The sequence below is a fragment of the Nonomuraea sp. SBT364 genome (assembly GCF_001083785.1).
In the GTDB taxonomy this organism is placed as follows: Bacteria; Actinomycetota; Actinomycetes; order Streptosporangiales; family Streptosporangiaceae; genus Nonomuraea.
Genome location: NZ_LAVL01000063.1, coordinates 1 through 45,449 on the forward strand (window position 1 = coordinate 1; position 45,449 = coordinate 45,449).

Here is a 45,449-nt window from a genome sequence, read left to right on the forward strand (position 1 = left end):
GGAGTCGGAAGAACCGAGCCGAGCCGGAAAAGCGCGATGATGCCCAGCGTGAAGAGCAACTTCTTGCGCAGGTCCGGCGTCCGGAACGCCCGGGTAAACGCGGTCAGCACGGTCCCTCCTGCGCGTCTCTGATGCTGCTGGTCTGAACCGACACCCCATCTTTTCTAGCCAACGTTTCCGGTCCCGCTCGGCAGATCGCCCGCCAGTCATCGACGGAATCCTGCCAATCGCCCGTCCGGGCCGGAGTGGACGCTCTCCGGGATCGCCTGCGGGCTAGGCATTCGCTCGGCGCAGGCGTCCGGCCGCCTGTGCCCGCAGCGCATCGCCGCCCGCCGGGGAGCCACCGCACAGTGCCATCTCCCGGGCGTTGTACGCAGCCATCCACACGCCCGCCGCCCACGCGATCTCCAGCTCCGAGGGCGTGAACCAGCGTCCCCGAAAGCCCTGATAGGCCGCCAGGAACACTTCGGAGCTTTCGATCGGGGCCAGCGCCGGCGGCCCGGCACTGGCGAACGACCCGCTCGCCGCTCCCACCAGCGCCGCCTCCGGCTGCCACGCCAGGCTGTCCCAGTCGTGCACCGCCCACACCTGCCGCCCCCGCCATCGCAGGTTCTGCGCCTCGAAGTCGGCATGGCCGAGCACGCACGGCAGACCGCCGGCTAGCAGCCGCCCCCGGGCCCGCTCAGCCGCCTCGACGATGTGCCGGGGCACGACACTCTGGTCCAGGCGGTCGAGGAAGTCGATCGCCGGCCACGTCCCGGCACCGGTCTCCTCCCAGCGCACCCAGGGCGGGTTCGGCAGCGGCGGCGCGACGGTCACGCCGGCGAGTTCGGCCATCAGCCGAGCGAAAACCTCCGCGCAACGCACCGCCATGTCCGGCGAGTCCCCGTGCAGCACCTCGCCGCCGGGCCGGTATTCCTCAGCGTGCACGGCCAGCGCACCGACACCGGCCACCGGCGTCAGCGGCCGGGGACAGGGAAATGCGCGCTCGGCCAGCCGGGCCTGCGCCGCGACGCACGACGCCGCCCGGCCGTCGTCGGCACGCGCCTTGACCACCACGTCCCGGCCACCGGCCAACCGCAGACCGAACACTGCCGAGACCTGCTGCGACCGGAACAACACATCGGCGGGTTCGCCGCCCAGATGGTCAAGGCACCAAGCCGGCAACCACTCAGGCAACTCGTCCAGCGACACCCTCGGTTGCGTCCACGGGAGTGGTGTACGAGTTTGACCTGGTCAAGAGGCGTGGCGTCGTGAAATGGTGACGGCCATCGCGTGATCCTTCGAAGGCGCAAACCCAAGATCGAAGGAGGCACGTGATGGCCGCGGACAACAGTGTGACGCCCGGGCAGTGGCTGGCGAAGCAGATCGAGACCGGGGACCCCGACTTGTTGCGATCCATGGTGAAGACCATGGCCGAGTCGTTGATGTCGGCCGAGGCCGACAGCCTGTGCGGGGCAGGCTACGGCGAGCGCAGCGAGGAGCGGACCAACCGGCGCAACGGCTACCGCACCCGCGACTGGGACACCCGCGCGGGATCGATCGAGCTGGCCATCCCGAAACTGCGCTCGGGCTCGTACTTCCCCGACTGGCTGCTGGAACGCCGGCGGCGGGCCGAGCAGGCGCTGATCAGCGTCGTGGCCACCAGCTACCTGCTGGGCGTCTCGACCCGCCGCGTCGACAAGCTGATCGAGCAACTCGGCATCAAGCACATCTCCAAAAGCCAGGTCTCGCAGATGGCCAAGACGCTGGACGCCCAGGTCGAAGCCTTCCGCACCCGCGCTCTCGACGCCGGCCCGTACACGTTCGTGTGGCTGGACGCGCTGACGCAGAAGGTGCGTGAGGGCGGCCGGATCATCAACGTGCACGTGCTGGTGGCGACCGGCGTCAATGCCGACGGCCGACGCGAGATTCTCGGCCTGCAGGTCACCAGCGCCGAAGATGGCGCGGGCTGGCTGGCCTTCCTGCGCGACCTGGTCGCCCGTGGCTTGTCCGGAGTGCAACTGGTCATCTCCGACTGCCACGCCGGCCTGGTGGCCGCGATCGGCGCCACGCTGGCGGGCGCCTGCTGGCAAAGATGTCGTAGCCACTACCTGCGAAATCTCCTGACCTGCGTCAGCAAGTCCGCGCAGCCCTTCGTGGCCACCCTCGTGCGCACCATCTTCGACCAGCCCGACGCAGTGATCGGCAGCGACACACCCACCCAGAACTCGCTCCCGCAGACACTCACCGCTTAACCTGCAGAAACAGGATCACGCGAAGATCGATTCATACACCACGTCCGTGGACGTGACCACACCCTCAGGACTGTGTCATGGGCGCCGAGCCCGGCGGAAGGGAGGGGTGTGGACATTCAGGCCGCTTCCCGGCCAGGAGCATGGGGGGGCCGACTCTCGCTCGCAGAGTCAGAGAGAGGCCCAGCAGTCGCCGGGAGCGGGGGTGCCGGACGCCTCGCCAGTCAACGAGAGCAAAGCGCCCGGCATGGGGTGTGACGCATGCATCCGGTCACCGAATGCCCGCAGAACCATCCTGGTGCCGCGACGGGAGCGGGCCAAGGGAGTGGACTGCCATCTTCCGCCGTCTTCCTGCCAGCGGACGCGTCCGCGCAGGCTCGAAATCGAGGGCGGGCGGCGAACTGATGTGGTCACCCGCACGGGTCAGGCTTTGTCGAGGGTGATCCCGAGCTCGACCATGGCGGGCGAGGGAGGGCCGCCTTCGGAACGTTCGGTTTTCCGGCCCGGGATCCTGGGTGCGAGCGTGCGGGGATCGATGGCCTCCACCGGTGCTCCGGTGGAGTAGAACCCCGTCGGCTGCTGATCGCGGTCGTGGGGGGCCAGCCAGAACACCCGCCGGCGGAACGTCCCTGAGGCCGGAGAGCCTTTCGCCCCCGGCCCGAGCACCGCGTAGCCGACCATGCGGCCATCTCGGTGGTAGGCGGGCTTGCGGCGGCGGCTCGGCAGCCGGTCGAGGCTCTGGCGGACGTAGTCGAGGTCCTGGATGTCCTCGAGCCACACCAGCTCGGTCTCGTGCCTGAGGTCGTCGGGATCGATGGAAGCACTCATCGCGGCAGCCCTTCACCACCGAGCTCGGAGATCAGGCCGAGCCCGGGATAGAACTTGCGAGAGTTGGACAGGAGCATTTCCTTCGGTGAGGCCATCCCGAGCGTGTCACGTACCCGCGCCGCGAAAGCCCGGGCCGACACCGGGGTGGCTCCTTCACTTCCGCACCAGCGGGTGTAGGCAGTGTAAAGATGCGCTTGCTCAGCACGCAGTGTGGGGGCGAGTTTGCACGCCTCCGCGATGAATCGTCCGACCACGTCCTCCGTTGCCTCGTAGGCGTCAGTAGCGAGTCTTACCCGCTGCGGGCCGGACAAGTCCTTTTCGCCGTTCAGATAGCGGCGGGCTCCGTCGACCAGCCAGGCGAGGATGCCGGCGCCTTCCTCCTGGACGAGGATGCGCGCGAGGTTGTCGATCTTGTGCTCTTCCGCCACGACGCGTTCGAACGGGATGAGCCGCAGTCGCCTCCAGAACGCGAAACCACCCGTGGTGACCTCGGGCTGGTGGTTGCCGAGCAGCCAGAGGTGGTGGGTGGGGTCGAAGCTGAAGAAGTCCTGCCGCATCCGGCGGGCCTTGATCTTGTCCCCGCCCGTGAGCAGCTTGACGCGGGCCTCGTCGAAACGGTCGCCCGGTTTGAGCTCCGAGCACACGACGATGCGGCGCCCATGCAGTTCGGCCAGGTCCGTCGGATGCCCGTCGAAGGTCTTGGCCATGAGGAAGCCCGGCGGGGCCGCGTCGGCGTAGTCGCCCATGAGCTGAAGCAGCACTTCGACCAGGACCGACTTGCCGTTCTTGCCCTGCCCGTACAGGAACGGCATCACCTGGGCGCCGACGTCACCCGTGATCGAGTAGCCCAGGAGGAGATGGAGGAAGTCGATCGTCTGCCGGCCGTCGGCGTCGTCACCGAAGGTGTCCTTGAGGAAGCGATGCCACCGAGGCGTGGGTGCGGATTCGGGGGCCAGCGTGGTGGATCGCGAGTGCAGATGCGTGGCCGGGTCCGGCGGCGAGATCTGACCGGTGCGGAGGTCTACCACACCTGCCGGCGTGCACAGCGCGTAGGGGTCGGCGTCGAGCGTCGAGGGCGACAGCACCATGCCTGGCGCGGACTTGGCCTGCGTCAGCAGGGCGTTCATCCCGGTGGTCGACAACGCTCGGCGCCGGTGGCGCCGGAGCTCTGCCGAGGTGTGGCGGCCCCGCGTGTCGAACACTGCCAGCTGCTCAGCCATCTCGCCCGCCGCCCACATGACGGCGTCGCTCTCGTCCAGCATCCAGCGATGTCCCGCCCACCGGAACCAGCCCATGCCCGGCACATGCCGGAAGTCCCGCCCGTAGAGCCCCACGAAGAGCTTGGCGTTGCCGCGGTCGGTCAGCGAGTCGGGGAACAGCCCGTTTCCCGAGGCGATGGGCTCCTCTGTCAGGCGTACGCTCGCCGCGGGCTGCTCCGTGGAGACATCGGACAGATCAAGGATCTGCTGAGCTGCGGCCACCGGGTCGAAGCCCCCCGGGCCGGTTGAGGGGGTCATGGTCGTCCTTGGAGGGGGTTCGCGCTACGCGGGTCCGCGGTCCCGCGACACACAATGATCTCGGAGTGTCGACGGCTTCGGCGAGGCCCTACCGGCACGGCCGCGGGCCGTGTGTGGGGAGAGGCGGGTCTGGGATGGTGAGCGTCGTGGCGAAGTCGCTGCGTCACATGATCCCTTCCCGTAGCGGGCTCGGCGGCGGATCGTCTGGACCCGCTGCCTGCGGATCCATGTCCAATGCTGGTGTACGTGGGCGACTGAAGCGACTGAAGCGACCGGGACTCGAAGACGGTAGTACAGACTAGCCGACACCATGGCAGGAGCGTGGCATGGCGCCTCCGGGACACGGCAGCGACTGAAGTTGAGTCGCTCATGGCGTTGGTGCTTGAGTCGCTGCTGCCGCCATCGAAGGAATGCCTGGTAGAAGCCTTGTTACAGCCAGGGAGGAGCGACTGAAGCTACTGAGAGTCAGTTCTTATGACGTCGTCAGAGAATCTCTCTAGTGAAGACATATATCCCTACCCAGCGTCGCTTCGGTCGCTTTCCGAGGGGCGAAGATGGCGTTGACCTGGTGTTTCGGCCAGCGACTCAACAGGCAGCGACTGAAGAGGGCCGGGGAGGCTGAGTCTCTGGTCGCTGCGTTCTCTATGCGCTGAACATCGGCGCCGGGACGAACAGCGACTCAAGCGACTCAGGCCCCGTATCGGGGCAAACACCTGCGCCCGCCGCCACCCTCAGCGACGATCACGAAGAGCAACCCCGGTGGTGGCTGGACGATGGGACATAGTCCCCAGACGGCGGGACATGGGCCCGGACCAGCCGTTCATCTAGCGTGTGCCGCAGCCTACAAGGAGGAACGCGATGAGGATCGCCGTGCATGGGGCTAGCGGTTTCACCGGACGGCTCACAGTGGCCGAAGTGCGCCGGCGCGGCTTCACCCCGGTGCTGGCCGGCCGGGACGAGGCACGCCTGCGCAAGGTGGCCGCCGAGGTGGGTGCCGCCGCCGCCGAGGTGAGGGTGGCCGCGCTCGACGACGGCGACGCTCTCGCCGATGTGCTGCGCGACTGCGAGGTCGTGGTCAACTGCGCCGGGCCGTTCGCCGCGCTGGGGGCGCCCGTCATCCGTGCCGCCATCGCCGCGGGTGTGCCGTACGTGGACACCACCGGCGAGCAGCGCTACATCCGGCGGGTGCTGGAGGAGTTCGGGGCGGCCGCGGCGCGGGCCGGGGTAGCGGTGGTGCCGGGCATGGCCGATGACGGCGGCCCCGGGGACATGATCGCGCGCCTGGTGGCGGACCGGCTCGGGGCCGACCCGGCCCAGATGGTGATCGCCGATCTGAGGTCGTCGGAGGGAGCGGCCTCGCGGGGCACCGTGCGGACGATGGCGGCCGTGTTCGCGGAGGGGCCGGTGGAGTACGCGGACGGTGCCTGGTACCGGGTCACCGATCCGGCGCAACGCCCCCCGCTGGTCATACGGCACGCGGAGGAGGAGGTGCCGGTGTCGGCCTTCGCACTGCCCGGCCTGGCCACCATCCCGCGGCATGTTCGCGCTGGCCGGGTGCGCAGCGTGATCAGGACGGAGGTCGCCGACCTGATCGCGTCGTTCTCCGAAGACCTGATCGACAGTGTTCCCGAGGTCCCGGACGAGGAGGACCGCCGCGCCGACCGCTGGCTGATGCTGGCCGAGGCCACGGCTCCCGACGGCCGCCGTGCACGCGGCCGGGTGACGGGCGCTGACGCGTACGGCGCGACCGCGGTGATCGCCACCGAGGCCGCCCGCCGCCTCGCGGCCGGCGGCGCGCCGGCGGGCGTGCTGGCGCCGGCGCAGGCTTTCGACGCGGCGGACTTCCTCGGCCATCTGGCCGCCGCCCACGACGTCGATTGGCACGTGGATGCCGTGATGTAACGGCTGCAGTCGTGATCACGGTCGGTGTCGCTGGTTGAACCGGCCCACCTTGGACCGGTTGCCACAGACCTCCATCGAGCACCAGCGGCGACTGCCGTTCTTGCTGACGTCGAGGAACCACAGCACGCACTGCGGGTTGGCGCACTTGCGCACCCGCTCCGGCCGCTCGCCCAGCACCCGCACCAGGTCGGCCGCCGCCGTCCAGGCCGCGTGCCACTCGGGCGCGTCGACCACCACGAGCTCGTACGGCCCCGCCTCGCCCAGGCGCGGCCGCCGGTTGCCGTGGTCGAGCACGGCGTTGAGCCGGTCGGGACCGCCGCCGCCGAGCAGGGCGCGCATCGCGTCGCGGGCGGCCACGAGCCGCTCGCGTGCCCGCTCGGCGGCGTCCGCACCGGGCAGGTCGTGATCGGCGAGCCAGGCGCGGACCCCGTCGAGGTCATCGAACTGGTCGATGAGCCTGCCCTGCTCCATCCACACGGTGTCGACCAGGTCCAGCCCCATGGGCTCGCCCCGGAGCGGCCGGATTCTCATATTAACCCCTGAAGCGCATTTGACCGGTTATCGACCAGCATGCTATCACTTAACCGTCTAAACCACTTTGACCGGTTATGAGGATGTTGTGACCCTTCGCTACCGCACTGCCGTCATCGACGGACTCGACGTCTTCTACCGCGAGGCCGGTGACCCGTCGGCACCCACGCTGGTGCTGCTGCACGGCTTTCCGACCTCGTCCATCGCCTACCAGGAGCTGATCTCCGAGCTGGCCGACGAGTTCCACCTGATCGCGCCCGACTACCCGGGGTTCGGGCACAGCTCCGCGCCCGCCGCCGCCGAGTTCGCCTACACCTTCGACCGTCTCGCCGACGTGGTCGGCACGCTGCTCAACTCCCTCGGGCTGCGCTCGTACGCCCTCTACGTGCACGACTACGGCGCGCCCGTCGGCTTCCGGCTGGCCGTGCGGAACCCCGAGCGGATCGCCGGAATCATCACGCAGAACGGCAACGCCTACGAGGAGGGACTGACGCCCTTCTGGGAGCCGTTCAAGCGGGTGTGGGCCGATCCCGCCGGCGCAGATCTGGCGCCGCTGCTGGCCACCTTCACCCCGGAGGCGACCCGCTGGCAGTACGCCCACGGTGTGCCCGACGTCTTCCTGGTCAACCCGGACAAGGCCGCGCTCGACCAGGCGCTGCTCGACCGGCCGGGCAGCCACGAGATCCAGCTCGCGCTCTTCCGCGACTACGGCACCAACGTGGGGCTCTACCCGCGCTGGCAGCAGTACCTGCGCGAGCACCGGCCCCCGTTGCTGGCCGTCTGGGGCCGCAACGACGAGATCTTCGGCCCGGACGGCGCGCGCGCCTTCGCCCGTGACCTCCCTGACGCCCGCGTCCACCTGCTGGACGCCGGCCACTTCGCCCTGGAGACCCGCGGCCGTCAGATCGCCGGGCTCGTCCGCGACTTCCTCCGCGGCCTGCCGGACCGGCCATGACGGGGACCACGCGGCGCCGGCGCGCCGCCCGCGCGCCGGTCCGGGGCGTGCTCGTCTCCACCGGGGCCACGCTCGCCGGTTTGCTCCTGCTGGCGGCCGTCACGGAGGTGACGGGGCTGGGGCTGTTCGCCCTGCCGTTCGTGGCCAGCGCCGGGATCGTGGCACTCGCTCCAGGCGCGCCGTTCGCGCAGCCGCGCAGCATCGTGCTCGGGCATCTGAGCGGGGCGCTGGCCGCGCTGGGCGGCGTCGCCGTCGCGGGCCCGTCGGTGTGGACGGCAGCCGTGGCAGCGGCGCTCGCGACGGCGCCGATGCTGCTACTGCGCGCGCCGCATCCGCCCGCCACGGCGACGGCCGCTCTGGTCGGGATGAGCGCCCCGGATCCGCTCTACCTGCTCACCCCCGTCGTGGCGGCGAGCATCCTGGTGATCGCCGGCGGGGTGGCGCTCGGCAGGATGCTGCCCGGGCAGCGTTACCCGGCCTACTGGCTCTGAGGCACCCCACGACCGGCCGGCGGGGTCGGCGGATACGAGGGCGGCGTTCACGCTCACGATCCTGCGGCCCCGCCGATCTCCCTCCTGGGCGAGATCATCGGCCTGCGTGCCGGCCGCCGCGTCGCCAGACCGCTGACCGAGGCGGACGGGCCCGTCTACCAGGATCGAGCCGGGCCGCCGGGCATCGGGCAGGTCGCATGGTGCGCTGAAGCGCGACATTTCTATCCCATCGTCTTTATCTCTGGATTCAGGGATAAAGTCGTCCCATGGACCTGCTCAGTGACGCGATCATCGCCATGCGCACCGGTGTCCCCCATTCCTCGCGCACGCTCATGCCCGCGCCGTGGGGCATGCGGTTCGCGCCCTCCGACGGCGCCGGCTTCCACGTCATCCTGCAAGGCTCCTGCTGGCTCCTGCTGTCCGGACGGGAGCCGATCCCGCTCTCCCCCGGCGACGTGGTGTTCCTGGCGCACGGACGCGGGCACGCGATCGCGGACGATCCCGCGACGCCGCTGATCGACGTCATCCAGGACCAGGACGGGAACTGGGTGCTGAGCGAAGAGACGGAGTCGCCGCAGGGCGCGAGCCCGGCCACGCTCATGCTGTGCGGCGCCTACCAGCTCAGCCGAACGCGGGCACACCCGCTGCTCAGCGGACTCCCGGACGTCGTCCATCTGCCGGCCAGGATCGGCACACATCCAGCACTGCGCGCCGCCGTCGAACTGCTGGGCGCCGAACTGGAACGGCCGGGGGCCGGCTCCGACGCGCTGGTGCCGGCGCTGCTCGACTCTCTCCTGCTCTACATCCTGCGCGCCTGGCTGCACGAGCACGGCGAGCAGGCGGTCACCGGCTGGGCTGCCGCACTGGCCGACCCGGCGATCGCCACAGCCCTGCACGCCCTGCACCGCGAACCCGCCCGTCCATGGACGGTGGAGGAACTCGGCGCGCGCGCCGGCCTGTCGCGCGCGGCCTTCGCGCGGCGCTTCACCACGGTCGTGGGCCAGCCGCCGCTGGCCTACCTGACGTGGTGGCGCATGACCGTCGCCAGCCGGCTCCTGGCCACCAGCGACGTCTCGCTCCGCGTCGTCGCCGAACGTGGCGGCTACTCCTCGGAGTTCGCCTTCGCCAAGGCGTTCAAGCGGGAGTTCGGGGTGCCGCCCGGCAGATACCGGAGGCAGCGCGACGACAGGGCCGTGAGGCTCCCCCATCCGGGCTGAGCCAGGTGATGCTGGGTTAACCTGGGGATATGCGCTTCGGGGTGCTCGGTGAGGTGCAGGTATGGGATCGGGACGGGAGATCGGCATCGATACCGGAGACGAAGGTCCGGGCGTTGCTGGCCGATCTTCTCGTGCACATCGGGAAACCGGTGGCGTCCGACCGCCTGATCGATGATCTCTGGGGAGACGATCTTCCCGCCAATCCCATGAGCGCGCTGCAGTTGAAGGTCTCCCGCCTACGTCGCGCCCTGGAAGAGGCGGAGGAGGGCGGCCAGAATCTGGTGGTGTCCCGCCCGTCGGGATACCTGCTGACCGCGGACCCCGCAACGGTGGATTCCACGGAATTCGCCGCTCTCCTGTCGCAGGCCAAAGAGCGCAAGGATCCCGCCCTTCGCGCGAGGCTTCTGGCGGAGGCGCTGGCTCTCTGGCGAGGCCCCGCCTTCGCGGACTTCGCCGAGAAGGACTTCGTCAGGCCGGCCGCCCATCGTCTGGAGGAACAGCGACTCGCGGCCTGGGAGGCTCACGCACAGGCCCGGCTGGAACTCGGCGAGGTCGACATCGTGCTGGGCGAGCTGAGCGACATGGTCGACCAGTACCCGCTGCGCGAAATGCTGCGGGCCCTGCACATGCGCGCGCTGTATCGTGCCGGTCGCCAGGGGGATGCGCTGGCCAGCTACCAGGAACTGCGCGACCGCCTGGCCGGCGAGCTGGGTCTGGACCCCGGACCCGAGCTGACCGCCCTCCATCAGTCGATCCTGGAGCAGGATCCGGCGCTGGCCGCCCCCCGCTCCGTGGACCTTCCGTCCACGAATCTGCCCGTCCCCCTGACCCGGCTGGTCGGCAGGCAGGAGGCCATGGGCGAGGTGCGCACACGCCTCACCACGCATCGGCTGGTGACGCTGACCGGGGCGGGCGGGGTGGGCAAGACACGCCTGGCGGTGGAAACGGCGCGCGAGATGGCCGACGAGTTTCCCGACGGGGTGTGGCTGGTGGAGCTCGCCGGGCTGCCGCCGGCGAAACCCGGGGAGCCGCCCTCGCCGCACTCGGCGGAAGCCGTACGGATCGCCATGGAGGTGACGGGCGTCATGGGGGTCCGTGATGCGACCGGCTTCGGCGCCGAGGTGCGACCCGTGCTGGAACACCTCGCCGACGCGTTGTCCGGCAAGCGTGTCCTGCTGGTGATGGACAACTGTGAACATGTCCTGGAACCTGTCGCGGCACTGGTGGAAAGCCGGCTGGCGGACGCTCCGGAGCTGCGGGTGCTGGCGACCAGCCGAGAGCCCCTCGGGGTCACCGGCGAAGTGGTCTGGCCGGTGCCGCCCCTGTCGCTTCCCGATCCGTCGGCCGCGACGTGCCTGGCGACGCTCGAACGGTCCAGCGCCGCACAGCTGTTCGTCGAGCGCGTATCCGCCGTCGTGCCGTCCTTCGAGCTCGATGACGGCAACGCCGCGAGCGTCGCGGAGCTGTGCCGGCGGCTGGACGGACTTCCGCTGGCTCTTGAGTTGGCAGCCACGCGCATGCACGTGCTCGGCGTGGGCGAGCTGGTGGACCGGCTCGACGACCGGTTCCGCCTGCTGGCCGTGACGCATTCGACGGCCCCCACCCGGCAGCAGACACTACGCGCCATGATCGACTGGAGCTGGGATCTCCTCGGCGAGCCTGAGCGCGCCGTGCTGCGCCGCCTGTCCGTACACCCGGAGAGCTGCACGCTCGAGGCTGCCGAGGCGGTGTGCGGCGGGGCGGGCGTGCCCGCCGAGGACGTCCTCGATCTGCTGGCCCGGCTGGTGAACCGATCGCTCGTGGTCCCCATGCACGAGCCGACGGGGGTGCGCTACCGACTGCTTGAGTCGGTGGGGGCCTATTGCCAGGAACGGCTCCGGGAAGCCGGTGAGCTCGACCGGATCCAGGACCGGTACAGGCAGTACTACGTGGAGCTGGCCAAACGGGCCGAGCCGTTGCTGCGCGGGCGCGAGCAGCGAACATGGTTCGACCGGCTTGACCGGGAGAGCGCCAACTTTCGCTGGGCGCTCGACGATCTCGTACGGCGGGATGCCGCCGCCGCGCTCGTCCTGGTCAATGCCCTGGCCTGGTTCTGGTTCCTTCGCGGGCGGTTGTGCGAGGCGCTCGCGTCGTTGCGGCGAGCCCTGGCCGCCACCGGCGACGCGCCCGCTTCGCTCCGGGCCGTGGCCATGGCCTGGGTCGCGGCCATGAGCCTGCTGGCCCATGGCGGAGCCGCCTGGCGCCGGCATGCGCAAGAGTGGCGGCGGGCCGCCGACGCCATCCATGACCCAAGCGAGCGGGCCCGGGCCCAGTGGTTCCTGGGCTACGCCATCTACAGCACCGCGGCGGATCTGCCCACGAGCAAGGACTTGGCCCAGCAAGCGCTGGCCGCCCTCTGGGCGCTCGACGATCGGTGGGGAATAGCCGCGGCGTCGAGCACTCTGACCAACCTTTCCAGGGCTGCCGGCGACCTCGAGGCGCTGAGGGAGTACGGCGCGCAGAGCCTGGAACTCTTCCGGGATCTCGGTGACCGCTGGGGGCAGCTGCAGAGCACCTACCCGCTGGCTTCACTGGCGGAGGTCAAGGGTGACTACGGCGAAGCGGCCCGGCTGCATCGTGCGGGGCTGCGGATGGCGGAAGAGCTCGGCAGCTGGACCGACGTCGTCGACCGGCTGTCGGGCCTGGGCCGGATAGCTTTGCTGTCTCGCGACTTCACTCGCTCTCGTGAGCTCCACGAACAGGCCAGGACACTGGCGATCAAGCAGAACTACGAGTCGGGCAAGGTGTACGCCGAGTGCGGCCTGGCCCTGACGGCACGCAGGGAGGGCGAACTCGATCTTGCGGAGAGGATGCTCGAGTCCCTGCTCGACTGGCACAAGGAGATCGTCTTCCTGCCGGGGAACGCGTTGCTCCTCACCGAGCTCGGGTTCGTTGCCGAACTTCGCGGTGACGCCCGGAGTGCCTGGGACAGACATCTGAGCGGCCTTGCTGCGGCCCGGGCGACCGGTGATCCCCGAGCGGTCGCCCTCGCCTTGGAGGGGCTGGCAGGAGCGCTGGTGCTCGCCGGGCACCCTGACCGCGCCGCAGGGCTGCTGGGAACGGCCGACGCGTCGCGGCGGCAGGCCGGGGCGCCGCTCCCCGAGGCCGAGCGTGAAGACGTCGACCGGATCAGCTCCGCCGCGCGCGCGGCACTCGGGGCGGAGGGGTTCGCCGCGGAATTCGAGAGGGGCGCGGCGGGCGGGGACGACCATGTGGCCCACCTCCTCGATCACCGCGAACGCATCTGACCTCCTCGCTTCTTCGCGGGGCGGGCATTCATCCTGCCTGCTCGTCCGCAGGCAGCCGGAGTACGAAGGAGACGCCCCCGAGGGGCGAGTCCTGCGCGTGCAGGGTCCCTTGATGGGCCAGCGCTATGTTCCGCGCTATCGTCAGCCCCAGGCCCGCGCCGCCCTGCCCACGGCCACGCGCGGCGTCCAGCCGGACGAACTGGCCGAAGACGCTTTCGCGGTCCGCTTCCGGAATGCCTGTCCCGTCGTCGGCCACCGTGAGCTCGACGGCGCCGCCATCCCTCCGGATCTCCACCTGTACCGCGTGGCGAGCGTGTCTCTGCGCATTGTCCAGCAGGTTGGCCACCAGACGGTTGACATCGGTACGGACGCCCCAGACGCTCAGGTCGCGGTCGTCACGAAGGTCGACGCGGAGTGTGTGCCGCCGCCTGGAGAGCTCGGCCCGCACCAGCTCGGCCAGGTTCACCGTTTCCCGTTCAGAAGCTGCGACCGCCCGCACCCGTACCAGCATGAGCAGGTCCGCGACGAGCTTCTCGAGCCTGTTGACGTCGTGCAGCGCACGCGTCACGAGTTCCGCGAGGTCTGCCTGATCGGGGTGGAGCTGAGCTTCCTCCAACGTGAGGCGGAGGCCGGCCAGAGGGGTGCGCATCTCGTGGGAGGCGTCCGCGGCGAACTGCCGCGCCTGCTCGATCGTCTCGGGCGCCGGGCTCGCCGGCTGTGGAAGTTCGCTGTCGGAAAGGCAGACCGTCGTGCAGCCGTGGCCGTAACCGGCGCCCGCACGCCGTGTCTGGTGCTTGTCCACCTCGTTGCCTCCTTCTGGACCGTGGCTGCGCTTCTCAAGCGGCGACGCAGTCGGGGACGGCGGACACGTGGGCGCACTCGATCTCGCACCACACGCTGGTACGCGACGGCCCCTGCGCGACACCCCAGCGCCGGGAGAGGCCGTCGACGATGACAAGCCCGCGTCCGCGCGTGGCGTCGATGTCGTCGTGGCGCAGCTTCGGCTGTTGCGAGCCGCCCGCGTCGCGGACATCGATGCGCACCACATCGTCGAGGTGAGTCACCTCGACGGTGAAACCGCCCGATTCGGAGTGCTCGATAGCGTTCGCGGCGAGTTCGGAGGCCGCCAGGACCGCGTCGTCCGCGGACGGATGACAGGCCATGAAGTCACTTACGAAACGCCTCACATGCTGCAGTTCCGGCAGCCTTGCCGTGAACCGGCGCACCTGGCCCTCATGTGCGTCGAGCATATTCATGATCGACTTCCTTCCCCTGAGCGGCAGATGTGGACTTGGCCGTGAGTCCCTCCGACTGCGTCAGCCCCCGCATCTGCCTTCGAGACCCAACCTGCCACTGTGTGATGTCGATCCGTTGTCGGTGACGTGGCTGTCGCTGTCGGTTCGCTGTCGGCCGCCCTGGTGGCGGCGAGCGAGCTGCGGCCACGGCGCCGGCGGCCGCCGTTCCGTAGTCGCTGCGTACCAGGTGGAGGCACGGATCGATGCCGTCGGACGTCAGCACGTCACCGTCGTCCACGTAGAGCCGGTCAGGGCGTAGCTCGACGGCGGGGAAGCGGCGGCGAAACTCCTCGGACCGAGCCCAGTAGATGGTGGCACGGCAGCCCCCCGCGGCATGTCGCAGGGCCCGCAGGAGGTGGGGGTCGATGTCGTCGCGGGCGCCGGTCCCGGTGACGATCACCGGGTCGGCGTCGTCGAGGATCTCCAGTTCGTGCGAGGTGATCTGGAGACTGCCGCCGGCCGCGACGACGGGACGGCGACGACCGCTATCCCGGTGTATGGCCCGAACCTCCTGATAGCTGGCATTCGGGCCACTGCCCTACCGATCGGCTGCACTGCAGGGTGGAGGCAGCGGGGCACGACCGTTCCCCGCGAAGGGGAGAACGTCATGTCCTTGCACGTCATCGTCGGCGCCGGAGCCACTGGGGCGGCCACCGCCCGCCTGCTGGCAGACTCCGGCGAGCAGGTCCGTCTTGTCACCCGGAGCGGTAGCGGCCCAGTCCATCCGCGGATCGAACGGGTGTCCGCCGACGCCCGAGACGCCGCCCGGCTGATGGAGCTGACCTCCGGAGCCGCGATCCTGTACAACGCCGCGATGCCGGCGTATGACCGCTGGCCTGCCGAATGGCCGCCGCTGGCGGCCTCGTTGCTGTCCGCCGCCGAGCGCGGCGGGGCCGATTACGTCATGCTGGGCAACACCTATGGGTACGGGCCCGCCGACGGGCCGGTGGGTGAAGAGTCGCCGATGGCACCGACCAGCCGCAAAGGCCGGGTTCGCGCGCAGATGTGGCACGACGCCAGAGCCGCTCACGAGGCGGGCCGGGTCCGGGTGACCGAGGTCCGGGCCAGCGACTATCTCGGAGCCGGCGCGTACTCACCGTTCACCCTCATGGTCGGGGCGCAGGTCCTGGGCGGCACCCCCGTTTCCTACCCCGGCGACCTGGACGCGCCGCACAGCTGGTCCTACACCGGTGACGTGGCCCGCACGCTCATCGCGGCCGCACGTCATGAGGATTCCTGGGGGCGGGCCTGGCACGTGCCGTCCACCGCCGAGATCTCGGTACGCCGGCTGGCCGTCCGCCTCGCCGCGATGGCCGGCGCGCCCGCTCCCCAGCTGCGGCACATGCCGTTGCGGGAGCTGGAGGAGATCGGGCGTACTAATTCGATCATGGCCGAGTTCCCCGAGATGTTGTACCTGTACGACCGGCCGAACATCCTCGACGCCTCCTCGGCCCTGAAGATCCTCGGTGTCACGCCCACCCCGCTCGATGAGGTGCTGAAGGAAATGGCCGTCGAGGCCGCTCAGGCCGCGGGTTGACCCGAAGTGCCACTGGACGGCGGAGTGCCCGCCGGGACGCGGTGAAGATCATGTGTTGTCTTCCGGACATCCCTGTGGCTCCTGCGCGGAGATCAAGCAGCGGCGGCTGGCGGGGACCCCTCGCGCGCTCCCCCACGACACCGCCACGGAGAACGCACCGAGCCCCACGCACACCCGTCCTCCGGCCGCTGACCGGAGACACCGGGCGCACCGGGTCGACGCACCGGCGGCCGCTCGCGCGACGCCGGTGGTCCGCACGGGCCCGCCGTACGGGCGGGCGCATCGCTGATGGCGTCGAGCCCGCGCTTCGCGGCTGCCCAGCGCCGCACCCGCCGCACGCCGATGGCCCTCGGCAGGCTGATGGGCGCGTCGGCGCCTGCGGGCGTCACCTCGTACGAGGACAGCCGGCCACGACCCTCCAAGGTACCGTGACGGGCTCAGCCGGGTCCCGCCTGTCGCGATCACGCCCACGCCTCCTGCCACTACGGTTCACTCCGGCTGCTATATGCGGTTCACCGGCCTGCCCGCACCTGGCTGTTGCGGAGTCGCCACTCCCCCGCTCCCCTCTGGTCTGCGGACCCGGTCAGTTTCTCCGCGGCGATACCGCGTCATCGACCAGGGACCGTGCGGACGGAGTGGCTTCGTCATCGTCCAGCAGGTACGCCTCCACCGCCACGGAGACCAGCGTGGAAAGGTGCTCCGCTCCGGTGTCGATGACCAGGTTGTTCAGGACCTCGAGCTCCGCCGGCCGGAACTGCACCGGCCAGAGCACCCGGCGCACGCCCGTCTTCGACCTCGACCGGAGGTTGCGGCGGGGCGGGAAGTGCGATCCGTTGGGACGGCTGACCTCCAGACGGGTTCGGACCAGGAACGACAGCATGCCCTCACCCAGGAAGTGGTCGATGGCGTCCATCGCCAGCTGGGCGTACTCGATGCCCTCGATGCGGCTCATCGCCCGGGCGCGTTCCTTGGCCGAGGGCGTCACGTAGATGCTGACCTGCTCAGGCGTCTGGTAGGCGCTCGACTCCGCCACCACGGCCTTCGGCGCGGGTGACCGGCGTGCGTCGGACTGGGCTGCCCGGGACGCGCGGTGACGCGTCTTGGCCGGAACCGGGGCGGTTGGGATGTCCGGCTCCGGCGATGTGTCCGGCGGCGCGCCACGGTCGTCCGGCTGGGGAGCCGCGGCTTCGCGTTTCTGACGTGGCCCTGCCTCTTGGCCGATCCCCGGGAGTGTGGGTTCCGCGCGGGAGCTGGGCGTGTTCGCCACGTCGGGCTTCGGCGCCTCGGCCTCGACGGCGATGCGGACGCTGGTCTCCACCTGGGGCACCTGGGGTGCCTGGGGTGACGGCACTTCGCGCGGCGCCTCGGGCGCCTTCACTTCGGGCGCCACCGCTGGAGGCGGCATCACCGGAGGAGCCGCAACCGCCGGAGCTCCCCGGGATGCTTTCGGCTGGTCGACCTGCGGCGTGCTCCGCGACTGTTCAGCTCCGGGCCCGGTCTCGGGCCCCGCCTCAGGCGCGGGGCTGGGCGGGGGGCTGGGCGGCTGGGCGACCAGGGCGGACAGGCCGCTCGTGCCTCGCCTGCCGCGTGCCCGCGACATCCCTGCCAGCTTCGGCTGCGGAGGTTTGTCCTCGAAGAACTCGCTGGTCACGCGTACGCCTCCGCTTCCAGGGCCAGCGCCCTCTTGATGATCTCCGCAGTGGCCTCTTCCATCTCGATCGCGGAGGTCTCGGCCGACTCCATGCTGAGAGTCAGTTGATGTTGCCTGGCGTGCTTCTTCCATTCGGGCCCGGCCGACAGGTCGGCCAGTTCGGCGAACACGCGTCCGTGCTTGCGGCACTGGTCGGCGACGTTGACGGCGCGAGTGATCACGGTCTGGAAGATGGGGATTCCGGAGTCGGCGAGGACACCCTCTATCTCGCGTCGCTTCTTGGCGAGGAAGCCGATCTCTCTCACACCGATCACCTCCCCCTCCTCGTCCTTGACCTTGCGCAGGTGCTGGCGGTCGAAGCCGAACAGCAGGACGCCGAGAGGCGTCAAGGTCGGATTCAGCGGCGTGGCCACGTCGAAGACCTCGCTCACCCCCTCAAGGCCCTGGATCGCGCCTTGGTCGAAGCACACGGGGATCAGTACGTACTCGGCGGCAACCGCCGCGAGATGCTGCAGGTCGGCGATGTTCGGCGGGCAGTCGATCAGGATCCACTCGTAGTCGGACGCCACGTCGGCCAGCGCCTGCGCGAGGCTCAGCAAGATCTCGCGGCGGGGGTCGATGGAACGCGTGCCGATGATCGACGCTGTCGTCCTCTTGAGAACCTTCCCACCCGGTACGACATCGAGGTGTGGCCGGACATCCCGGAGGATGTGCAAGGGCCCCGTACCTTCGACGACGTTGATGACGCTCTGCCCCTCATCATCGCCGGGCTTGCCCTGATAACCGAGATCAAGTCCGAGGTTGCCCTGAGGGTCGAGATCGATGGCCAGCACTCGCTGGGCGGATCCGGCTTCGTGCAGAGCGGCCGCCAGCTGAGCCGAGATGTTGGCGGTGGTCGTCGTCTTTCCGGCTCCGCCCTTGTTGTTCAGGACGATGAGTACGCGGCGCAGCTTGGGGCGGATCGATTGGATGATCTCTTCTTTGGTCAGCCCTCGGGCCGCTGTGCCAGTGAGGGGGAAGGTCATGGATCTACTCTCCTGTGCGTGCCGACGGCTGAGCGGAAGGTCGTTCGATCCCGCTGCCGCTTGGGCGGCGAATCGCCCAGCAGAGCAGAGGGAGCCTCGGCTCCTTTAGTAACAGATCTAGGGCGCTGGCGTCATCTTCATCGCGGGCGTGTCGGAGCTTTTGCGCTGGTTCGCTTGTAGCCGCTTGCGGGGGGGCTTCGCTCTTCGAGCGGCTGGGCGTTCCATCGATCCAGGAGGCTGTGCAGGGCGTCAGGGGGTCAGGAAGTCACGAGGTCAGGGGGCAGGCAAGTGCTGCCCTTGCCTATGTCCCGGTGTCCATCGCGTTCTCCAGCACTGTGCGTATGGCTGTTGTCCTATTGGTTGGTTCATCAGGTTCTATCCCTAGCGATGCTTCTAGTGCTTTCACATTTAGCTTCACTGCTGCTACTAGACTTCTTATGACTACTGAATCAGGTATTGCTAAGTATTTTTCACTACCTTTGCATCGATATTTCTTGACGCCTATCGTGACACTGATCTCTCACCCTGACTGTGGGCCTGTTGATGCACCTATTACTCGATGCGACCTGCGGTGATGCTCCGAGCTCACGTGCTGACGGTCATGATCCCATACCGATACCCAGCGTTCAAGGAGCGTATCTCTCGCATCTCCGGGCTGAGAATTGTGCAGTTGCCTTGAGCTCTCTGGTCATGCTCTGCCGTCTCATAAATCCTTGCACGGCGGACGGCTACACCGATGATGTATTCATCCCGCCCTTCGCCGACACGGTCAACAGGGGGGAGAGCATGCACAGTTATGCACGACATGCGCGGGATCCCTCACGGGCCTCCATCGCGTCGATGCTCCTCATCCTGCCTTCGTCGCACGGCCGCCTGCCACTCAGGCGGTACCGTTCGGCGCGGCAGGTCCCTCTCCTGACGCGCGACGTGCAGCTGCTCTGCGAGCCGGATGAGCCCGTGCGGAGATCGGGATCGGAGGGCGCGCCCCATCCAGGGAGGCAAGCGGTCGACGCCGGCCGTGTGAAACACGTACTTACATGGCGCCGAACCGCGCCTCGTGCTGTTGCGCGGTGAGTTCGGTCAGGCGCGGGAGTACCTCGCCGAGCTGCTGTCGGAAGGCGGCGTACCGCTCGTCGGCGACGGCATCAACGATTTCCTGGGCCCACCACCCGATCTCCCGGAGGGTGGGATAGCTCTCCTGAGCCAGCGGCCACTTCATCTCGCGCACCGCACGACGCAGGCCGATGATGTTCTCCGCGAGCTCGTCGTCGATGAGATGGTCGAATTTGGCGCGGTAGCGGACGAGGTCCGATGCCGCCTCCCAGAGGGACAGGGCATGACGGTCGTACCACAGTCCTTCGGCGGACGTAGCCCGGGGCGGAGCGGCCGACAGCCGGTGAGCGCGCTCCTGCCGCTCGCTCCGCGCCAAGCCCAGTTTGGCCGCTCGGTGGCGCAGGATCCGGTTCTCCACCGCCTGCCGCGTCCGAACGTTCAGCGGGGGAGCCATCCTGATCATCGCGATCTGCTTGGCGCATCCGAGCTCGAGTAGGTCACGCTCCAGGCGATCGGCCTCTTCGGGCAGGTGCGGGAAGTATCGGCGGACGTACGCCAGCACCCACAGCGCATCGATGACGTCGTTCGACGTCACCCAGTCCGGCACCCTCTGGCAGGTCAGTACGTATCGGATCACGGCAACTGGCTGCTCCTGCGGGACGTCACGCAGGAGCCCTTCCAGATCCAGGTCGCGTACTTGCCTACGGCGCTCTACAATCGCGGCAATAGCTCTCTCACCTGCGGTTTTGCTGATCTGAGGTTCGGCGCGCTTAGGCATGTCAATAGTGTATTGACATTTATGATCATGATCTGGCTGATCATCCTTCGAGGCCTTTGCAGTAGGTGTCCAACGCGCTTGCACATGTCAGTACGGCGTATGGCTGGCCTGGTGGAAGCTCAGCTGGGCCGCGCTTTGTCGCCGCGAGATGGTCGGGGTTGACGACTACCGCGCGCAGCTCCTGTCGCTGGCCGGCGAGCCGGTGCCGCTGGGGCAGCTGGTCAGCTTCACCGCCGAACCGCTGGTGGCTCGCGCCGTCGTGCTGCATCTGTGCTGGACAGGCGAACTGGCGGTGGACCTCTCCGGCCCATTGGAGGACACCACCATCGTCGGCTGGCCAAGGGTGCGTAGGTCTGGTTCGGCGACGAGCGCCACCAGGTGGTCGGTCAAGGCGCTACCCGCACTCACCTGCGCCGATGCCCAGAGCTGCTTGACCCGCAAGCTCAGGGTTCCAGCAGCCGGTGGGGGCCCGGGCCGTGTTCCGCGAGCGTGTCCGCAGGGTTGACCAGCGCGCACTGCTCGAAGGACAGGCACCCGCAGCCGATGCACTCGGTGAACCGGTCGCGCATCCGCTCCATCTTCTCGATGCGGGCGTTGATCTCCCTGCTCCAGCACACCGACGCGTTCATCCAGAACTGCCGGGTGGCAGGCGCCCCCTCCGGCAGGAAGCCCAGTACCTCTCCGATCACCGACAGCGGCATGCCGACGCTTTGCGAGGCACGAATGAACGCCACCCGGCGCAGAGTACTGCGGTGGTAGCGACGCTGGTTGCCGTCGGTGCGATGGCTGGTGATGAGTCCCTGGCGCTCGTAGAACCGCAGCGCAGAGGCAGGGACGCCACTGCGCCCGGACAACTCCCCGATGGTCAACACATCGGCAATCTCACCTGAAACCGACATACCGCTCACCCTAGCTTGACTTAAACCTTTGTTTAAGCACGAGCCTGTTCGCACGGCGCGACGAGCGCCGCACTCCCTAGCAATTCCGAAGCAATTCCGAGGAGCTGTGTCATGTCCGAGAAGCCGATCAGGCTCGTCGTCATCATCGGCAGCGTCCGGTCGGGCCGATCCGGCCCGACCGTCGCGAACTGGTTCGCTCGTCAGGCCCACCGGCATGGAGAGTTCGACGTCGATATCGTCGACCTGGCGGAGGTCCAGCTCCCCATGACGCTGCCGGATTTCGGATCGGCGCCCTCCCCTGAGGCGGCACAGGCTCTCGGGAGTCTGACACCCCGGTTGAACGCTGCCGACGTGTTCGTCGTTGTGACGCCGGAGTACAACCACAGCTTCCCCGCGTCGCTGAAGAACGTCATCGATTGGCATCACCAGCAGTGGCAGGCCAAACCGGTTGGCTTCGTCTCCTACGGCGGCCTGTCCGGCGGACTTCGGGCGGTGGAACACCTGCGTCTGGTCTTCGCCGAACTGCACGCGGTGGGGATCCGGGACACCGTCAGCTTTCACGGCGCCGGTCAGTTCGATGACAAGGGTGACCCGGCCAGCCCGGAGGGCTGCACGAGCGCAGCCGACATCATGCTTGACCAGCTCGCTTGGTGGGCCCGGACACTGCGCGCGGGCAGGACCGCCCGCCCTTACGCCGCCTGAACCTCACCCACGGAACGCGGCTGCCCGCCGGCCCGCGAAGAGCAGATACCCCACGGAGACAGCAATGACCGAGACAGTACGTCAGTGGATCAGGCAGCACGCCCATCCCCTCACCACCCTTGCCCCCGACGACCCGCTGGCCGATCTGGCCACCCTGAGCGACCTGACGCGCGATGCCACGGTCGTCGCCCTCGCCTCATCGGCCCGCCAGGCCCACGAACTGTCGGCCATCGCCCGCCGGATGCTGAGATTTCTGGTCGAGGAGATGGGATTTCGCTCGATCGCCCTGGAAGGCGACAGCACCGCACGTCTGAAACTCGACGAGTACGTCCGCACCGGCCAGGGCGACGCGCGGGTGCTCCTGGCCGACGCCCGGTCCTTCTGGCAGACCGAGGAGATCGTCGAAGTCATTCAATGGATGCGCGCTCACAACGAACGGCACCCGAACGACCCGGTCCGCTTCGCCGACGTTCCCGACCGAGCCCCCCTGCAGCTCAGCAATTCGCCGGAGATGGTCGGCGACGCCATCGAACAACGCCTGGCCGAGGACACGATCTGGTGGCACGAACGCGTCGGCGACAAGATCGTTTACTGGGGCGGCCTCGCACACATGGTCAACGGCGCCACGCGGACGGTCTCACCTCAGTCCCCGCCGCTCACGCACCGCACCGCGGGCAGCTACCTCCGCGAACGCTTCGGCAGCGGCTACCTGTGCATCGGGCTGACCTTCCACCATGGGTCGCTGCCCTACCATGTCCCCGCCCCGCCGCCCGACTTCGCCGAGACACCGCTGGGCGATGCCGGCCTGGACTCCTTCTTCTTGGACCTGCGCGCGCAGAGCCCGGCCCCGGTTCGCGCCTGGCTCAACGCTCCGGCCAGAACTCGCCTGATCGGCCCCGTCTACGACCCCGGCAACGACGCCGCCCACCACCTTTCCGGCGGTTCGCTCGCCGAGTGGATGGACATCGTCGTCCACCACCGGCAGGTGACACCCGTCCACCTCATCAGCCGCTGATCCGCCGAAGCGCCAGGCCCTCGCGCGCCCTGCCGGGGGCTGGGACGTTCTCCCGACAGTGATCTTCGGCTGGCTAATGCCAACTTCGATGACGCAACCATCGATATTCCGACGTGAGTCGAAGTGACAGTGCCCAGGTCGGGAGCAGCTCTCACTGCCACCTTTGGTGCGTCCGGACAGCAGTTGTCCGGCGCGCTCGCAGATGTCAGTAGGCGCGTGTACAGCAGGAGGCTCGGCCAGGGAAATGATGACGGTCTGGCCCCGGCGGTTGGCGTTGGTGGTGGCGCCGGCGTCCGGTGAGTCGTTCGCGTCGTGGGTTGATCGGATGGCCCTGCGGAACGGATGTCCGGCGTCGACGATGGTCGAGGCGTTGGGGCTGATGTACGTAGGTCAGGTGACGTCCGTTCACCGGCGTACGGGGTCGTCACGATGCCCGAGACGTGAACAGGACTTCCTTGACCCCAGCTCGGCGCCACGTCGGACGATGGCGAGCACCGCGTCCTCGGTGAGGAACGCCGCAGGCACCGGCAGCGGCCGGCCTCGCCGCGCGGGCCTTCGATCGTCGGGGCAGAATCGCCCCATGACGGAACCCGCTACATCGCCCGGGTTCGAGGAGCAGGTCCATATTGAGCCGTATGACCCGGCCTGGCCGATCCGCTTCAACACCGAAGCCGACGCAATCGCCGCAGTCATCGGTAGCTGGATCACTGGCGGTATCCATCACGTTGGAAGTACTGCCGTCCCGCACCTCGCCGCGAAGCCGGTCATCGACATCATGGTCGGCGTCGCTGACCTGGAGTCGTCACGGCCATGCATCGACCTGCTCGCCGCACTCGATTACTGGTATGCGCCGTACCGAGCCGAGGTGATGCATTGGTTCTGCAAACCCCGACCGAGTCGGCGCACGCATCACCTTCACCTGGTGCCCACGGGTAGTCAGCGCTTCGTCGACGTCCTGGCGTTTCGTGACTACATGCGGGCACACCGAGACGCCGCAGCCGAGTACGAGAGGCTCAAACGGAATTTGGCCGTCCGACATGTGAATGACCGCGAGGCCTACACCGAGGGGAAGACCGAGATGGTGACCAGGCTCACTGAGGTGGCCCGGCGCCGGACTGCCACTCGCTGATCGGTTCAGGCCGCCCCGGGCGACGGGTGCCCAGGCCGGGACAAGGTCCTCGCTGTCATCTGCGGTGGACCCACGGGCGGCCGGTGGTCGGCCGAGGGCGCGGTGGTCGCTTCGGCCATGCGCGGGTGATCACCCGCGCGCCGAGCATCTGCTCCAGCAGCACGATCGCCTCGACCTCGCTCGACGGCACCTCGTCAATCGGCAGGTCCACGTCATCGTCGGACGGAACAGCACGGCCCTCGATGTCGTCCGTGGGATCGGTCGGCCACGGCACCTGATCGGCGTCTGCGCCGGCCCACGGGGAATCAGGACGTGTTTTGGCCGGACGGGCCGGTCGATCATCGTCCGTCGCCGCTGGGAGGTTCCAGGCGGCGATCGTAGCCCACCACGCGTTGCGCTCGGCCCGGTGCTCGGCCAGGGTCGCCTGGTAGTCGTCCTCGGCGCCGGTCTCGATCGCCACTTCCTTGAGCGATCGCTCGCGTCGTATCCAGCCGTCCGAGGTGCGCTCGGCCAGGTCCAGCTCGGCCAGGATGCGTAGCGCCTCGACGGTTGACGTCCGGGACAGGACCGCAAGGCGGGCGATCTCGGCCACGCTGGTGGGGGCGCTCGAGAGCACCTCGTGTGTGAGCGCGACGCACGCGCCTTCCAGGTTGAGGGCGTGGTGGGTCGTCTCGATCCGGCCGCCCCGCCACCTGCGGGCGACTGCCTCGGCCCGGTAGATGGCGGGCACGACCAGCTGGTAGCGGTCGCCTTGCTTGCCTCGGCCGACGACGATCCGGTCGATCAGCGGGTAGGCCTCCTGCCGGAGCAGCTTGAGGTGCTTGGCGACGGTGGTGTGGTCGTAGCCGGACATGCGGGCGAGTTGCCTGGTCCCGAACGCCGGGGTGACGGCCTGGTCCAAGCGGGCGGCAACGGCCATGGCGCGCAGCAGCATTCGTATTGCCGGCGCGGCCCGTCCCCACGCCGATCGCCGCACTGGGTCGCGTTCGGCGATCCAAACAGCGTTGCGCCAGAGGAGGATCTCCTGCCAGGGGTTGAGCAGGGATGGCCCTATTTCGGGAGATTTCGAATCTACAGCGTAAAGGGACCCGGTCTGCACACCCTCTCCCGCAGCCAGGGCTGCCTCCGGTTCAGCCTGCACCTCCGCATCTGGAGGAAGGGGGGGCGAGGAGGTGGACGGGCTAGTGTTGAAGTTGCGATCAGGGTTTCCCTTGGCGAAGGCGGCGACGCTGGTGACCGCCTCCTCCCAGTCGATGCGCAGCGCGCGTTCCCGGTCGCGGGCGGACCGCTTTTCGAGCAGGGCTGTCAGGCCGCCGAAGACGCCGCGTTCCATCTCCTCGACCACCTCGCCGTACCGCCAACCCGCTGCGGCGAGGCTGTTCAGGATGGCCAGGCGGCATTCGGAGCGGGAGTCGTAACCGGACCAGTTGCCGGTTCGGGCGCGTTGCCCGAGGTCAGGGCGCGGGGCACGGCGGCCGCGCGGTCGGGGGAGCCACGGTATGCCGTCGTCGTCCTCGATCGCCCAGCCGCTGGCCGCGGGCTGGACGCGGACAGCCTCAGTCCTGCTCCGGCTGTCCGGGGTGGGGGAGTAGACGCCAAGCTCAACCGCCAGCTCGTCGTGCAGCAGCTCCCATACCCGCATGCTGTTCGGCTGCCGGGCGATGACGACCGCCTCGTCCAGGGGGATGGTGAGCCGCATCCAGCCAGTGAGGCGGCCGTCGCGCACCTTGTGCGGGGAGCCAGGAACGCGGATCTGCCCCGCCGGGCTGGACATCGGGGCTTTGTCGATGGTGGGGAAGCGGGCGGCGAGTGCGCACGCCACCTGGTACAGCTCCGTCCACGGGATCGGCCGGGCGAACAGCGCGTACACGTGACGGCCGCCGGCGGGGGAGACGTCGGTGATGACGCGGCCCCCGCATCGCTCGACCACGGCCGCCACGGCCGCGGCCTCCGCCGCGACCCGGGCCGCCGGATCGGCGGCGCCGACAGCGATGGCCCGGCTGATGTCATGGTCGAGCACCAGGAGGCGGCCCATCCCGGTGCGCCGGTCGAACACGGCCACGGTGGCGGGCCGGTTCGGGTGACGGGCGGAGAACGGCCGCTCATAGCGGGCGGGGAAGCTGAGCCCGCCGTCCGCCGAGTAGCGCATGCGCAACGCCTGCGCGATGTGCTGTGCCAGGGCTGCCCATGTGTGCGCAGCCTCAGTTCGCAGTGCCGCCCATGTGGTTGATCCGCGCGGGGCGGGTATGAATTTATCCGTCGTGGCTGTGCCGGTATCGCCCGAATGCGACACACCGGATCCGGGCATGACTGGCAGAGCCAGGGGCCGATGGTCTATCGTGGCACCTAGCTTCTGGTTAACCGGCTCCAGGCATGCGAAAGCCCGCCGGGAACCGGTGGCCTATATCGGGGGTCCTTGCGCACAAGCTTTGGTCGGCGAATGGCGCAGGGGCCCTCGTGGCATTTCAGGGTCAATCTGTGGTCGTCGAAGTCTCCCTTCGGCCCTGAGCGGGCGAGAGCGCGTTCAGGCGCTCATCAGGTCAAGGTCGAGCTGCTTGGTCTGCTCCGGCTCCGCGTGCATCACTGCGCCTTGGTCAGCCTCGACCAAGATTTCCAGGTATCGCCAGAGCGGAACGCGCCGCGCCTTGGCCCCCGTCTTCGCCAGGGCGCACACCTCGGGGCGGACGCGGCCTTGCAGCATTACCTCGTCCCCGGTTGGTACACGGCTACGGCGGGGCATGACGCCCGTCACCTGTCCCTTGGTTAGCGGATCGGCTTCGACCAGCGTCTCCAGGTAGAGCGAGATTGACTGGCCACGCGCCGCCGCGCCCTTCCAAGCGAGCGCGTGGATCTCGGGGCTGACGCGCCCCTGCAGAGTCCCATGCACCCCACCCGTGTTCGCGCGTCGCGTGCGTCCAGCAATAGCAGCCATGCGCAGCATCATGGCGTACTCGTGTATGCATACGCCACAACCTGCGGGCGGCGTGTCGCGCATCGTTGGCAAGAGTTGATCTCCAGCGGGCTCGGGTAGCGGTGTGCCGACGGGCATGCGCGGCCGGTACCAGGCTTTCGGCCGTTCGGGCAGCCACACGAGGCCGGAAGCGTCTACCGGTGTATCCAACGTTCCCGGCGTCCCCGCCCGGCAGGCTCGTCAGCGAGGGAAGGAACTGCGGCACCCAGCCCATCACCTCCAGGGCCTGGTCCCCGATATCGATGCGGGGCAGCATCCAACTGCGTCACCGTTGCCACCAGTGTGGCCAACCGCCGGCTGTCGCGGTGCCGCTTGAGCTGGGCCACATCGGCGCCATCCCGTACCGGGCCAGCTCGCCCAGCCGCCGCGGCGTCACCGTGACAGCCAGCTGCACCCATGGCAGACCCGAGGAGATGATCTCAGCGACCCGGCTGAGCGCCTTGACCATCTGCGGCCCCGAGGCCCGCGCCGGGCCAGTCCGCCGGGCCCTACGTTCTTCACCCACCTGTACACGCTGATACTGACGGCACGGCGGGTGGAGGAGTAGGCCTGACCCGTGAGGCGAGGGAGATGCCGGACAGGAGGGCTCCTCTCCGGGGCAGCCGATGACAGTGGAGCCACACCTCTGCATCACGCCGTCATAGCTGACGAATCCGACGCTCTTGAGTCTGTACGCCTTGTTCAGGGCCCAGGCGTAGACGTGCTCCAAGGGTTGGCCGCCTGGTCGACCCAGAAATGTTCGTTGGACAGTCCGCCGGTCTGGGCGGCGACCGTGTGGGCGGGCCCGGCGGATCGCGGTGGCGGGGTCCTGGCAGCCGTCGACGGGTGACCAGCGGGCGCGAAGAGCGTCCGCGTTCGTGGCCGGGTATGCATGTCGGCGTTCGGGGGCGACGTTGACGCGAACTGTTCCGGCGTGGCCTTCGAGCTCCCCCAGAACGACGGCCGCCCGCGCTTCGACGAAGTCGTGCACCTGGTCGCACAGGCCGTCCGCGTGGGAGACGTCGAGGATGAACGGCTCGATGTTGTGGTCGGGGGCGAACCTCGTCGATGACAGGGACGAGCGCGCCCCGGACTCTGTTCCGCCGCCGCTCGGAAACGCTATCCCGACCTACAGCGCGGTGACACAATCGCGGCATGGGCATCATCGCCGAGTCACTGCGCGACGGAGTACAGAACTCCTCCGCCCACTACATCGCCGCCGTCGAACTCCTCGCCAACGATAAACACGGCGACTGGCTCGACGACAAGATGTTCTTCAGCACGTGCGTGTACCAGGTCGAAGACGACGACTACCCAAGCGTCGACTGGGGTGCCGCCCGTGCCGCGTTCGACAACGGCGTGTTCGATGCGGCGTCCACCACCGAGCGCGCCATCCTCGATTTCGCCATCGCGCTCGCCGAAGGCCGGTTCAAGTTCCACCTCATGGACGACCGGCAGCGCAACCTCATCGCCGCGGCCGCGGCCCGCGCCATCAACCCGACCGTACCCCCCGACCTTCGCTTTTGACGCCGAGCGGCGGCTGCGTTCGTTCACCGCGACGCTCATGCGATCCGCTCCCACGGGCGGCAGTTCGCCCGCGCAGCTTCGATCAGTGCCAGCTCATCCCTGGGAAGCCTTGCCACGCCTGGGCGGCCAGGGCTCGGAGGGAGAACAGGAATCTGCCGGGGTCGCGCTCGTTGAACAGGGGTTTCCTTCCACGACATAGGAGATCGGGTAGGGCCGGATGCGCCACATTCTGGACGGAGTCCTTTTGGGCGTCATCGGCCAGGTCAACCGGCTGATGTTCGCATTGTCGCGCGGCCGGGTCGTACTTTATAAATTTCGTGGTGTCCCTGGAATTCTGCTCACTGTCACAGCCCCCACCGCACCCCTGGGGAGGATGACAGACGCGGTTTGTCTGCCCGACGACGATTCTTACCTCGTCCTGGCTCGTCCGCTCCAGGAGGCCGAATTCTGCGCGTTGCTGGACTCCAGCACGGCAGTGGAGGCGATGCGCGGGCCCGGCGAGACCGCAGTGCCCGCTGCTCTGGACAAGCTGACCGATTCGGCCGAACGGACCGCCGTGTTGAAGCGCGTGCTGAGCCGCGCAAGTATGGAGGAGCGTGCAGAGGTCAGGCGTCTGGGACTGACCCCTGTCGCCCGGCTCCGCCTCCATCAGCCCTTCCCTCATTCTGACCACTCCGCAGTTGCCGCCGCCATCGTCGTGGAGGACGCGGAACCTCCATCGGACGCTCGATAGCACAGAACCGTCCCCGAGATGTCAGAGAAGGGGCTGGTCCGGGGGACCGGAGCAGGCGCCTGCTTCGAGGTGGACGGGCGCGGCTCGGCCGCCCGGGTGTGCCGCATGTCTCCGAGGGGGGCAGGAACTTTGTGGCAGCTCGCCGTGCTCCCGGCACTCCAGTCCCGTGGCCTGGGAACGCTGCTGATCCGAGCCGCCGAGCAAAGGATCAGGAACCATGGCCTGTCCACGGCCGAACTCGCCGTGGAGGACGGCAATCTTCGGGCTCGCGCTCTGTACGAGCGCCTGGGGTACGTCGCTTACGGCCGTAAACCCGATGCCTGGGACGAAGAAGGACCTGACGGGTTGATCCGTCGCCACGAGACGATGTGCGTTCATGCGAAGGAACCTTTGAACCTCTCGCCCGGTGCGGGGAGCTCGTAACACTCCCTCTGATGGGCCGCCCGGGGGCGGGCGGCGGTGGAGCGGTGGCGACGGTCCGGCGCTCGATGCCGGCGGGGCGTCGGCGATACTGCGGGCGTGGAGTACGTGTCCAGAGTGCCGCGACCGCCGCTGGACGGGCTGATCGACGACCTCTACTACCTGGAGGGTGCGCCGCCGTACGCGCGGCTGACGCTGCCGCCGATGCCGGCGGCGTTGCTCGTCGTCAACCTGGGGGCGCCGTTCCGCATCCGCGCGGGCACCGACATCGACACGGCCGAGTACGCCGACGGCTGCGTGGTCACCATGCCCACCCGCGCCTTCGAGTTCGGCTACCCGCCGGGGACCCGGTCAGTCGGCGTGCACTTCAAGCCGTGGGGGCCGGCGCCGTTCCTGCCGATGCCCGCGGCCGAGCTGTGTGACCGGCCGGTGACGGTGGAGCAGGTTTGGGGCCGGCCCGCCATTGCTGAGCTGCGGGACCGGCTGGCCGCGGCGGACGGACCACACGAGATGCTGACGCTGTTCGAGGAGGAGCTGATGCGACGGCTGCGCGAGACCGCCGGCCTGGGGCTGGTCCGCCATACGAGCAGCGTCATCGCGGCGGCCAGCGGGGCGGTGACGATCGGCGACCTGAGCGTTGCAGCCGGTGTCAGCAGCACTCATCTGGCACAGCGGTTCAAGGAGCTCATCGGCGTCACGCCGAAGCGGCTGGCCCGCACCTACCGCTTCGCCGCCACCGTGTTCGCGATCAACCCGGCCGGGCCGATCGACTGGGGCGAACTCGCCGGTGGCGCAGGCTATTTCGACCAGGCCCACTTCGGCCACGAGTTCCGGGCGTTCACCGGGCTCACGCCGACCCGGTACGTCGAAGTCCGGCGGCGGTTCCTGCGCGAACACCCCGGCCACGTGCTGGACGGCTGGCCGCTGCCGGCCGATTGATTTCTTACAAGAGCGACAGCTCACGGCACGCTAATTTGAGGGGCACCCAAAGCAGAGGAGAGCCCCGTGGGCAAGGTGGTCATGTACAGCTCGGTGTCGGTGGACGGCTTCATCGCGGACGAGAATGACCAGCCCGGACCGCTGTTCGACTGGTTGTCCAGCGGTGATGTCCCGTTGGACGTGAGCGGCGAGCTGAAGGTGTCGCAGCCGTCCTACGACTACACCCGGGCGTACTGGGACCAGATCGGAGTCACGATCGTCGGCCGCCACGTCTTCGATCTGACGGACGGCTGGGACGGGAAGCCTCCGAGCGGGATCGACCACGTGGTCGTCGTGTCGCACCGGCCGGAGCCCGAGGGCTGGGACCCCGAGGCGCCTTTTCACTTCGTCGACGGCGTCGAGGCAGCCGTGGCCAAGGCGCAGGAGCTTGCGGGTGACCGGCTGGTCGAGGTCGCCGCCGGCGACGTCGGTGGCCAGGTGCTTGCCGCGGGCCTGATCGACGAGGTGCGCATGGACGTCGTACCCGTGGTGCTCGGGTCCGGCAAGCGTTACTTCGGGTCGGTCCACGCGCAGCACCTGTTGGAGGATCCTGACGTGGTGATTCAGGGCAACCGGGTGCTTCACCTGCGCTATCGGGTGCGCCGCTGACCGGTCTGAGGGGGTACGCGAGGAAGTCCGCTGCGAACGGCGGTACAAGATCGGGCTCCGGTTGCGTCTGCGCATCGCTGTCCCTGGTGAGGCAGCCGACGCCGAGCGCCCACCTCACCGCGTTGGGCCACTTCTTCACCCAGCTCGGACCCGGCCCTACCGTCGTCCGGCGCTGGACGCCTGCCTGCAGCACGGGTCCCGGTAGTGAACCCTACGAAGTAGCTTCTGACCTGGCGTAGTACTCGGGGGCCAGCGCTGCGACGAGGTGCTGCGGGCTGGTGAAAGGCGGTCAGCCGGGTGAGGGGCCGGGCGTGGCCGGCCCGGATGGTGGCCGCGGTGATGGAGTCTGGAAAGCGCCGAGGCAATGCGACACATGCCGAGCTGGGCTGACACGACCGAGCTCTGTGTCACACATCGCGGATGCCTTGTGGCGGCCCTGCGAACGGTTTCGGGGCCGAGTGGCGGGGGGCCTGCCGGCGATGGAAACCCGATCGCCGGCAGGCCGCCCGCCTCAGAGGTCAGCCGGGTAGGGGCGTCGTCCCGGAAGGCCTGGGTCAGACTCCGAACGCCGCCGGGTAGCGGATGGTGCCGGTGGGCACAGGCCGGGAGGAGTCGAAGACGAGCGCCATCATGTACTTGTCCTCGACGTCGAAGGGCGGCCGGATGAAGTGGCCGGAGGCCGGGACGAAGCCGAAGCGGGGGTAGTACTCGGCGTGGCCGAGCACGAGCACGAGGTTCTCGCCTTGCTCACGGGCGGCGTCGAGGGCGGCGCGGACGGCGGCCGCACCGGCGCCGCGCCGCTGGTGCTCGGGCCGCACGGCGCACGGGCCCAGAGTGAGGGCCGGAGAGCCGTCGACGTGGCAGCGGGTGAGCAGCGCGAACCCGGCGATGGAGCCGTCGGGCGCCTCGGTGACCCAGGACAGGCCGGGGATCCACGCCTGCGGGTCGGCGCGCAGCGCCTCGACCAGGTCGGCCTCGTGAGAGGTGGGGAAGGCGGCGAGGTTGACCTCGCGGATCTGGGCGAGGTCGGCGGCGGTCTCGGGGCGGGTGATCCAGGAAGTGGTCATGGGAGTGTTCGCATCCGTTTCTGTGCTTGCCTGGGGGCGCAGGACGTAGCCGGTGTACTGGTAGTCAGTGCCGTGCTCGTGGCGCATGGTGATCTCTTGCAGGGTGGCCGCGACCGCTTCGCGCATCCCGGCCCCGGTCAGGTCGGCTGAGCGGGTTCGTTCCGACAGCGGCGTGTAGTACTCCTCGAACCAGTCGCGGTCGGGGAGCGGGTGCAGCGCGGTGACGGCGTATCCGGCAGCGCGCGCCGCGGCGGCGTTCTGGTCTTGGGTGCGCAGCCGGTAGTGCCGGTCCCAGAACGCCCGTGCCTCGGCGGACGGGGAATGGGTGGTCCATTCGCATTCGGTGACGACCAGGGTGCCGCCGGGGGCGAGCAGCCGCCGCCAGGAGCGCAGGGCGGTGTCGAAGCCGATGTGGTAGGCGGATCCTTCAGCCCAGATCAGGTCGAAGCTCTCACTGGGGAAGGGCAGGTCCGCCATCGACGTCCGGATGGTGCGGATGGCGTGGCCGACACCGCGGGCGGCGGCGGCTCGCGTCAGCTCGTCGAGGAACGGCTGGTGCAGGTCGATCGCGGTGACCTCGGCGGCGGCCTCCTCGGCCAGCACCAAGCTGGAGCGGCCCGGCCCGCAGCCGAGGTCCAGCACGCGTGGGTGCGGCGGAAGCGGTCCGGCCAGGGCGAGCAGGCGGCGGGTGGTCGCGTCGGAGCCGGGCCCCTGGCGGGGCAGGCCGTGGTGCAGGGCGAAGAACGCCGCCACGACGGGGTCGGTGATCGTGTCGTGCGGGGCGTCGCTCGCGGCGGTGGCTGTTGTATGCGGGGAATGGTCCGGTCCGGGAGTGCACTCGGCCGGCGGGTGGGCCTGCGGGGTTGATGGGATGCGGTCGGTCATGACTGCTGGTCCCTGAACTTGTAGGTGGCGCGCAGATGGCTGGTGATGGCCTTCTGCCGGTTGGTACGCTCGCCGCGCAGCCGGGCATCGGTGCGTGAGGCCGCCCACGCGTTCTCGCGTTGCAGCTTGCGGTAGCTGCCAAGACGGCGCTCGGTCAGTTCGCCCGCCTGGATGGCGTGCTGAACCGCGCAACCTGGTTCGGTGTTGTGGGAGCAGTCGCCGAAGCGGCAGTCCCGGGCGAGGTGTTCGATCTCGGCGAAGACCTGTTCCAGGCCGTCGGCGGCGTCGTAGAGACTGATCCCGCGCAGGCCGGGCGTGTCGATGAGGACACCGCCACCGGGAAGGGGAACCAACTCTCGGCGGACGGTGGTGTGGCGGCCCTTGCCGTCCTGCGCCCGTACCTCGCCGGTGGCCAGAAGCTCGTCGCCGAGCAGCGCGTTGCCGAGTCTGGACTTGCCCGCGCCGGAGGATCCGAGCAGGACCGTTGTGCCGCTCAGCAGCGCGGTCAGCACATCGATGTTCTGACCGGTGGCCGCGCTGGTGATCAGGATGTCCACGCCCGGTGCCAGCGTGCTCGTTTCGGCGTGCACGGCGGCGGCGTCGGCGGCCAGATCCGCCTTGGTCAGGACGATCAACGGTCTGGCGCCGCTGTCCCACGCCAGGGCCAGCAGCCGCTCCAGCCGGGCCGCGTCCAGCGGAGTGGTCAGTGAGACGGCGACGACGACGGTGTCGACGTTGGCGGCCAGCACCTGCGCGTGGGAGGTGCGTGACGCCGACGAGCGTACGATCGCGCTGCGACGCGGCAGCAGGGCCACCAGCCCCGGTTCGCGACCCGGCCGCAGTGCGGCCCAGTCGCCGGTGCAGGGCGCCAGGAGCGGGTCGGGAGAGTACAGCGCCGTGAGGGCGGCCCGCACCGGGCCGGACTCGGTGACCGCGTCACACAGGCCGCGATCCACCCGTGCGATCCGGGCCGGTACCAGGCCGGCCTCGCGGTGTTCGGCGAAGGCGTTGTCGAGTGTTTCCGTCCATCCGTACCGGGTCAGGCCGATGTCGGATGGATCCGTGAAGAGAGTTGGCAACGTGAGACACCTTGCGGGAAGGGGCCCCGACGAGACGCAGGCACTACCCTGCCTCGTAAGCCGGACGGCTCATGGCAAGGGTGAGAAGTGGGTCAGACCGGGGCCCGGGACGTGAGGAATGTCCGGGCGCTGCGCATGGCAGCGGTCTTCACCGCGGTCATCAAACCTCACCTCCCTCTCATCCGGAATCCAACAGCCAACGATCAGCAGCCTAGCACTCCCAGCAGAATGTCCTGTCACGGGGCGGACCCGCCGGCGGAGGACGGCCCAATTCTTGGCCAGGTCCGTGTACGCGCTGGTGTGGCGGAGAGCGAGCCCATCCGGGCCCTGGCCGGGATCATCCGTGACGTGGGCGCTCTCCCGTCGGCCTGTCCCGGCTCCTGATGCCGTCCGTCACCCTCGGGTGGGATCTGATGCCAAGCGGGCCGGGTGTCGCCCGGCTGTACGCCCATTCGCGCAGTCGTAGGAGCCGACCCGGACAGTTACGAGAGATCGAAGGGGGCGGGGGAGTGGCCTTCCCAGATCTGGCGGGATGCCTGTTCGGGGTAGGGCAGAGTCTTCGACTCGGTGTCCAGGACGCGGGTGAGGTGCCCGCCGGGCCGGTGGGCGGACCAGCCCGCGTCGCCGGTGGTGACGAAGCGGACCCATGTCTCCTGGAGTTCGCGGGAGAGCGTGACGGCCTCGGGAGTGGGCTCCTCGCCGATGAGCTGGGTGCCGACGGGGCTGTCCAGCGTGCCGAACGCCAGGGGCACGTCGAGGCTGTGGCAGGCGCCCAGGATGCCGCCGAGGGCCGGGGCGACCCAGCACAGTTCGAACAGGTACGAGGTCCCGCCGGCTGCGGCGTTCGCCTCGGCCAGCTTCTGTGACGGCATGCGGAAGAGGGCGTCGGAGTACACCGTCTCCACCAGCTCCTCCGGGCTCGCCTGCGGGAACGCGGCACGGTAGGCCCGCGCGCCGTCCGGCTGCGGGGCGTGCAGTTCCAGGGCCGCGTGGGCGTCCTCCTCGGTGAAGGTGCCGTACCGTCCGCTCATGACGCTGAAGTACCGGAATTCGTCCCGGGTGTGGCCGACGAGCAGTTCGGTCCCGCTCGCGCGCGCGCCGGTCAGCGCGGGCCAGGGCGTTTCCGGGAGGACCTCGCCGTCGACGACGGGGCACAGCGCGGTGCCGGTCTCCGTGAGGCGTCCCCAGCTCTCCCGGTGCGCGTGAAGGCCGTCGTTGAAGGAGGTGAGCTCGGCGGCCAGGTGCCATGGGTCGATGTCGCGCAGGGCCTCGGCGGTGGGGGCCGCCGCGCCGAGCCGGTCGGCGAACGCGGCGGTGACCTGCCGTGCCAGCGCGGGGGTGCTGTGCAGCCCCGGCACCGAATGGGCGATGGCCCGCCGGAACAGGCCGCGCGCGGATTTCATCGTCAGCAGCGCGGCGACCGAGCCCGCCCCGGCGGACACCCCGCCCACGGTGACCCGGCCGGGGTCGCCTCCGAAGGCGGCGATGTTGCGCTGCACCCACTCCAGCGCCGCGATCTGGTCGAGGAATCCGCGGTTGGGCGGCACGTCGTCGAGGTACGCGAATCCCTCCGCGCCCACGCGGCAGTTGATGGTCACCACGACGACTCCCGCCCTGGCCAGCGCTGCCGGGTCGTACATCGGGTCGCTCGACGCCGCCGAGAGGTAGCCGCCCACGGGGATCCACACCAGCACCGGCAGTCCCGCCGCGCCGGGATCCGGAGTGCCGACGTTGAGCGTCAGCCAGTCGGTGCCCTGCGGGGGCACGTCGATCGGCAGGGACAGCGGCACCACGGGGCCGAACTCGACCGCCTGCCTCGTCCCCTCCCAGCGGTGCGGCGGCACGGGCGCGGCGAAGCGGAGCGCTCCGACCGGGGGCCGGGCGTAGGGGATGCCGCGGAACACCGCATGCCCCTGCCGCCGGAGCCCCTGCACCACGCCTTCCGTGGTCCGTACCTTTGGCTGCTCGGACATGACGATTCCTTCCCCTCGAGTGGACCCAGGATTATGGGTCAAGTGTATTATGTCAACTGTATTGGAACAGTCCCGGAGTACGAGGGAGGGGCCGGCGATGCCGAAACAGGTGGATCATCGCGGACGCCGCGAAACGATCGCCCGCGCACTGTGGCGGGTGGTGGAGCAGCGCGGCGTCACACAGCTGACGATGCGCGTGGTGGCGCAGGAGGCGGGCATGTCACTCGGGCAGCTGCAGCACTACTTCGCCTCCCGGACCGCCATGCTCTCCTTCGCCATGGACTTCGCGTCCGAGCAGACCTCGGTGCGCGTACACCAGGGGCTCGAAAAGCTCGGTGACCGTCCGCACCCCCGTGACGTGCTGCGACTGACGCTCGCGGAAATGCTCCCCCTGCATGCCGACGCCCGCGCGACCAGCCGGATGAGCGCCGCCTACGTCCTGGAGGCGCTGCACGACGAGGCCGTGCACGAGCAGGCGCGCCGCGGCCTCGCCCGAGGGCGGGCCCTCGTCGAGCAGCTGGTCCGCCAGGCGATCGCCGACGGGCACATCGACTCCGGCCGCGACCCGGCGACCGAGACCAACCTGCTCCTCGCCCTCACCGGCTTCACCTCCCTGATCGAACTCGACGTGATCGAGCCCCAGGACGCGCTCGCCGCGATCGACGTGCATCTGGACCGGCTGTTCAGGAGTACGTGACCTGCCCCCGGACACAGGGGCAGGCGGGACAAGATCAGCTCTGGTCCGGCCGCGCCCGCCGAACTCGGCCACCCGACGCAACTCCGCCACCATCACCCGCCCCGAAGCCGGGAACCGGCGACGGCGGGCTACCTGCTCATCTGGGAGGAAACCCACGGGCACGAGCAGGCGCGCGGCATGGTCGGGCGGGTCAGCTCTTCGCCCGGGCGGCTGGGCGCAGGACCGCGGTGTCTCGGGTGGCCATCGCCTCCAGCAGGCCGGTGCCGCGCCGGTGGAGCAGGCGTACGGTGAGCGCGGGTGTCACGGCCAGGACGACGGCGGCCAGGACGACGGCGACGAGGACGGTCACCCACCATGGGCCGCCGATGCCGCCGGGCAGGATGGCGGCCAGCAGAGCCACCGGGAAGATCGTCATCTGTCCGCCCGTCGGATCGCCCGCTTGCTGCCCCGGGTAGAGGCGATCGCGGGCGTCGGTGCCCACGGCCGGCATCACGAGCGCCAGCAGCGGCGCCCCGGCGCAGCCCACCGCGGCCGCGGCGATGGCGCCGCCGACGGCGGCGCCTCCCAGGGGAGAGCCGGTCGCGGCCCACAGGACGGCCGCCAGCGCGATGGACGGCAGGCCGAACAGCAGCGCCCACGCCGTCATCCGTCCGTGCACGTCGGCCTTGAGGGCGCCCGGTGTGGTGAGGAGCTGCCACAGGGCCGTGCCGTCCAGGGCGTAGGTGTTGATCGCGACCATCGCGCCGAACACGGCTGCCGCGGGGCCTGTCAGGGGCAGCGCCCAGCTCCAGTCGGTGAGGGCGATGATGAGCGCCATCAGCAGTGGTGTCAGCCAGGCGCTGCGCAGCTCGACGCCGCGCGCCGGGTCACGCGGCCAGGTGGCCAGCTCTCGCTGAACGACCGCGGCCACCTGCGGTGTCGCGAACGGCAGGGACAGCCCGCGACCCGGTACGGTGGGCCGCCCCGGACTCGCTCGGCGAGGCGGCCGGCGCAGGGCGCGGGCCGTCAGCGCGATCCAGCACAGCTGCAGCAGGGCGCCCAAGGCCAGCAGTGCCGCCAGTGGCGGCAGTACCGCTGCCGGCCCGGCGCTGTCGCGGGCGGCGAGCGCCGCGCCGTACCCCCAGCCGGTGGGCAGGGCAGCGAGCACGTCGATCACCGGCCCGGGCAGTTGCCCGGCCGCGGGGACGACCAGGGCGGTGTCGCCCTCGCCGAGACGCGGCAGCAGCCAGGCCGCGACCGGCACCCATCCGGCGAACGAGAACGCGAGCATGATCGCGGTCTGCACGGCGGCCAACGTCATCCCGGCCCGGGTCTGCAGCAGCCAGGCCGCCAGCGCCGCCACCGTCTTGCCCGCCCAGATGAGCAGATACAGCTGGGCCACCACGGCTGCCACGGCGGACGCCACCGCCGGCGTGCCGCCCGGCGCGGCCAGCACCACCAGCGACGACAGGCCCGCCAGCGTGATCAGCGGGCCGACGCCCAGCAGCTCGGTCCACGACAGCGCCCTCGCCAGCCGCCACGGCCGCACCGGGTAGCCGCGCAGCCATTCGCGCGAGATGACCGACGGATCACTGCGGGGCTGGGCCAGCGGCCCGAACAGCCACATGCCGCCCCACACGGTCAGTGCCACCGCGATCCAGCCCTCGTCCACGCCGTCGAGGGAAGCCGCGGCGATCACCAGCGCGGCCAGGACCAGCCCGGTGACGAGGCTGAAGGCGCGCTCGTTGTGCGGACCGTTGCGGAGCAGGCGCAGCTTGAGCGCGAACAGGGCCCGGGTCATGCCAGCCACTCCAGCGTGCGCACCGGATCGGCGCCGACCAGCTCGACGAACCGCTCGTTCAGCGTCGAGCCCGCGGCCACCTCCGCCACCGGCCCCTCGACCAGCACCCGCCCGCCGGCCACCACCGCCACCCGGCTGCAGTTGCGCTCGACGAAGTCCATGATGTGACTCGACAGGACCACGGTGCCGCCCGCGTCGACGTACTGCCTGAGCACCTGCTCGATGGAGTGGGCCGAAACCGGGTCGATCGCCTCGAACGGCTCGTCCAGGACGAGTACCCGGGGCCGGTGCAGCATCGCCAGCGCGAGATTGATCTTCTTGCGCATTCCCGTGGAGTACTCCACGATCAGCGTGCGCGGGACCGCGTCGAGTCCGAGGATCTCCAGCAGGTCGCCCGCCCGGGCCCGCCAGCCGTCGTCCAGGCCGCGCAGCCCGGCGCTGTAGCGCAGCACCTCGGTGGCGGTCAGCCGTTCGGGCAGGGACAGCCCGTCCATCATGACGCCGAGCTGGGCGAGCGCGGCCCCCCGCGCGGTGCGCAGATCATGACCGGCGACCCTGACCGTGCCCGCGGTCGGCTCCCGCAACCCGCACATGGCCGTCAACGTGGTGGTCTTGCCGGCGCCGTTGGGGCCCACGATGCCGTAGAACATCCCCGCCGGAATGGTCAGGCTGAGCCGATCGACGGCGAGCACGGCGCCGAAGCGCTGGGAGAGGTCTACCACCTCGATGGCAGGGGTGGGGAGATCGAGCACGTCTTCTTCCTGAACATCAGCGAGCGAGCCTGCGCCGCCAGATAGAACGGCACGGGCCGTGCCGGTATCGGGCGTGGCCATTGTGGGCGGATGCCGCGCCACCTGTCAATACGGCACGGTCCGTTCAATTAGGGGCGGCATGAGCACGAGCCAGTCCCCGCGCACCGCCGCCGGCCGTCGAACGGCCCGCTGTTCCTCGACTCGCCGCTGTCGCCGAAGCGCCAGGACGACAGGCACTCGGACACGGCCGAACAACCCGTCGGCCGCTACATGTCCCTCTCCCGGATCCCTGAACGACGGCACGGCCCCGGCGGCGTGCGGTCCCCCCGGCCGCCCGCACCGACAAAACTGGCCGCTCCACCGCCTGCGCGGTATTCGCGGGACGCTGTCCAGCGATCATTCCGCCGCGCATCCCGCGGCCGGCGATGAACGCCAAGGCAGGCTGGTCGCCGTGCGCGCCGGCAGGGCGTAGGTGACGCCGGTCAGGCGTTCGGACAGTTCCCACAGGTGAGCAGCCGTGTCGATGTCGCGGAGGGCGCGTTCGCGGGTGCGACGTACGGGCTCACCACGCAGTTGCAGCAGCCCGTCCGGAACGATGTAGCTGCCGCCGGGCAGATCCGGTGCGGTCGCCCCGTACAGCGACGTCTTCGCCCCTTCCGGCGTCGGCCGGAAGGCTGCGCGCACCAGCAGGCGTGTGAGGGTCCCGTACAGCCGTCCTCTGCCGCTGTTGGCTCCGCCGGTGAGCACGTTCGTGCGGGTGAGCCCGGGGGCGACGGCCATGCTGCGCAGCCGCAGCCCGGCGGCGTCGGCCCGGCGCTGCAACTCCATGGCGAAGTAGAGGTTGGCTCGCTTGGACTGCACGTAGGCGAACGCCGTGCGATACCCGCGCTCGGCGTTGAGGTTGGTCAGGTCGAAGCGGGCGAACCGCTGGCCCTCGCTGCTGACGGTGACCACCCGGGGGTCGGGTGCGGCGAGCAGGTGCGGCAGCAGCAGGCCAGTCAGGGCGAAGGTGCCCAGGTGGTTGATGCCGAACTGCGATTCGAAGCCGTCAGCGGTCCGGGCGTGGGGCACCATCGCCACCCCGGCGTTGTTCACCAGCAGATCAAGCCGGCCGTGGTCCCACCCGGCGGCGAACTCGCGGACGGAAGCCAGGCTGCCCAGGTCCACCAGGCGCAGTTCCAGGCGGGCGCCGGGCACCTCGTCTCGCATGCGGGTCAGCGCGAGCCGGCCCCGCTCGGGGTCGCGGCAGGCCAGGACGACCTGCGCGCCGCGAAGGGCCAGTTCGCGGGCGGTGACGAAACCGATGCCACTGTTGGCTCCGGTCACCACCGCGACACGGCCGCTCTGGTCGGGGATGGAGTGGACGGTCCAAGCGGGAGAGCTGCGCATGATGTGCCACCTCAAGGAATTGGGATCAACACATTGCAACTTGGAGTTGCGATAAATTGATCCTGCCATCCGCCCTCCCGATATCGCAACTTGGAGTTGCAATGCGATCTGGCCCATCACCCGCCCGGTCAGTCGGCCGCGGCGCCAAAGTGCGCGCCGCCGTCCACGCCGCCACCCTTGCCGAGCTCGTGGACAAGGGCTATGCCGCGTTGACCGTCGAGAACGTCGCGCGGCGCGCCGGGGTCCACAAGACGACGGTGTACCGCCGATGGAAGGATCGCGAGAGCCTGCTCACCGACGCCCTGGCCGAACACATGGCGACGGACATCCCCGTGCCCGACACCGGCGCGATCGAGACCGACCTGCAGGCGCTGGCGCGTTCGATCATCGAGGCGTTCACCAGCCCGACCGGGCAGGCCATCCTCGCCGCGATGTTCACGGGTGCGGCTCACCTTCCGGAGATCGCCGCCGCCCGGCGTCACGTGTTCGACGACCGGCTAAGCAGAGCCGAGCCGGTGCTGAGGCGCGCCATCAAGCGCGGCCAGCTTCCCGAGGGCACCGACCCCGCCGAGGTGCTCAAGACCCTGGCCGCGCCGATCTACCTGCGCCTGCTCATCACCGCCGAACCGGTCAACGAGACGACCGCCGACCAGGCGGTGCGCGTCGCGCTCGCCGCCGCGCGCGCGGGTGTCCTACAGCAGGGGCACGACGAGGAGTCGGCCGGCAGAGAGTGAGGACGCCGTCGAGAACCGTCCGCCGACACGCGAATCACCCCGACCCCCGCGGCCCGTTTCTGCCGTATTCCGGTGGCACCTGTACCCGGCCTTGGGCAGGATTGCCGACCCTCGCGGTGCGCCGGCTGCGCGACGGCCGAGCCCGCTACCGGCTGGTGCTGGCGCCCTGACCCCGCTCGACCCGACCGGAATGCCGTTGATGGAGCCGATGTGAGCAACCCCCGCCGAAGCCCTGATCGGACCGTCTCCCGCAGTCGGCCCGTCCATCTTCGACGAGGTGATCGACCGTCGCCGGTCGAACTCGATGAAGTGGGCCCACGCACACGAGCTGCTGTCCCCCGGTGAAGCAGCTCGATCCGCCGCCGATGTGCGTGGCGGACATGGATTTCAAGGCGCCACCGGCGGTGCTCGACGCTCTGCACGAGGCGGTCGAGCACGGCGTGTTCGGCTATCCCGGCGGCGCCACCGACCTCGACGCGGTCACCGGCTGGCAGGTCAGACGCTTCGGCTGGGACGTCCCCGAGAAAGGGTCATGCAGACCTCTGAGGTCATCGTCGTCCCCCGGCGACTCGATCCTCATCCAGCCGCCGGTGTACGCGCCCTTTCACGGCGACATCCGCCTCAACGGCCGCCACCTCACCTACGCCCGCTGACACGCGTGGATGACGGCTACCGGTTCGACGCCGCCCCACCGGCAACGTCTGGACCGAACCCCGGACTGGATCTTGTCGTCGGTCGCTGTCGGTCGCTGGAAACGTGACAGCCGGGGTGTGGGAAGACCCTCCGGCAGGATGAGCCGGCGGGGGGTGACGGCCTAGTCGTCGGGCCAGGACCAGTCCTGCGGAATCGGTCCCACGCGCCGCTCCAGCGGCGACTACGCGACATGGGGCACGTGGACGACTACTTCGCCACCCGCCCGCTGCAGGTGGCGGCGGCGAGATGGTCAGCTCACCGACCCAGGACAGACGTCTGCCTCCGGAGCTGACACGTCGTCATGGGCGGATGTGGCGTATTTACCGCGCCCTTTGGCAGTAATTACTGTGTGTCCAGAGGCGCAGTGCATTTACGCTTGCCAAATAGAAATTATCCATTCGTCCACTCCAGGGCCGCGACCACCCCCTCAGTGACGGCTGCATCTCAGCCGCTCGCGTTCACAGGGCTCCCTGGACAATCTGCTCAGCAGCATGTTCCAACAAGCCGGTCTCCGTGTTCGAGAATCAGGCCGGCCTCAGTCGGCATGCCTGAGGGTGACATGCCCTCGGGCAAGTTCCCGCCACACCATCCGGAGGTGTATTTTGCACGAGCAGCGTCAAGCTTTTCTGGACAACCTGGAAACCGAACTGACAAGCGCCCCTTCCAACCACCCGGAGACAGGCTCCGGTCGCGTCCGTCGCAGCCACATAAACGGCATGAAGATGAGAAGGGGTCTCGCAGGCGCGCTTCTCGCCGGTGCCTCATTCCTTGCCTTCGCTGCTGCTCCGGCGCAGGCAGCCGGCGCTCCGCCGGTCATCAAGCCGTCGTCCGTCGCCGAGGCCAACTGTTTCACACCTGACTTCGTCCCGTGGGACCACACCAAAACGTGCGGCAATCCCATCGCGTTCGTGAACTGGACGTTCGTGGATGAGCAATGGACGACGCCCTACTACGTCTGCTACGTCTTCGATGGCTGGTGGTACGGCTGCGGCGGCGGGACGGAGCTGCCCCGAGCATCTGCTTGCGGATACGACTGGGGCGGGCCCGAAGACTAGTCTCATCTCGGCGGACGATTCGATATGTGGAGTGGCGTGGAGTACGAGGACCTCAGTTCGGTCAGGTCGACAGAGTGGATCACCAGGCGCGTAACTCCGTCGGTGCCGGTGAAATTCGCCGGCGAGGAGCAGCCGTGTCCGGTGAGCATCGTCATTCTCGCCAAAGACGAGGAACGCTGCATCGCGCGTTGCCTCGACAGCGTGGTCGATCTCGGGCTGGACAACATTCTCGTGCTGGACACCGGGTCCACGGACGACACACCTCGAATCGTTGAACGTTACCGCGACCACGGCGTCCGGTTGATCCGGACGCCGTGGACGAGATCGTTCGCACGAACGAGAAACCAAGCGATCGACGCTGTCGGCGAGGGCTGGATCGTCTTCCTCGATGCCGATGAATGGCTGACCGAACGATCGGCACGAAATTTGCGGCCGTGCCTGATGTACCTGTCCCGCCTGGAAGGCCTGCGCCGAATGGCGTTCGCGCCCGAAATCATCGACGTGGACCGCAACGTGCACACCACCGACCTGCCGCGCATATTCAGGGCGGACAGCGCCATTCGCTACAGGGGAGAGGTGCACGAGTATCCGGTGATCGCCGAAGGGCCGGGCACGCCCGTCGACGTCATCGGTATCGACATCCAGGTGAACCACGACGGCTACACCCGATCGGTGGTGATCAGCAAGGACAAGAGAAGGCGAAACCTCGACCTCCTGGAGACAGCACGAGCCAACGACCCGGGCAACCCACGCTGGTGGTATTTCTCCATTCGCGATGGGCACGTCACACTCGATCACGCTGAACTGATAAGCATGTGCGACACTCTGAAAGAGCTGACGGACAAGCCCGCCAGGCATGGCGACCACCGCGGCGCCCGAGACTACTACCGTCGAGCACTCGCCCCGGCCTGCCAACGTCTGGCCGCGATGCGTGACTGGACCAATGTCTCCCGATACTGCGAGGACCTCCCACGCGTCGATGCCTATTACTTCCGGGCGATACGTGAGCTCCTCAGCGGCGCGGTGACAGAATCCGATCTCCTGGAGGCGGTAAGGCTACGCCGCGACGACGAAATGACAGCGGACAGCGTCGTCGAACCATCCGCGCGACATCTTGACGCCATCATCATTGCGTTACTCGAGCGAGTTCGTGATCGCGCGGAGGCCGACAGATACCTGGAGTTCTGCTCCTTGTGGACCGACTCGTTCTTCGAGGACTCCCGGCTCCGAGAGCCATATCGGCAGGGGCGTGTTCAACCGTCGCTCCGGCGCGGCTGATGACCGGAATCGCCGGCGCGAGTCTTCGACGGAGACAACGCATCGGTGTTCCTGCGTCCCGCCGACGTCCCGCTGGCAGCCGCCACGCTCCGCGGCAGTCAGCAACCCCGGAACGGTCGTGGGCTTCCCGCACGGCAGCACCACCACGGAGGCGAAGGTCTTCGAGACCACCGAACTGATTGCCCCTGGGACCCGAGAAGATCGACATAGTCATCGACATCGGTCGTCCGCGCGACGGTGACGTCGCCTACGTCCAGGACGAGATCGCCGCTGTCGTCCAGACGGCCGCAGGGACGCCCCGAACGCCACCCCTGTTCTTGATCGACCGGCGCGGCGGGCACGCAAAGATCACCAGCGGTGGCGTTCGTCTCTCCCACGGGAGCCCGTAGCCGCCCGACCTGATCAAACTCGTGTGTCCACCGGCCGTGAACGTTTCGACCCTGGATCCGGTAGTGATCGCGGTGACTGGCTCGCCGGCCCATGGCTCCTGCCCTGTACGTGCCGGCCACTACTCATCATCCACGGGCGGTCTCATGGACAGCGGGGAGGCCGAAGGCGCTGAACAGGCTCCGGTCGTCGAAGACCTCGATGCGCTCGAACCCCGACTTCGTGACGGTGAGCACGTCGATGGTGTGGGCTCGCAGGAGCATCCCGTCGGTAGGGGGCGGCAACGGCTAGCTGTATTGACCCGTTGGGTTGTTGACACGGGTGATCGGTGGCTGGCCGCCGAGTGCGGTGTGGCATCGGTGGTGGTTGTAGGTGTGCAGGAAGTCTGGCAGAGCGGCGGTGCGTTCGTGGTTGCTG

The 45,449-nt window shown here is 69.1% G+C and carries 39 protein-coding genes and 3 pseudogenes; 21 read left to right on the top strand and 21 right to left on the bottom strand.

Translation table 11 applies throughout. From position 1 onward, the window contains the following. Nucleotides 1–273: 273 nt before the first annotated feature. Nucleotides 274–1,194, bottom strand: coding sequence for a phosphotransferase (locus tag ADY59_RS25440; protein ID WP_049566547.1), 921 nt, complete (start codon nt 1,192–1,194; stop codon nt 274–276). A gap of 125 nt (nt 1,195–1,319) precedes the next feature. Between ADY59_RS25440 and ADY59_RS25445 the strand changes: the two are divergent. Continuing rightward, a pseudogene (locus ADY59_RS25445) lies at nt 1,320–2,180 on the top strand (IS256 family transposase); the annotation flags it as partial. Nucleotides 2,181–2,657: 477 nt separating this feature from the next. Here the strand turns inward: ADY59_RS25445 and ADY59_RS25450 are convergent. Together ADY59_RS25450 and ADY59_RS25455 are read right to left on the bottom strand one after the other, a co-directional pair. Then, nucleotides 2,658–3,062: a DUF6009 family protein gene (locus ADY59_RS25450; RefSeq protein ID WP_049566549.1), complete on the bottom strand. Its 405-nt coding sequence runs from the start codon at nt 3,060–3,062 to the stop codon at nt 2,658–2,660. Then, nucleotides 3,059–4,579, bottom strand: coding sequence for a DNA primase family protein (locus tag ADY59_RS25455; protein ID WP_053175150.1), 1,521 nt, complete (start codon nt 4,577–4,579; stop codon nt 3,059–3,061). Before ADY59_RS25455 ends, ADY59_RS25450 begins: the two co-directional genes overlap by 4 nt. Nucleotides 4,580–5,437: 858 nt before the next feature. Between ADY59_RS25455 and ADY59_RS25460 the strand changes: the two genes are divergently transcribed. After that, a complete protein-coding gene (locus ADY59_RS25460) occupies nt 5,438–6,481 on the top strand; it encodes a saccharopine dehydrogenase NADP-binding domain-containing protein (protein WP_049566551.1) in 1,044 nt (347 codons plus the stop codon). Between the two features lie 15 nt (nt 6,482–6,496). Here the strand turns inward: ADY59_RS25460 and ADY59_RS25465 are convergent, their stop codons facing one another. Next, nucleotides 6,497–7,012 (bottom strand): CGNR zinc finger domain-containing protein, encoded by a 516-nt coding sequence (locus tag ADY59_RS25465; protein WP_049566553.1) that lies wholly within the window; start codon nt 7,010–7,012, stop codon nt 6,497–6,499. Nucleotides 7,013–7,100: 88 nt separating this feature from the next. Between ADY59_RS25465 and ADY59_RS25470 the strand changes: the two genes are divergently transcribed. The 4 genes from ADY59_RS25470 to ADY59_RS25485 all read left to right on the top strand — a co-directional run bounded on the left by ADY59_RS25470 (nt 7,101) and on the right by ADY59_RS25485 (nt 12,962). After that, the gene (locus ADY59_RS25470; RefSeq protein WP_049566555.1) at nt 7,101–7,967 is read left to right on the top strand and encodes an alpha/beta fold hydrolase; all 867 of its coding nucleotides are present in this window, start codon (nt 7,101–7,103) and stop codon (nt 7,965–7,967) included. Next, nucleotides 7,964–8,458 (top strand): HPP family protein, encoded by a 495-nt coding sequence (locus ADY59_RS25475; RefSeq protein ID WP_049566558.1) that lies wholly within the window; start codon nt 7,964–7,966, stop codon nt 8,456–8,458. The genes ADY59_RS25470 and ADY59_RS25475 overlap by 4 nt, the downstream gene beginning before the upstream one ends. Nucleotides 8,459–8,724: 266 nt before the next feature. After that, complete coding sequence (locus ADY59_RS25480; protein ID WP_049566561.1) at nt 8,725–9,675, top strand: AraC family transcriptional regulator; 951 nt, start codon at nt 8,725–8,727, stop codon at nt 9,673–9,675. 29 nt (nt 9,676–9,704) lie between these two features. Further along, complete coding sequence (locus ADY59_RS25485) at nt 9,705–12,962, top strand: AfsR/SARP family transcriptional regulator (protein WP_049566563.1); 3,258 nt, start codon at nt 9,705–9,707, stop codon at nt 12,960–12,962. A 28-nt stretch (nt 12,963–12,990) separates the two neighbouring features. On the opposite strand, the gene ADY59_RS25490 is transcribed toward ADY59_RS25485, so the two are convergent. Next, the gene (locus tag ADY59_RS25490) at nt 12,991–13,764 is read right to left on the bottom strand and encodes a sensor histidine kinase (protein WP_053175153.1); all 774 of its coding nucleotides are present in this window, start codon (nt 13,762–13,764) and stop codon (nt 12,991–12,993) included. A 34-nt stretch (nt 13,765–13,798) separates the two neighbouring features. Further along, on the bottom strand, nt 13,799–14,218 hold the full coding sequence (locus ADY59_RS25495; protein ID WP_049566566.1) for an ATP-binding protein: 420 nt from the start codon (nt 14,216–14,218) through the stop codon (nt 13,799–13,801). Between the two features lie 646 nt (nt 14,219–14,864). Here ADY59_RS25495 and ADY59_RS25500 point away from each other — a divergent pair. Beyond that, complete coding sequence (locus tag ADY59_RS25500) at nt 14,865–15,794, top strand: NAD-dependent epimerase/dehydratase family protein (protein WP_049566628.1); 930 nt, start codon at nt 14,865–14,867, stop codon at nt 15,792–15,794. A gap of 583 nt (nt 15,795–16,377) precedes the next feature. Here ADY59_RS25500 and ADY59_RS50280 read toward each other — a convergent pair. From ADY59_RS50280 to soxR, 4 genes are all read right to left on the bottom strand, one after another. Next, on the bottom strand, nt 16,378–17,112 hold the full coding sequence (locus ADY59_RS50280; protein ID WP_156325727.1) for a hypothetical protein: 735 nt from the start codon (nt 17,110–17,112) through the stop codon (nt 16,378–16,380). 329 nt (nt 17,113–17,441) lie between these two features. Further along, a complete protein-coding gene (locus ADY59_RS25510; protein WP_049566570.1) occupies nt 17,442–18,470 on the bottom strand; it encodes a ParA family protein in 1,029 nt (342 codons plus the stop codon). Nucleotides 18,471–19,503: 1,033 nt separating this feature from the next. Next, nucleotides 19,504–20,301, bottom strand: coding sequence for a hypothetical protein (locus ADY59_RS25515; RefSeq protein WP_156325728.1), 798 nt, complete (start codon nt 20,299–20,301; stop codon nt 19,504–19,506). Between the two features lie 443 nt (nt 20,302–20,744). Then, nucleotides 20,745–21,200 (bottom strand): redox-sensitive transcriptional activator SoxR, encoded by a 456-nt coding sequence (soxR, locus tag ADY59_RS25525; protein ID WP_049566578.1) that lies wholly within the window; start codon nt 21,198–21,200, stop codon nt 20,745–20,747. A gap of 111 nt (nt 21,201–21,311) precedes the next feature. Here soxR and ADY59_RS25530 point away from each other — a divergent pair, with 111 nt between their 5' ends. The 3 genes from ADY59_RS25530 (at nt 21,312) to ADY59_RS25540 (ending at nt 24,046) form a co-directional block, all read left to right on the top strand. After that, nucleotides 21,312–21,902, top strand: a complete 591-nt coding sequence (locus ADY59_RS25530) for an NADPH-dependent FMN reductase (protein WP_049566580.1) — start codon at nt 21,312–21,314, stop codon at nt 21,900–21,902. Nucleotides 21,903–21,966: 64 nt separating this feature from the next. After that, nucleotides 21,967–22,917, top strand: a complete 951-nt coding sequence (locus tag ADY59_RS25535) for an erythromycin esterase family protein (protein WP_049566583.1) — start codon at nt 21,967–21,969, stop codon at nt 22,915–22,917. A gap of 580 nt (nt 22,918–23,497) precedes the next feature. Beyond that, on the top strand, nt 23,498–24,046 hold the full coding sequence (locus ADY59_RS25540) for a GrpB family protein (RefSeq protein ID WP_063780783.1): 549 nt from the start codon (nt 23,498–23,500) through the stop codon (nt 24,044–24,046). A 55-nt stretch (nt 24,047–24,101) separates the two neighbouring features. On the opposite strand, the gene ADY59_RS25545 is transcribed toward ADY59_RS25540, so the two are convergent. Continuing rightward, nucleotides 24,102–26,195, bottom strand: coding sequence for a hypothetical protein (locus ADY59_RS25545; protein WP_049566585.1), 2,094 nt, complete (start codon nt 26,193–26,195; stop codon nt 24,102–24,104). 375 nt (nt 26,196–26,570) lie between these two features. Beyond that, the gene (locus tag ADY59_RS25550) at nt 26,571–26,990 is read right to left on the bottom strand and encodes a hypothetical protein (protein ID WP_049566587.1); all 420 of its coding nucleotides are present in this window, start codon (nt 26,988–26,990) and stop codon (nt 26,571–26,573) included. Nucleotides 26,991–27,930: 940 nt separating this feature from the next. On the opposite strand from ADY59_RS25550, the gene ADY59_RS25555 reads away from it, so the two are divergent. The 6 genes from ADY59_RS25555 (at nt 27,931) to ADY59_RS25580 (ending at nt 31,263) form a co-directional block, all read left to right on the top strand. Then, nucleotides 27,931–28,068: a hypothetical protein gene (locus ADY59_RS25555; protein ID WP_156325729.1), complete on the top strand. Its 138-nt coding sequence runs from the start codon at nt 27,931–27,933 to the stop codon at nt 28,066–28,068. 83 nt (nt 28,069–28,151) lie between these two features. Then, complete coding sequence (locus ADY59_RS25560) at nt 28,152–28,523, top strand: hypothetical protein (RefSeq protein ID WP_049566592.1); 372 nt, start codon at nt 28,152–28,154, stop codon at nt 28,521–28,523. A 217-nt stretch (nt 28,524–28,740) separates the two neighbouring features. Then, on the top strand, nt 28,741–29,256 hold the full coding sequence (locus ADY59_RS25565) for a hypothetical protein (protein ID WP_049566594.1): 516 nt from the start codon (nt 28,741–28,743) through the stop codon (nt 29,254–29,256). A 105-nt stretch (nt 29,257–29,361) separates the two neighbouring features. Next, the gene (locus tag ADY59_RS54095; protein WP_442937722.1) at nt 29,362–29,679 is read left to right on the top strand and encodes a GNAT family N-acetyltransferase; all 318 of its coding nucleotides are present in this window, start codon (nt 29,362–29,364) and stop codon (nt 29,677–29,679) included. A gap of 96 nt (nt 29,680–29,775) precedes the next feature. Continuing rightward, the gene (locus ADY59_RS25575) at nt 29,776–30,615 is read left to right on the top strand and encodes a helix-turn-helix domain-containing protein (protein ID WP_197093846.1); all 840 of its coding nucleotides are present in this window, start codon (nt 29,776–29,778) and stop codon (nt 30,613–30,615) included. Nucleotides 30,616–30,681: 66 nt separating this feature from the next. Beyond that, nucleotides 30,682–31,263, top strand: a complete 582-nt coding sequence (locus tag ADY59_RS25580) for a dihydrofolate reductase family protein (protein ID WP_049566596.1) — start codon at nt 30,682–30,684, stop codon at nt 31,261–31,263. Between the two features lie 554 nt (nt 31,264–31,817). Here the strand turns inward: ADY59_RS25580 and ADY59_RS52740 are convergent. The 4 genes and pseudogenes from ADY59_RS52740 to ADY59_RS25595 form a co-directional block, all read right to left on the bottom strand. Beyond that, a complete protein-coding gene (locus ADY59_RS52740; RefSeq protein WP_231618881.1) occupies nt 31,818–32,330 on the bottom strand; it encodes a GNAT family N-acetyltransferase in 513 nt (170 codons plus the stop codon). Between the two features lie 228 nt (nt 32,331–32,558). Further along, nucleotides 32,559–33,215, bottom strand: a pseudogene (locus ADY59_RS52745) (class I SAM-dependent methyltransferase); the annotation flags it as partial. Beyond that, complete coding sequence (rsgA, locus tag ADY59_RS25590) at nt 33,212–34,294, bottom strand: ribosome small subunit-dependent GTPase A (RefSeq protein WP_049566598.1); 1,083 nt, start codon at nt 34,292–34,294, stop codon at nt 33,212–33,214. The pseudogene ADY59_RS52745 and the gene rsgA, both read right to left, overlap by 4 nt. A 482-nt stretch (nt 34,295–34,776) precedes the next feature. Further along, complete coding sequence (locus ADY59_RS25595; RefSeq protein WP_049566601.1) at nt 34,777–36,267, bottom strand: carboxylesterase/lipase family protein; 1,491 nt, start codon at nt 36,265–36,267, stop codon at nt 34,777–34,779. A gap of 97 nt (nt 36,268–36,364) precedes the next feature. On the opposite strand from ADY59_RS25595, the gene ADY59_RS25600 reads away from it, so the two are divergent. Beyond that, nucleotides 36,365–36,964, top strand: coding sequence for a TetR/AcrR family transcriptional regulator (locus ADY59_RS25600; RefSeq protein ID WP_049566602.1), 600 nt, complete (start codon nt 36,365–36,367; stop codon nt 36,962–36,964). Nucleotides 36,965–37,154: 190 nt separating this feature from the next. Here ADY59_RS25600 and ADY59_RS25605 read toward each other — a convergent pair whose 3' ends face one another. The 3 genes from ADY59_RS25605 to ADY59_RS25615 form a co-directional block, all read right to left on the bottom strand. After that, nucleotides 37,155–38,744, bottom strand: a complete 1,590-nt coding sequence (locus tag ADY59_RS25605) for a hypothetical protein (RefSeq protein ID WP_049566605.1) — start codon at nt 38,742–38,744, stop codon at nt 37,155–37,157. Beyond that, complete coding sequence (locus tag ADY59_RS25610; protein WP_049566608.1) at nt 38,741–39,496, bottom strand: ABC transporter ATP-binding protein; 756 nt, start codon at nt 39,494–39,496, stop codon at nt 38,741–38,743. Before ADY59_RS25610 ends, ADY59_RS25605 begins: the two co-directional genes overlap by 4 nt. A 396-nt stretch (nt 39,497–39,892) precedes the next feature. Continuing rightward, the gene (locus ADY59_RS25615) at nt 39,893–40,885 is read right to left on the bottom strand and encodes an oxidoreductase (protein WP_049566611.1); all 993 of its coding nucleotides are present in this window, start codon (nt 40,883–40,885) and stop codon (nt 39,893–39,895) included. Between the two features lie 149 nt (nt 40,886–41,034). Here ADY59_RS25615 and ADY59_RS25620 point away from each other — a divergent pair, with 149 nt between their 5' ends. From ADY59_RS25620 to ADY59_RS25630, 4 genes are all read left to right on the top strand, one after another. After that, nucleotides 41,035–41,619: a TetR/AcrR family transcriptional regulator gene (locus ADY59_RS25620; protein ID WP_049566614.1), complete on the top strand. Its 585-nt coding sequence runs from the start codon at nt 41,035–41,037 to the stop codon at nt 41,617–41,619. A gap of 341 nt (nt 41,620–41,960) precedes the next feature. Further along, nucleotides 41,961–42,272 (top strand): hypothetical protein, encoded by a 312-nt coding sequence (locus tag ADY59_RS25625; RefSeq protein ID WP_053175156.1) that lies wholly within the window; start codon nt 41,961–41,963, stop codon nt 42,270–42,272. 642 nt (nt 42,273–42,914) lie between these two features. After that, nucleotides 42,915–43,367: a hypothetical protein gene (locus ADY59_RS50285; RefSeq protein ID WP_156325730.1), complete on the top strand. Its 453-nt coding sequence runs from the start codon at nt 42,915–42,917 to the stop codon at nt 43,365–43,367. A gap of 36 nt (nt 43,368–43,403) precedes the next feature. Then, nucleotides 43,404–44,645: a glycosyltransferase gene (locus ADY59_RS25630; protein WP_197093848.1), complete on the top strand. Its 1,242-nt coding sequence runs from the start codon at nt 43,404–43,406 to the stop codon at nt 44,643–44,645. A 515-nt stretch (nt 44,646–45,160) separates the two neighbouring features. Here ADY59_RS25630 and ADY59_RS50290 read toward each other — a convergent pair. Both ADY59_RS50290 and ADY59_RS50295 read right to left on the bottom strand, forming a co-directional pair. Next, entirely contained in the window at nt 45,161–45,316 is a 156-nt protein-coding gene (locus ADY59_RS50290; protein WP_156325731.1) for a hypothetical protein, read from the bottom strand. A 3-nt stretch (nt 45,317–45,319) separates the two neighbouring features. After that, nucleotides 45,320–45,449: pseudogene (locus ADY59_RS50295) on the bottom strand (IS481 family transposase); the annotation flags it as partial.

Coding starts and splice junctions, on each gene's coding strand:
- ADY59_RS25500 (WP_049566628.1), top strand. CDS start 14,865: ATGTCCTTGCACGTCATCGTCGGCGCCGGAGCCACTGGGGCGGCCACC.
- ADY59_RS25550 (WP_049566587.1), bottom strand. CDS start 26,990: ATGATGCTGCGCATGGCTGCTATTGCTGGACGCACGCGACGCGCGAAC.
- ADY59_RS25605 (WP_049566605.1), bottom strand. CDS start 38,744: ATGACCCGGGCCCTGTTCGCGCTCAAGCTGCGCCTGCTCCGCAACGGT.
- ADY59_RS25510 (WP_049566570.1), bottom strand. CDS start 18,470: ATGACCTTCCCCCTCACTGGCACAGCGGCCCGAGGGCTGACCAAAGAA.
- ADY59_RS25565 (WP_049566594.1), top strand. CDS start 28,741: ATGCGCCACATTCTGGACGGAGTCCTTTTGGGCGTCATCGGCCAGGTC.
- ADY59_RS25530 (WP_049566580.1), top strand. CDS start 21,312: ATGTCCGAGAAGCCGATCAGGCTCGTCGTCATCATCGGCAGCGTCCGG.
- ADY59_RS25495 (WP_049566566.1), bottom strand. CDS start 14,218: ATGAATATGCTCGACGCACATGAGGGCCAGGTGCGCCGGTTCACGGCA.
- ADY59_RS25515 (WP_156325728.1), bottom strand. CDS start 20,301: ATGCCTAAGCGCGCCGAACCTCAGATCAGCAAAACCGCAGGTGAGAGA.
- ADY59_RS25615 (WP_049566611.1), bottom strand. CDS start 40,885: ATGCGCAGCTCTCCCGCTTGGACCGTCCACTCCATCCCCGACCAGAGC.
- ADY59_RS25460 (WP_049566551.1), top strand. CDS start 5,438: ATGAGGATCGCCGTGCATGGGGCTAGCGGTTTCACCGGACGGCTCACA.
- ADY59_RS25465 (WP_049566553.1), bottom strand. CDS start 7,012: ATGAGAATCCGGCCGCTCCGGGGCGAGCCCATGGGGCTGGACCTGGTC.
- ADY59_RS54095 (WP_442937722.1), top strand. CDS start 29,362: ATGTCTCCGAGGGGGGCAGGAACTTTGTGGCAGCTCGCCGTGCTCCCG.
- ADY59_RS25455 (WP_053175150.1), bottom strand. CDS start 4,579: ATGACCCCCTCAACCGGCCCGGGGGGCTTCGACCCGGTGGCCGCAGCT.
- ADY59_RS25595 (WP_049566601.1), bottom strand. CDS start 36,267: ATGTCCGAGCAGCCAAAGGTACGGACCACGGAAGGCGTGGTGCAGGGG.
- ADY59_RS52740 (WP_231618881.1), bottom strand. CDS start 32,330: ATGACCACTTCCTGGATCACCCGCCCCGAGACCGCCGCCGACCTCGCC.
- ADY59_RS25545 (WP_049566585.1), bottom strand. CDS start 26,195: ATGCGCTACTCGGCGGACGGCGGGCTCAGCTTCCCCGCCCGCTATGAG.
- ADY59_RS25480 (WP_049566561.1), top strand. CDS start 8,725: ATGGACCTGCTCAGTGACGCGATCATCGCCATGCGCACCGGTGTCCCC.
- ADY59_RS25540 (WP_063780783.1), top strand. CDS start 23,498: ATGACGGAACCCGCTACATCGCCCGGGTTCGAGGAGCAGGTCCATATT.
- ADY59_RS25475 (WP_049566558.1), top strand. CDS start 7,964: ATGACGGGGACCACGCGGCGCCGGCGCGCCGCCCGCGCGCCGGTCCGG.
- ADY59_RS25450 (WP_049566549.1), bottom strand. CDS start 3,062: ATGAGTGCTTCCATCGATCCCGACGACCTCAGGCACGAGACCGAGCTG.
- ADY59_RS25600 (WP_049566602.1), top strand. CDS start 36,365: ATGCCGAAACAGGTGGATCATCGCGGACGCCGCGAAACGATCGCCCGC.
- ADY59_RS25560 (WP_049566592.1), top strand. CDS start 28,152: ATGGGCATCATCGCCGAGTCACTGCGCGACGGAGTACAGAACTCCTCC.
- soxR (WP_049566578.1), bottom strand. CDS start 21,200: ATGTCGGTTTCAGGTGAGATTGCCGATGTGTTGACCATCGGGGAGTTG.
- ADY59_RS25535 (WP_049566583.1), top strand. CDS start 21,967: ATGACCGAGACAGTACGTCAGTGGATCAGGCAGCACGCCCATCCCCTC.
- ADY59_RS25485 (WP_049566563.1), top strand. CDS start 9,705: ATGCGCTTCGGGGTGCTCGGTGAGGTGCAGGTATGGGATCGGGACGGG.